Origin of the sequence: Pseudomonas triticicola, assembly GCF_019145375.1 — a bacterium.
In the GTDB taxonomy this organism is placed as follows: Bacteria; Pseudomonadota; Gammaproteobacteria; order Pseudomonadales; family Pseudomonadaceae; genus Aquipseudomonas; species Aquipseudomonas triticicola.
Window position 1 is genome coordinate 340347 of the sequence record NZ_JAHSTX010000001.1, and the last position, 54953, is coordinate 395299.

62 protein-coding genes (2 of these 62 cut by a window edge) are annotated in these 54953 nt (G+C 59.9%); 51 read left to right on the forward strand and 11 right to left on the reverse strand.

What is annotated here, in order from left to right; translation table 11 throughout:
* On the forward strand, positions 1 to 173 hold the end of the coding sequence (gene sppA, locus KVG85_RS01545) for a signal peptide peptidase SppA (RefSeq protein WP_071173216.1). It extends 817 nt beyond the left edge of the window; 173 of the gene's 990 nt are visible here — the last part of the coding sequence; its start codon lies off the left edge, out of view; it ends in the stop codon at positions 171 to 173.
* Positions 174 to 259: 86 nt separating this feature from the next.
* On the opposite strand, the gene KVG85_RS01550 is transcribed toward sppA, so the two are convergent.
* On the reverse strand, positions 260 to 838 hold the full coding sequence (locus tag KVG85_RS01550) for a Maf family protein (protein ID WP_217862821.1): 579 nt from the start codon (positions 836 to 838) through the stop codon (positions 260 to 262).
* A 105-nt stretch (positions 839 to 943) separates the two neighbouring features.
* On the opposite strand from KVG85_RS01550, the gene KVG85_RS01555 reads away from it, so the two are divergent.
* The 27 genes from KVG85_RS01555 to KVG85_RS01685 all read left to right on the forward strand — a co-directional run bounded on the left by KVG85_RS01555 (position 944) and on the right by KVG85_RS01685 (position 25880).
* Complete coding sequence (locus tag KVG85_RS01555) at positions 944 to 1471, forward strand: YceD family protein (protein WP_003204262.1); 528 nt, start codon at positions 944 to 946, stop codon at positions 1469 to 1471.
* 13 nt (positions 1472 to 1484) lie between these two features.
* Positions 1485 to 1667, forward strand: coding sequence for a 50S ribosomal protein L32 (rpmF, locus tag KVG85_RS01560; protein ID WP_003179396.1), 183 nt, complete (start codon positions 1485 to 1487; stop codon positions 1665 to 1667).
* Positions 1668 to 1671: 4 nt separating this feature from the next.
* Positions 1672 to 2682 (forward strand): phosphate acyltransferase PlsX, encoded by a 1011-nt coding sequence (gene plsX / locus KVG85_RS01565; RefSeq protein WP_264083031.1) that lies wholly within the window; start codon positions 1672 to 1674, stop codon positions 2680 to 2682.
* A gap of 123 nt (positions 2683 to 2805) precedes the next feature.
* Positions 2806 to 3744 carry an ACP S-malonyltransferase gene (fabD, locus tag KVG85_RS01570; RefSeq protein ID WP_039760163.1) on the forward strand — a complete coding sequence of 313 codons (939 nt, stop codon included), beginning with the start codon at positions 2806 to 2808 and terminating at the stop codon, positions 3742 to 3744.
* Between the two features lie 16 nt (positions 3745 to 3760).
* Positions 3761 to 4504, forward strand: coding sequence for a 3-oxoacyl-ACP reductase FabG (gene fabG, locus KVG85_RS01575; RefSeq protein WP_016770989.1), 744 nt, complete (start codon positions 3761 to 3763; stop codon positions 4502 to 4504).
* A 196-nt stretch (positions 4505 to 4700) separates the two neighbouring features.
* Positions 4701 to 4937, forward strand: coding sequence for an acyl carrier protein (gene acpP, locus KVG85_RS01580; protein ID WP_003175607.1), 237 nt, complete (start codon positions 4701 to 4703; stop codon positions 4935 to 4937).
* 108 nt (positions 4938 to 5045) lie between these two features.
* The gene (gene fabF / locus KVG85_RS01585; protein ID WP_038860467.1) at positions 5046 to 6290 is read left to right on the forward strand and encodes a beta-ketoacyl-ACP synthase II; all 1245 of its coding nucleotides are present in this window, start codon (positions 5046 to 5048) and stop codon (positions 6288 to 6290) included.
* Entirely contained in the window at positions 6290 to 7105 is an 816-nt protein-coding gene (gene pabC / locus KVG85_RS01590) for an aminodeoxychorismate lyase (protein WP_217862822.1), read from the forward strand. Before fabF ends, pabC begins: the two co-directional genes overlap by 1 nt.
* A gap of 3 nt (positions 7106 to 7108) precedes the next feature.
* The gene (mltG, locus tag KVG85_RS01595; protein WP_217862823.1) at positions 7109 to 8290 is read left to right on the forward strand and encodes an endolytic transglycosylase MltG; all 1182 of its coding nucleotides are present in this window, start codon (positions 7109 to 7111) and stop codon (positions 8288 to 8290) included.
* A gap of 19 nt (positions 8291 to 8309) precedes the next feature.
* Positions 8310 to 8942 carry a dTMP kinase gene (tmk, locus tag KVG85_RS01600; RefSeq protein WP_122507589.1) on the forward strand — a complete coding sequence of 211 codons (633 nt, stop codon included), beginning with the start codon at positions 8310 to 8312 and terminating at the stop codon, positions 8940 to 8942.
* Complete coding sequence (locus tag KVG85_RS01605; RefSeq protein ID WP_016770984.1) at positions 8935 to 9918, forward strand: DNA polymerase III subunit delta'; 984 nt, start codon at positions 8935 to 8937, stop codon at positions 9916 to 9918. Before tmk ends, KVG85_RS01605 begins: the two co-directional genes overlap by 8 nt.
* Positions 9919 to 9960: 42 nt before the next feature.
* Entirely contained in the window at positions 9961 to 10317 is a 357-nt protein-coding gene (locus tag KVG85_RS01610; protein WP_016770983.1) for a PilZ domain-containing protein, read from the forward strand.
* A gap of 15 nt (positions 10318 to 10332) precedes the next feature.
* Positions 10333 to 11124: a TatD family hydrolase gene (locus tag KVG85_RS01615; RefSeq protein ID WP_217862824.1), complete on the forward strand. Its 792-nt coding sequence runs from the start codon at positions 10333 to 10335 to the stop codon at positions 11122 to 11124.
* A 351-nt stretch (positions 11125 to 11475) separates the two neighbouring features.
* Positions 11476 to 12114, forward strand: coding sequence for a TetR/AcrR family transcriptional regulator (locus KVG85_RS01620; protein ID WP_016770981.1), 639 nt, complete (start codon positions 11476 to 11478; stop codon positions 12112 to 12114).
* A gap of 138 nt (positions 12115 to 12252) precedes the next feature.
* The gene (locus KVG85_RS01625; RefSeq protein WP_217862825.1) at positions 12253 to 13221 is read left to right on the forward strand and encodes a GTP 3',8-cyclase MoaA; all 969 of its coding nucleotides are present in this window, start codon (positions 12253 to 12255) and stop codon (positions 13219 to 13221) included.
* 127 nt (positions 13222 to 13348) lie between these two features.
* A complete protein-coding gene (locus KVG85_RS01630; RefSeq protein WP_024013915.1) occupies positions 13349 to 13954 on the forward strand; it encodes a DUF4823 domain-containing protein in 606 nt (201 codons plus the stop codon).
* Positions 13955 to 13968: 14 nt separating this feature from the next.
* Positions 13969 to 14529: a DUF1285 domain-containing protein gene (locus tag KVG85_RS01635; protein WP_073472283.1), complete on the forward strand. Its 561-nt coding sequence runs from the start codon at positions 13969 to 13971 to the stop codon at positions 14527 to 14529.
* 192 nt (positions 14530 to 14721) lie between these two features.
* Positions 14722 to 15438, forward strand: coding sequence for a FadR/GntR family transcriptional regulator (locus KVG85_RS01640; RefSeq protein ID WP_039760144.1), 717 nt, complete (start codon positions 14722 to 14724; stop codon positions 15436 to 15438).
* Between the two features lie 46 nt (positions 15439 to 15484).
* The gene (locus KVG85_RS01645) at positions 15485 to 16360 is read left to right on the forward strand and encodes an SMP-30/gluconolactonase/LRE family protein (RefSeq protein WP_217862826.1); all 876 of its coding nucleotides are present in this window, start codon (positions 15485 to 15487) and stop codon (positions 16358 to 16360) included.
* A 270-nt stretch (positions 16361 to 16630) separates the two neighbouring features.
* The gene (locus KVG85_RS01650; RefSeq protein WP_217862827.1) at positions 16631 to 17449 is read left to right on the forward strand and encodes an SDR family oxidoreductase; all 819 of its coding nucleotides are present in this window, start codon (positions 16631 to 16633) and stop codon (positions 17447 to 17449) included.
* 137 nt (positions 17450 to 17586) lie between these two features.
* The gene (locus tag KVG85_RS01655) at positions 17587 to 18591 is read left to right on the forward strand and encodes a substrate-binding domain-containing protein (RefSeq protein ID WP_016770973.1); all 1005 of its coding nucleotides are present in this window, start codon (positions 17587 to 17589) and stop codon (positions 18589 to 18591) included.
* A gap of 53 nt (positions 18592 to 18644) precedes the next feature.
* Positions 18645 to 20192: an L-arabinose ABC transporter ATP-binding protein AraG gene (araG, locus tag KVG85_RS01660; protein ID WP_041479431.1), complete on the forward strand. Its 1548-nt coding sequence runs from the start codon at positions 18645 to 18647 to the stop codon at positions 20190 to 20192.
* Positions 20193 to 20204: 12 nt separating this feature from the next.
* Positions 20205 to 21173, forward strand: coding sequence for an L-arabinose ABC transporter permease AraH (gene araH, locus KVG85_RS01665; protein WP_039760239.1), 969 nt, complete (start codon positions 20205 to 20207; stop codon positions 21171 to 21173).
* Positions 21174 to 21580: 407 nt separating this feature from the next.
* Positions 21581 to 22294 carry a GntR family transcriptional regulator gene (locus KVG85_RS01670; protein WP_016770970.1) on the forward strand — a complete coding sequence of 238 codons (714 nt, stop codon included), beginning with the start codon at positions 21581 to 21583 and terminating at the stop codon, positions 22292 to 22294.
* Positions 22291 to 23289 (forward strand): ADP-ribosylglycohydrolase family protein, encoded by a 999-nt coding sequence (locus KVG85_RS01675; RefSeq protein WP_217862828.1) that lies wholly within the window; start codon positions 22291 to 22293, stop codon positions 23287 to 23289. The genes KVG85_RS01670 and KVG85_RS01675 overlap by 4 nt, the downstream gene beginning before the upstream one ends.
* Before the next feature lie 202 nt (positions 23290 to 23491).
* Positions 23492 to 24958: a purine-cytosine permease family protein gene (locus KVG85_RS01680; protein WP_217862829.1), complete on the forward strand. Its 1467-nt coding sequence runs from the start codon at positions 23492 to 23494 to the stop codon at positions 24956 to 24958.
* The gene (locus KVG85_RS01685) at positions 24951 to 25880 is read left to right on the forward strand and encodes a PfkB family carbohydrate kinase (protein WP_217862830.1); all 930 of its coding nucleotides are present in this window, start codon (positions 24951 to 24953) and stop codon (positions 25878 to 25880) included. Before KVG85_RS01680 ends, KVG85_RS01685 begins: the two co-directional genes overlap by 8 nt.
* A 145-nt stretch (positions 25881 to 26025) precedes the next feature.
* Here the strand turns inward: KVG85_RS01685 and KVG85_RS01690 are convergent, their stop codons facing one another.
* From KVG85_RS01690 to KVG85_RS01705, 4 genes are all read right to left on the reverse strand, one after another.
* Positions 26026 to 26406 (reverse strand): Rho termination factor N-terminal domain-containing protein, encoded by a 381-nt coding sequence (locus KVG85_RS01690; RefSeq protein ID WP_071173202.1) that lies wholly within the window; start codon positions 26404 to 26406, stop codon positions 26026 to 26028.
* Between the two features lie 61 nt (positions 26407 to 26467).
* On the reverse strand, positions 26468 to 26725 hold the full coding sequence (locus tag KVG85_RS01695; protein ID WP_024013907.1) for a hypothetical protein: 258 nt from the start codon (positions 26723 to 26725) through the stop codon (positions 26468 to 26470).
* A 44-nt stretch (positions 26726 to 26769) separates the two neighbouring features.
* A complete protein-coding gene (locus KVG85_RS01700) occupies positions 26770 to 27114 on the reverse strand; it encodes a hypothetical protein (RefSeq protein WP_071173201.1) in 345 nt (114 codons plus the stop codon).
* A gap of 108 nt (positions 27115 to 27222) precedes the next feature.
* Entirely contained in the window at positions 27223 to 27876 is a 654-nt protein-coding gene (locus tag KVG85_RS01705; protein ID WP_217862831.1) for an HD domain-containing protein, read from the reverse strand.
* Positions 27877 to 28102: 226 nt separating this feature from the next.
* Here KVG85_RS01705 and KVG85_RS01710 point away from each other — a divergent pair, with 226 nt between their 5' ends.
* The 9 genes from KVG85_RS01710 to KVG85_RS01750 all read left to right on the forward strand — a co-directional run bounded on the left by KVG85_RS01710 (position 28103) and on the right by KVG85_RS01750 (position 36420).
* Positions 28103 to 28582: a GNAT family N-acetyltransferase gene (locus tag KVG85_RS01710; protein ID WP_217862832.1), complete on the forward strand. Its 480-nt coding sequence runs from the start codon at positions 28103 to 28105 to the stop codon at positions 28580 to 28582.
* A gap of 159 nt (positions 28583 to 28741) precedes the next feature.
* Positions 28742 to 29044 carry a hypothetical protein gene (locus KVG85_RS25880; RefSeq protein WP_225926618.1) on the forward strand — a complete coding sequence of 101 codons (303 nt, stop codon included), beginning with the start codon at positions 28742 to 28744 and terminating at the stop codon, positions 29042 to 29044.
* A gap of 169 nt (positions 29045 to 29213) precedes the next feature.
* Positions 29214 to 29708, forward strand: coding sequence for a PAAR domain-containing protein (locus KVG85_RS01720; RefSeq protein ID WP_217862833.1), 495 nt, complete (start codon positions 29214 to 29216; stop codon positions 29706 to 29708).
* A gap of 6 nt (positions 29709 to 29714) precedes the next feature.
* Positions 29715 to 30455, forward strand: coding sequence for an alpha/beta hydrolase (locus KVG85_RS01725; protein WP_217862834.1), 741 nt, complete (start codon positions 29715 to 29717; stop codon positions 30453 to 30455).
* Between the two features lie 778 nt (positions 30456 to 31233).
* A complete protein-coding gene (locus KVG85_RS01730) occupies positions 31234 to 32223 on the forward strand; it encodes a 2-dehydro-3-deoxygalactonokinase (protein ID WP_217862835.1) in 990 nt (329 codons plus the stop codon).
* 19 nt (positions 32224 to 32242) lie between these two features.
* Positions 32243 to 32863: a 2-dehydro-3-deoxy-6-phosphogalactonate aldolase gene (locus KVG85_RS01735; RefSeq protein ID WP_071173195.1), complete on the forward strand. Its 621-nt coding sequence runs from the start codon at positions 32243 to 32245 to the stop codon at positions 32861 to 32863.
* Positions 32864 to 32925: 62 nt separating this feature from the next.
* Positions 32926 to 34074 (forward strand): galactonate dehydratase, encoded by a 1149-nt coding sequence (dgoD, locus tag KVG85_RS01740; protein WP_007908327.1) that lies wholly within the window; start codon positions 32926 to 32928, stop codon positions 34072 to 34074.
* 170 nt (positions 34075 to 34244) lie between these two features.
* On the forward strand, positions 34245 to 35555 hold the full coding sequence (locus KVG85_RS01745) for an MFS transporter (protein WP_217862836.1): 1311 nt from the start codon (positions 34245 to 34247) through the stop codon (positions 35553 to 35555).
* Between the two features lie 61 nt (positions 35556 to 35616).
* A complete protein-coding gene (locus KVG85_RS01750) occupies positions 35617 to 36420 on the forward strand; it encodes an IclR family transcriptional regulator (RefSeq protein WP_217864920.1) in 804 nt (267 codons plus the stop codon).
* Between the two features lie 11 nt (positions 36421 to 36431).
* On the opposite strand, the gene KVG85_RS01755 is transcribed toward KVG85_RS01750, so the two are convergent.
* Positions 36432 to 37484: an NAD(P)-dependent alcohol dehydrogenase gene (locus KVG85_RS01755; RefSeq protein WP_016770957.1), complete on the reverse strand. Its 1053-nt coding sequence runs from the start codon at positions 37482 to 37484 to the stop codon at positions 36432 to 36434.
* A gap of 190 nt (positions 37485 to 37674) precedes the next feature.
* On the opposite strand from KVG85_RS01755, the gene KVG85_RS01760 reads away from it, so the two are divergent.
* Entirely contained in the window at positions 37675 to 38565 is an 891-nt protein-coding gene (locus tag KVG85_RS01760) for an AraC family transcriptional regulator (protein ID WP_016770956.1), read from the forward strand.
* 121 nt (positions 38566 to 38686) lie between these two features.
* Here KVG85_RS01760 and KVG85_RS01765 read toward each other — a convergent pair whose 3' ends face one another.
* Positions 38687 to 40351 (reverse strand): electron transfer flavoprotein-ubiquinone oxidoreductase, encoded by a 1665-nt coding sequence (locus KVG85_RS01765; protein ID WP_024013896.1) that lies wholly within the window; start codon positions 40349 to 40351, stop codon positions 38687 to 38689.
* Between the two features lie 550 nt (positions 40352 to 40901).
* Between KVG85_RS01765 and KVG85_RS01770 the strand changes: the two genes are divergently transcribed.
* From KVG85_RS01770 to KVG85_RS01815, 10 genes are all read left to right on the forward strand, one after another.
* Complete coding sequence (locus KVG85_RS01770; RefSeq protein WP_071173189.1) at positions 40902 to 41651, forward strand: electron transfer flavoprotein subunit beta/FixA family protein; 750 nt, start codon at positions 40902 to 40904, stop codon at positions 41649 to 41651.
* A complete protein-coding gene (locus KVG85_RS01775) occupies positions 41652 to 42581 on the forward strand; it encodes an electron transfer flavoprotein subunit alpha/FixB family protein (RefSeq protein WP_056788298.1) in 930 nt (309 codons plus the stop codon).
* 81 nt (positions 42582 to 42662) lie between these two features.
* Positions 42663 to 43484: a substrate-binding periplasmic protein gene (locus KVG85_RS01780; RefSeq protein ID WP_217862837.1), complete on the forward strand. Its 822-nt coding sequence runs from the start codon at positions 42663 to 42665 to the stop codon at positions 43482 to 43484.
* A gap of 9 nt (positions 43485 to 43493) precedes the next feature.
* Entirely contained in the window at positions 43494 to 43856 is a 363-nt protein-coding gene (locus KVG85_RS01785) for a DUF4398 domain-containing protein (protein WP_217862838.1), read from the forward strand.
* Positions 43853 to 44665, forward strand: coding sequence for an OmpA family protein (locus tag KVG85_RS01790; protein ID WP_024013894.1), 813 nt, complete (start codon positions 43853 to 43855; stop codon positions 44663 to 44665). The genes KVG85_RS01785 and KVG85_RS01790 overlap by 4 nt, the downstream gene beginning before the upstream one ends.
* 201 nt (positions 44666 to 44866) lie before the next feature.
* Positions 44867 to 46306: an aminotransferase-like domain-containing protein gene (locus KVG85_RS01795; protein WP_024013893.1), complete on the forward strand. Its 1440-nt coding sequence runs from the start codon at positions 44867 to 44869 to the stop codon at positions 46304 to 46306.
* A 78-nt stretch (positions 46307 to 46384) separates the two neighbouring features.
* Entirely contained in the window at positions 46385 to 46858 is a 474-nt protein-coding gene (locus tag KVG85_RS01800) for a translation initiation factor 2 (RefSeq protein WP_217862839.1), read from the forward strand.
* 163 nt (positions 46859 to 47021) lie between these two features.
* A complete protein-coding gene (locus KVG85_RS01805; RefSeq protein ID WP_071173185.1) occupies positions 47022 to 47276 on the forward strand; it encodes a YkgJ family cysteine cluster protein in 255 nt (84 codons plus the stop codon).
* A 40-nt stretch (positions 47277 to 47316) separates the two neighbouring features.
* On the forward strand, positions 47317 to 47922 hold the full coding sequence (locus tag KVG85_RS01810) for an START domain-containing protein (RefSeq protein WP_217862840.1): 606 nt from the start codon (positions 47317 to 47319) through the stop codon (positions 47920 to 47922).
* A gap of 314 nt (positions 47923 to 48236) precedes the next feature.
* Positions 48237 to 50330 carry an LTA synthase family protein gene (locus KVG85_RS01815; RefSeq protein WP_217862841.1) on the forward strand — a complete coding sequence of 698 codons (2094 nt, stop codon included), beginning with the start codon at positions 48237 to 48239 and terminating at the stop codon, positions 50328 to 50330.
* 71 nt (positions 50331 to 50401) lie between these two features.
* Here the strand turns inward: KVG85_RS01815 and KVG85_RS01820 are convergent, their stop codons facing one another.
* On the reverse strand, positions 50402 to 50554 hold the full coding sequence (locus tag KVG85_RS01820) for a DUF3309 family protein (protein WP_003183939.1): 153 nt from the start codon (positions 50552 to 50554) through the stop codon (positions 50402 to 50404).
* 330 nt (positions 50555 to 50884) lie between these two features.
* Between KVG85_RS01820 and KVG85_RS01825 the strand changes: the two genes are divergently transcribed.
* The 3 genes from KVG85_RS01825 to csrA all read left to right on the forward strand — a co-directional run bounded on the left by KVG85_RS01825 (position 50885) and on the right by csrA (position 52415).
* Positions 50885 to 51700 carry an SDR family oxidoreductase gene (locus tag KVG85_RS01825; protein WP_016770947.1) on the forward strand — a complete coding sequence of 272 codons (816 nt, stop codon included), beginning with the start codon at positions 50885 to 50887 and terminating at the stop codon, positions 51698 to 51700.
* Positions 51701 to 51763: 63 nt separating this feature from the next.
* A complete protein-coding gene (locus tag KVG85_RS01830) occupies positions 51764 to 52096 on the forward strand; it encodes a YnfA family protein (protein WP_016770946.1) in 333 nt (110 codons plus the stop codon).
* Between the two features lie 133 nt (positions 52097 to 52229).
* Positions 52230 to 52415: a carbon storage regulator CsrA gene (csrA, locus tag KVG85_RS01835; protein ID WP_024013891.1), complete on the forward strand. Its 186-nt coding sequence runs from the start codon at positions 52230 to 52232 to the stop codon at positions 52413 to 52415.
* A 5-nt stretch (positions 52416 to 52420) separates the two neighbouring features.
* On the opposite strand, the gene KVG85_RS01840 is transcribed toward csrA, so the two are convergent.
* From KVG85_RS01840 to ngg, 3 genes are all read right to left on the reverse strand, one after another.
* Positions 52421 to 52648: a YheU family protein gene (locus KVG85_RS01840; RefSeq protein WP_003172962.1), complete on the reverse strand. Its 228-nt coding sequence runs from the start codon at positions 52646 to 52648 to the stop codon at positions 52421 to 52423.
* Positions 52649 to 52817: 169 nt separating this feature from the next.
* On the reverse strand, positions 52818 to 54008 hold the full coding sequence (locus tag KVG85_RS01845) for an osmoprotectant NAGGN system M42 family peptidase (protein WP_217864921.1): 1191 nt from the start codon (positions 54006 to 54008) through the stop codon (positions 52818 to 52820).
* A gap of 165 nt (positions 54009 to 54173) precedes the next feature.
* Positions 54174 to 54953: the end of an N-acetylglutaminylglutamine synthetase gene (ngg, locus tag KVG85_RS01850; protein ID WP_217862842.1), read on the reverse strand. 969 nt of this gene lie beyond the right edge of the window; 780 of the gene's 1749 nt are visible here — the last part of the coding sequence; the start codon falls outside the window, past its right edge; its stop codon occupies positions 54174 to 54176.

Sequence of the window (54953 nt, forward strand, 5' to 3'; positions counted from 1 at the left end):
TCGATGGCTTGGGCAGTGCCAGTTCGGTGGCGCGTGATGTGATTGGCGAGAAGGAACTGGTGGACTTCACCGTGCAGGAATCGCCGTTTGATCGCTTCTCGAAAAAGCTCGGCGCCAGCGTGGCCGAGCAGTTGGCGATGTGGATGGGTTTCCACGGGCCTTCGTTGCGGTAAGACGTTTCAAGGTCGAAAGATCGCAGTCGGCGGCAACTCTTGCACGGATCGGTGTAGGAGCTGCCGAAGGCTGCGATCTTTTGCTTTTAAGGGATTTGCACGCCTTCGACCAACAACATGTCGATCAGGCGAATCAGCGGCAGGCCGATCAGGCTGGTGGCATCCGGGCCTTCGGTCGATTGAAACAGGCTCACGCCCAGTCCTTCGGCCTTGAAGCTGCCGGCGCAGTCGTACGGTTGCTCGATGCGCAGGTAGCGTTCGATGCGCGCCTGATCCAGCTGACGCATGTGCACGGTAAACGGCACGCAGTCGACCTGGCATTGCCCGGTGTGGCTGTTGAGCAGTGCCAGGCCGGTCAGGAAGGTCACGCTCGCGCCGCTCGCCGCCATCAATTGCTCGCGAGCCTTAGCGAAGGTGTGCGGCTTGCCGATGATCTGTTCGCCGAGGACGGCGACCTGATCCGAGCCAATGATCAGATGAGCAGGGTGGCTGTCCGCCAGGGCGCGGGCTTTTTCCTCGGCGAGGCGTTTGACCAGATCGATCGCGGATTCGCCCGGGCGGTGGCTTTCGTCGATGTCCGGCGAGCTGCAGACGAACGGCAGGTGCAGGCGGGCGAGCAATTCGCGGCGATAAGTCGAGCTTGAAGCGAGTAATAAAGGCAGCATGGACGTCTCCTGAGGCAGGTGCGGATTCTAGCGGAGGCGCGCAAGTGACGGACAGGGCACAATTTCCTTTGACATGGGTGGGTGCATCCCTATAATGCTGCGCCTATGTTGAATGACCCGATTCCACCTCACGTTGACCCGCGCAAATTGGCTGACCGTGGCACCACCCTTCAAGGTGAACTGCTGCTGGCCGATTTGAAGAGACTCTGCGACCCGCTTTCCGACGATGTCGGTACGGTGCAGGCCAAATTCGTTTTTGAACGAGATGAACGTAAGTCTGTGGTCATCCACAGCTTTATCGACACCGAAGTCAAAATGGTTTGCCAGCGTTGTCTTGAGCTGGTCACCCTGCCGATCCACAGCGAATGCAGTTACGCGGTGGTGAAGGAGGGTGCGAATACCCAGTCGTTGCCGAAAGGTTATGACGTGCTGGAACTGGGCGAAGATCCATTGGATCTGCAGTCACTGATCGAGGAGGAGCTTCTGCTCGCCTTGCCCATTGTGCCTGCTCATCATCCGGAAGAATGCCAGCAGCCGGCGGGAGCAGATGAGCCCGAACCGAGCGAGGACGAGGTAACGCGGTCCAACCCGTTCAGTGTATTGGCGCAGTTAAAGCGTGACCCAAACGTTTAGGAGTTAATCAATTATGGCTGTTCAGCAGAACAAAAAATCCCGCTCTGCCCGTGACATGCGCCGTTCGCACGACGCTCTCGAGGCTAGCACCCTGTCTGTAGAAAAAACCACTGGTGAAGTTCACCTGCGTCACCACGTATCGCCAGAAGGCGTATACCGTGGTCGTAAAGTGATCGACAAGGGCGCTGACGAGTAATCACTTGTCTGCTCAAGTCATCGCGATTGACGCAATGGGCGGGGACTTCGGTCCCCGCAGCATTGTTCAGGCCAGTCTCGCTTGCCTGTCTGCTACACCCTCGCTGCACCTGACCCTCGTCGGTCAACCCTCCCTTCTTGAAGAACTGATCCACGGCCAGTCGGCTGCCGATCGCGCGCGCCTGACGATTGTTGCGGCCAGCGAAGTCATCACCATGGACGAAAAACCCGCACAGGCCCTGCGTGGCAAGCCGGATTCGTCGATGCGTGTCGCCCTCGAACTGCTGCGCGATGGCAAGGTGCAGGCCTGTGTCAGTGCCGGCAATACCGGTGCGTTGATGGCGTTGTCGCGTTTCGTGTTGAAGACATTGCCGGGCATCGATCGTCCGGCCATGGTCGCGGCGATTCCGACGCAGACCGGTTATTGCCAGCTGCTCGATCTGGGCGCCAACGTCGATTGCAGCGCCGAGCATCTGTTGCAGTTTGCTGTGATGGGTTCGGTGGCCGCGCAGACCTTGGGTATCGCCCGTCCGCGTGTAGCACTGCTGAACATCGGCACCGAAGACATCAAGGGCAATCAGCAGGTCAAACTGGCCGCCACGCTGTTGCAGGCTGCGCGCGGGATCAACTACATCGGTTTTATCGAAGGCGACGGCTTGTATCGCGGTGAGGCAGACGTAGTGGTTTGTGACGGCTTCGTCGGCAACATCCTGCTCAAGTCCAGCGAAGGTCTGGCGACGATGATTGCCGCGCGCATCGAGGCCTTGTTCAAGAAAAACATGGCCTCTCGTGCGGTCGGCGCCCTCGCGTTGCCGTTGATGAAGCGTCTGCAGGCCGACTTGGCCCCGGCGCGACATAATGGCGCAAGCTTTCTCGGCTTGCAGGGCATCGTTGTGAAAAGCCACGGATCGGCCGGGGTGCAGGGCTTTCAGAGTGCCATTCAACGGGCGCTGATCGAGATTCAGGAGAACCTGCCCGAGCGTCTCCACGGTCGTCTGGAGGAACTGTTGTCTTAGGCGTTTTCGTCGGACAATGCTTAAATGTGACCGCCCGGTTCAAAGGGCCATCCAAACTGTCAGTTTCTGGCGTCCCCAACGGGGCGTTATTTTCCGACGACAAGATCATTAGGGGCTTGTTACATGTCTGCTTCCCTCGCATTCGTCTTTCCAGGACAGGGTTCGCAGTCCCTCGGCATGCTGGCCGAGCTGGGCGCGCAACATCCGCTGATCCTCGAAACCTTTCAAGAAGCCTCTGCTGCGCTGGGCTACGACCTGTGGGCACTGACCCAGCAGGGCCCGGAAGAGCTGCTCAACCAAACCGACAAAACCCAACCGGCCATTCTGACCGCGTCGATCGCCCTGTGGCGTCTGTGGCTGGCCGAAGGCGGCGTGCGTCCGGCATTCGTCGCCGGCCATAGCCTGGGTGAGTACAGTGCGCTGGTTGCCGCCGGCAGCCTGAGCCTGGCTGACGCGGTCAAGCTCGTTGAGCGCCGTGGTCAGTTGATGCAGGAAGCGGTGCCGGCCGGGCAGGGTGGCATGGCCGCGATCCTCGGCCTGGAAGATGCCGACGTGCTGGCTGCCTGCGCCGAAGCGGCGCAAGGTGAAGTCGTCAGCGCGGTGAATTTCAACTCACCGGGCCAAGTGGTGATCGCCGGTGCCAAGGCAGCCGTCGAGCGCGCCATCGAAGGCTGCAAGGCCCGTGGTGCCAAACGCGCCATGCCGTTGCCAGTGAGCGTGCCGTCGCACTGCGAGCTGATGCGTCCGGCTGCCGAGCGTTTCGCCGAATCCATCGCCGCCATCGACTGGCAGACGCCGCAGATTCCGGTTGTGCAGAACGTCAGCGCGCAAGTGCCGGCCGATCTGGAAACCCTCAAGCGCGATCTGCTTGAACAGCTCTACAAGCCAGTGCGCTGGGTTGAATCGGTGCAGACCTTGGCCGCCAAGGGCGCGACCAATCTGGTCGAATGCGGCCCGGGCAAAGTCCTCGCTGGCCTGAACAAGCGTTGCGCCGAAGGCGTTTCGACTTCCAACCTCAATACCCCAGACGCCTTCGCTGCCGCTCGCGCAGCGCAGGCCTGAATCAGGAGAAACTTGCATGAGTCTGCAAGGTAAAGTTGCACTGGTCACCGGTGCAAGCCGCGGTATCGGCCAGGCCATCGCGCTGGAACTGGGTCGTCAGGGCGCCATCGTTGTCGGCACCGCGACCTCCGCGTCGGGCGCCGAGCGCATTGCTGCGACCCTGAAGGAAAACGGTATCCAGGGCGCCGGTTTCGAACTCAATGTCACCAGCGACGAATCGGTCAGCGCCGTGCTGGCAGGCATTCAGGAGCAGTTCGGTGCGCCGGTGGCGATTCTGGTCAATAATGCCGGTATCACCCGCGATAACCTGATGATGCGCATGAAAGACGACGAGTGGTACGACGTGATCGATACCAACCTGAACAGTCTGTATCGCCTGTCCAAGGGCGTTTTGCGCGGCATGACCAAGGCTCGCTGGGGTCGAATTATCAGTATTGGCTCGGTGGTGGGTGCCATGGGCAACGCCGGCCAAGTAAACTATGCAGCCGCCAAGGCCGGTCTGGAAGGTTTCAGCCGGGCGATGGCGCGTGAAGTCGGTTCGCGTTCGATTACGGTCAACTCGGTAACCCCAGGGTTCATCGACACCGATATGACCCGCGAGCTGCCTGAAGCACAGCGTGAAGCCTTGCAGACGCAGATTCCGCTGGGTCGTCTGGGGCAAGCTCAAGAGATCGCGTCCGTGGTCGCTTTTCTTGCATCCGACGGTGCGGCATACGTTACCGGGGCTACAATCCCGGTGAACGGTGGGATGTACATGTAAGTAAAATGTGACGGATTGCTTCAAAAAAATGTCATACGAGCTGTCTAAAATCCGTTATAAAGCTGCAATCTATTTATAGGCAGAGGGCCGCAGGGTTTGAGGAGTGAAGCTTTCAGTTGAAAAACTGAAAAGGCTTTCTATACACTTACCCACTGGCCAGCTGCCTGAATTTGTCCATTAGGAGTGAAAACAAGGTATGAGCACCATCGAAGAGCGCGTCAAGAAAATCGTTGCCGAGCAACTGGGTGTTAAAGAAGAAGAAGTGGTCAACACCGCTTCCTTCGTAGAAGACCTGGGTGCCGACTCCCTTGACACCGTTGAGCTGGTGATGGCTCTGGAAGAGGAATTCGAGACCGAAATCCCTGACGAAGAAGCTGAAAAGATCACTACTGTACAAGCTGCAATCGACTACGTTACCAGCCACCAGGCGTAACAGTTTGTAATCGTTGCTTGCTGTCATGGAAAAACCGCACTGCCATCATGGCGTGCGGTTTTTTCTTTAGGCCTGATGCAAAGTCGTCATTTGAAAAAGGAGAGTGCTGTGTCGCGTAGACGCGTCGTAGTCACCGGTATGGGTATGTTGTCGCCACTGGGCACGGATGTGCCGAGCAGTTGGCAGGGCATTCTGGCTGGCCGCAGTGGCATTGGTCTGATCGAACACACCGACCTTTCTGCCTATTCGACCCGCTTCGGTGGTTCGGTCAAAGGCTTCAATGTCGAGGAATACCTGTCGGTCAAGGAAGCGCGCAAGCTCGACCTGTTCATTCAGTACGGCCTCGCCGCAGGCTTTCAAGCCGTGCGCAACGCCGGTCTGGAAGTCACCGATGCCAACCGTGAACGCATTGGCGTGGCCATGGGTTCGGGGATTGGCGGTCTGACCAACATCGAAGAGACCAGCCGCACCCTGCACGAGACCGGTCCACGACGGATCTCGCCGTTCTTTGTGCCTGGCTCGATCATCAATATGATTTCCGGTTTCCTGTCGATCCATCTGGGCGCACAGGGACCCAACTACGCCATCGCCACCGCGTGCACCACCGGTACGCACTGCATCGGCATGGCCGCGCGCAACATCATGTACGACGAAGCCGACGTGATGATTGCCGGCGGTGCGGAAATGGCCGCCTGCGGTCTGGGCATGGGCGGCTTCGGCGCGTCCCGTGCGCTGTCGACCCGCAACGACGAGCCGACTCGTGCCAGTCGTCCATGGGACAAGGGTCGTGACGGCTTCGTCCTGTCCGACGGTGCCGGCGCTCTGGTTCTCGAAGAGCTCGAACACGCCAAGGCCCGTGGCGCGACGATCTACGCCGAGCTGATCGGTTTCGGCACCAGTGGCGACGCGTTCCACATGACCTCGCCACCCGCCGATGGCGCCGGTGCCGCGCGCTGCATCACCAATGCCCTGCGCGATGCGAAAATCAACGTCGACCAAGTGCAGTACATCAACGCCCACGGCACCTCGACCCCGGCCGGCGACCTTGCCGAAGCCAATGCGATCAAGTCGGTGTTCGGCGATCACGCCTACAAACTGGCTGTCAGCTCGACCAAGTCGATGACTGGCCACCTGTTGGGTGCGGCGGGCGCGGTCGAAGCGATCTTCAGTGTGCTGGCAATCAACAGCCAGGTGGCACCGCCGACCATCAACCTTGATGAACCGGACGAAGGCTGCGATCTCGATTTCGTCGCGCACACCGCGCGCAACATGGACATCGATGTCGTGCTGTCCAACTCCTTCGGTTTTGGCGGCACCAACGGCACGCTGGCGTTCCGTCGGTTCGCCGGCTGATGGACAGCTGGGTCGACGGTCAACCGGCTGACGCGCTGTCGCTGAAAGATCGCGGCCTGGCTTACGGCGATGGTCTGTTCGAGACCATTGCCGTGCGCAGTGGACAGCCGGTCCTGCTGGATCGACACCTGACGCGCCTGGCCGATGGCTCCGCGCGTCTGGCCATTGCGACCGACCTCGAGCTGGTTCGCCATGAGCTGCTCAGCTATGCCGCTGCGATGGGCGAGGGCGTGCTCAAGCTCATCCTCACGCGTGGCGACGGCTTGCGCGGTTATGCGCCCGATCCTGCGGCGCAGGGCCGACGCATTCTGCAAGGCAATCCGCCGGCGGCTTATCCCGCTACCCATGCCGAGCACGGCATCCGCCTGTTTCCCTGCAACACGCGTTTATCTACGCAGCCGTTGTTGGCCGGGCTCAAACATCTGAATCGACTGGAGCAGGTACTCGCCCGCGCCGAATGGCAGGACAGCGAGCATGCCGAAGGCTTGATGCTTGATCAGGCCGGGCGCGTCGTTGAGGGCGTGTTCAGCAATATTTTCCTGGTGCGCGACGGTGGCTTGATCACGCCCGACTTGAAGCGCTGCGGCGTCGCAGGTGTGATGCGCGCGGAAATTTTGTTTCAGGCCGAGTCACTGGCCATCCCCACGCAAATCGCCGATATCAGCCTCGAACAGCTGCAATGGGCTGATGAAGTGTTTGTCTGCAACAGCGTTTATGGCGTCTGGCCGGTACGCGCCTGTGCTGCACTGAGCTGGCCGGTTGGCCCGCTCACCCGTAAACTGCAAACCATTGCCCGCGCGCTACTGGATGCTTGATTCGTGAGACGTAAACTTTTGCTGCTGCTGGAAACCGGACTGGTTCTGGCAGGGCTGCTGTTGGGCGCCAGCGCCTGGAAAATTCATTCGGCGCTGGAACAGCCCCTGAACATCCCGCAGGAACAACTGCTGGATGTGCCGAAAGGCTCTACACCGACCCGTACCTTCCTTGAACTCGAAACCGATGGCGTCATCAAGGACGCGTTCTGGCTGCGTGTCTACTGGCGCTTCAATCTTGCCGGCACGCCGATTCACAGCGGCGAGTACCGCATGCAGCCGGGCATGACCGTCAACGGTCTGATCGATTCGTGGAAGCGCGGCGACGTGGTTCAGTACAGCCTGACCCTGGTCGAAGGCTGGACTTTCCATCAAGTGCGCGCCGCGCTGGCCAAGGACGACAAGCTCGAGCAGACCCTCACCGGCCTGAGCGACAGCGACGTCATGGCGAAGATTGGCCACAAAGGCTTGTTCCCTGAAGGTCGGTTTTTCCCGGATACCTATCGCTTTGTGCGCGGCATGTCCGATGCCGAACTGCTGAAAAAGGCCTTTGATCGTCTCGATGAGGTGCTCGCCAAAGAGTGGGCGCAGCGTTCTGCCGATGTGCCTTACAGCGAACCTTATCAAGCGCTGATCATGGCCTCGCTGGTCGAGAAAGAGACTGGCGTTCCGCAGGAGCGCGGGCAGATTGCCGGCGTTTTTGTACGGCGCATGGCGCAGGGCATGCAGTTGCAGACCGATCCGACGGTGATTTATGGCCTCGGTGATCGCTACACAGGCAAACTGACCCGCGCGCATCTGAAAGAACCGACGCCCTATAACACTTACGTGATTCCCGGTTTGCCGCCGACGCCCATTGCGATGGTCGGGCGCGAAGCGATTCATGCTGCGCTCAACCCGGTGGAAGGCAGCAGCCTGTATTTCGTCGCCCGTGGCGATGGCAGCCATGTGTTCTCCGATGATCTGGATGCGCACAACAACGCAGTGCGCGAATACCAGCTCAAGCGCCGTGCCGATTACCGTTCCAGCCCGGCACCAGTAACTGCCCCGGCCACTGATGAGGCGATTCCGGCGGCCTCGCCGAACACCGCGCCCGAGGTGCTGCCCGAAGTGCCATCGAAAGCGCCGCCGCAAGATCCGGCGCCAGCCCAAGAACCGGACGCCGCTGCACCACAGAACGCGCAATGACTTTGATGAAGGACTGCCTGTGACTGGCTTGTTTATTACCTTGGAAGGCCCGGAAGGCGCGGGCAAGAGCACCAATCGCGAGTACCTCGCCGAGCGCCTGCGCGCCGCCGGTATCGAAGTGCTGCTCACCCGTGAGCCTGGCGGTACGCCGCTGGCCGAGCGGATTCGTGACGTGTTGCTGACCCCGGCCGACGAAGTGATGCATCCGGACGCCGAGCTGTTGCTGGTGTTCGCCGCGCGCGCCCAGCATCTGGCAGAGGTGATTCGCCCGGCGCTCGCTCGTGGCGCTGTGGTGCTGTGTGATCGTTTCACCGACTCGACATACGCCTACCAGGGCGGCGGTCGTGGTTTGTCGCTGGAACGCATCGCCAACCTGGAAACTTTCGTGCAGGGCGACTTGCGGCCCGATCTGACACTTATTTTCGATTTGCCCGTAGAGATCGGTCTGGCCCGCGCCAGTGCCCGTGGCCGACTGGATCGTTTCGAACTCGAAGGCCGGGCGTTTTTCGAAAACGTGCGCAATGCGTTCCTGAAGCGCGCCGAAGCCGATCCTTCGCGCTATGTGCGCATCGATGCTGGTCAGCCATTGGCCAAGGTCCAGCAATCGCTGGACACCTTGCTGCCGAATCTGCTGGAGCTGGCTCGTGGCTGAGGCCTATCCATGGCAGGACAGCCTCTGGCAGCAACTGGCCGGACGCAGTCAGCATGCCCACGCGTACCTGCTGCACGGTCCCGCCGGTATCGGCAAGCGTGCTCTGGCCGAACGCTTGATGGCCAGCCTGCTGTGTCAGCGTCCTACGCCTGAGGCGTGCGGCGAGTGCAAATCCTGCCTGCTGCTCAAGGCCGGCAGTCACCCGGACAATTACATTCTGGAGCCGGAAGAGGCGGACAAGGCGATCAAGGTCGATCAGGTTCGTGATCTGGTCAGTTTCGTCGTGCAGACTGCGCAGCTCGGCGGGCGCAAAGTGGTGCTGATCGAGCCGGTCGAGTCGATGAACATCAACGCTGCCAACGCCTTGCTCAAAAGCCTTGAAGAACCGTCCGGCGATACCGTTCTGCTGTTGGTCAGCCACCAGCCGAGCCGTTTGTTGCCAACCATCAAGAGCCGTTGCGTGCAGCAGGCCTGCCCGCTGCCGGGCGAGGCGATGAGCCTGCAATGGCTGGCCCAGGCGCTGCCGGATTGCGCGGAAGACGAACGCGTCGAACTGCTGACGCTGGCCGCCGGGTCGCCGCTGATGGCGGTCAGCCTGCAATCGCAAGGTGTGCGTGAACAGCGCGCGCAAGTGGTCGAAGGCGTGAAGAAGTTGCTCAAGGGCCAGCAGTCGCCGACGCAACTGGCGGAAGAGTGGAAAAGCATTCCGATGTTGCGTCTGTTCGACTGGTTCTGCGACTGGTCGAGCCTGATCCTGCGCTATCAACTGACTCAGGACGAAGCCGGTCTCGGCCTGGCCGATATGCGCAAGGTCGTGCAGTACCTGGCGCAGAAAAGCGCGCAGGGCAAAGTGCTGGATATTCAGGACTGGATTCTCGCCCAACGGCAGAAAGTGTTGAGCAAGGCCAACCTCAATCCGGCCCTGTTGCTGGAAGCATTGTTGGTGCAATGGGTGGGATTGCCTGGTCAAAGATAAGAATGTGTACCTAGACTCTGAAGATCAGCAGTGGAGGTGAGCATGATTGAACCTGTCAGCCCGGGGCCGCGTAACGGCATCTTGTCCCTGACCATCAAGGACAAGTCGGTGCTTTACGCCGCCTACATGCCTTTCATCAAGAATGGTGGCCTGTTCATCCCGACCAACAAAAGCTACCGGTTGGGCGACGAGGTGTTCATGCTGTTGCACCTGATGGATGAAGCGGAAAAAATTCCCGTCGCCGGCAAAGTCGCCTGGATCACCCCCAAAGGTGCACAAGGCAATCGCGCCGCCGGTGTCGGCGTGCAATTCAACGATGGCGACGACACCGCGCGCAGTCGCATCGAAACTCATCTGGCCGGAGCGCTGAAATCCGACCGTCCCACTCATACGATGTAAGTTGCAGTCCTTTTTATGCTCGTAGATTCCCATTGTCACCTTGACCGTCTCGACCTCGACGCCCATGACGGCTCGCTGGATGCCGCACTCGCTGCGGCCCGCGAGCGTGGAGTCGGACACTTTCTGTGCATCGGCGTCAGTGCCGACAACGCCGCCGACGTCAAAGCTCTCGCCGAGCGGTATGTCGATGTCGATTGTTCGGTCGGCGTGCATCCGCTCGACGTACAACCGGGCGCGGCGCCAGCGCTGGACTGGCTGCTGCACGAACTCAATCATCCGAAAGTGGTGGCGATCGGCGAAACCGGGCTCGACTATCACTACGAGCCCGAAGCTGCCGAGTTGCAGCAGGAGTCGTTTCGCCTGCACCTGCAAGCGGCACAGCAGACCGGCAAACCGGTGATCATTCACACCCGTGGCGCTCGTGCCGACACCCTGGAACTGCTGCGCGAAGCGGCGCTGCCCCAGGCGGGCGTGTTGCATTGCTTCACCGAAGACTGGGACATGGCCAAAGCGGCACTGGACATGGGCTATTACATTTCCCTGTCTGGCATTGTCACGTTCCGCAATGCCGACGCCTTGCGTGATGTGGCGAGCAAAGTGCCAGCCGATCGCCTGCTGGTGGAAACCGACTCGCCGTACCTGGCGCCGATTCCGTATCGCGGCAAGCCGAACCTGCCGCAGTACGTGCGCGAAGTGGCGGAGTTTCTGGCGATGCTGCGTGGTGAGAACTACGAGCGCTTTGCCGAGCAGACCACAGAGAATTTCAAGCGTCTGTTCCCGCTGGCGAGTGTTAAATCTGCCGTATGACGGCTGGCCAAATCGCAGGCAAAAAAAACCCGGGTTCTGGGGGGTGAATCCGGGTTAAGACCATTAGGAGTAAAACAAAGGCACGCGGTCCGTTGGTACCTTTACCGGCACGACACTTGGGGGAGATGTCGCCCGACAGTTCAAGTATTGATCAGTCTGGCGTGCAGTCCAGTGAGCCGGTCGGGGTTTTTAAACAAATTTGGAATACGTTTGCTTCAGTTGAGTTCTCATTGCACCTGAATCGTTCTCGAAATGAACAAGAAACACAGATTCGGTCGATGAACCGTGCTTTTTTGCGCAAGTTAGGCATAATACGCGGCTTCGAATTTTGACCCTTCAGACCTTTTTCTTATGCATAAAGAACCTCGTAAGGTCCGTGAATTTCGTCGCCGCGAGCAGGAAATTCTCGATACCGCGCTCAAGCTGTTCCTCGACCAGGGTGAAGACAGTGTCACCGTCGAGATGATTGCTGATGCCGTGGGTATCGGCAAAGGCACGATCTACAAGCACTTCAAATCCAAGGCGGAGATCTACTTGCGCCTGATGCTCGACTACGAGCGCGATCTGAACGAGCTGCTGCATTCGGCCGATGTCGACAAGGACAAGGAAGCACTGTCCCGCGCCTACTTCGAATTCCGCATGCGCGACCCGCAGCGCTATCGCCTGTTCGACCGTCTCGAAGAGAAAGTGGTCAAGGGCAATCAGGTGCCGGAGATGGTCGAGGAGCTGCACAAGATCCGTGCCTCGAACTTCGAACGCCTGACGCTGCTGATCAAGGGTCGCATCAGCGAAGGCAAGCTCGAAGACGTGCCGCCGTACTTCCACTACTGCGCATCCTGGGCGTTGGTGCACGGCGCGGTGGCGCTGTATCACTCGCCGTTCTGGAGCAATGTGCTGGAAGATCAGGAAGGCTTCTTCCAGTTCCTGATGGACATCGGCGTGCGCATGGGCAACAAGCGCAAGCGCGACCCGGAAACGCCGAGCACATAAGTCATTCAGCGGGCTGATTGCGCCGTGTTTTCACAACATGGCGCAATAGCGCAGGAATATACTCAGGCATAGGGCTTGCTAAAACCTGATTTCTCAGTCAAGTTTTGCTCGCTCGATTTTCTTTCGCCGGAGTGTTTCATGATCGTTGACCGTCAAGGCAGGCGTTTTCGCAATCTGCGCATCAGCCTGACCTCTGCCTGCAATTATGCCTGTACCTACTGCGTGCCCAATGGCAAGCGGTTGGTCGCTGCGCAGGATGAACTGTCGGCCGAAGCCATGGCGCGCGGCGTCGAATACCTGATCGAAGCGGCCGGCATCGAGCGCCTGCGCATCACCGGCGGCGAGCCACTGGTCAGCCCCAAGCTCGAATCGTTCATGACTGCCGTCGGCCAGATGGGCCTCGACGACATCAGCCTGACCACCAATGGTCAACTCCTCACGAAAAAACTGCCGCTGCTGGTCGATGCCGGTCTGCGTCGAATCAACGTTTCCCTCGATACCCTTGATGCCGCTGCTTTTCGCAGCATCGCCCGTGGCGGCGATCTGGCCAGCGTGCTCGATGGCATGGATCAGGCTGCCGCCGCCGGGATGAAGATCAAGGTCAACATGGTGCCGTTGCGCGGGCAAAACCTCGATCAGGTCATGCCGCTGCTCGACTACTGTCTGGAGCGCGGCTTCGAACTGCGCTTCATCGAGCTGATGCGCATGGGCCATCTGGCCAAGGATTCCAATGCCTTCCTGCAGCAGTTCGTCAGCCTTGAGCAGTTGCTCGGCCTGATCGGCGAACGTTATGAATACGCCCAGACCGACGCACCGGTGGACGCCACGGCCGTTCGCTATGCGATTCCCGGTCGCGGCAATTTCGGGGTGATAGCCAACGAAAGCGTGCCGTTCTGCCGCACTTGTTCGCGCTTGCGCCTGTCGTCGACCGGTTGGCTGCATGGCTGCCTGTCGTCGAGCAACCGCCACTATGTCGGCGATCTGCTCGACAAGCCGCGCCACCAGGCTTTGCCGGCACTGCAACGTTTGCTGGTCAAGGCGTTGGGTGACAAGCAGGAGGTAGCGTTCTCTGGCGGCGCTACTGTCATGAAGATTATTGGTGGCTGAATAATCGCTTTCGCGAGCAGGCTCGCTCCCACACGGAACGCCTTTCAAGGAAAATGCCGAGCTGGCGCAAAAGCTGCATCCAACGGCCATTCGCCGGTTTTCCGACACCGGCTTCTGGAGGAATAGGATGCGTAGCCTGGTTTTGCTGCTGGCCGTTTTGGCGCTTGGCGGCTGCATGAATGTCAGCGATATGGCCGAAGGCACTCGCTATCACATGAGCGATGCGGGGCTTCTGGACCACAGCGACAGCCGCCGGGTGAACAATATCCGCATTCAGCCGGACTCGTTCATCTTCATCGCCCAGGGCGCGTTCGCACCGCCGGGTGGTTCCTATCCACGGCCGAACGTGGTCGCCGAAGAAGCCTTCAAGGGCTTTGTCGAATATTTCCCGATGGTCCGCCGCGCCCGTGCGCCGGAAGGCCTCGATCAAGCCATGGGCGAAGCCCGTGATGCCGGCGCGCATTATCTGCTGTACACACGTTTCGCCAAGGCTGACGACCGCATCGGCAACTCTGACGAGTGGCTGGATCAGGAGGCGGTGGATCGCCTCGGTATCGACGGCGGCGTGATTCAGATCATGTTGATCGAGACCAGCACCCAGTATTTGATTGATACTGCACGGATCAAGAGTCGTGGCGGTTTACTGACGTTCCATGACTCCAAACCCGAAGACCTCATCGGTCCGCCGCTGGCGCAATACGCACGCAGCCTGCTGGGGATCGGCGACCAGTAATCAAGGAGTACGCCATGAGTGACCCGCAAACAGCCAATGACCTGCTGGGGCAGATCCCCAAGACCAAAGGCCTGCCACCGGTGCATTTGTGGAACCCGGATTTCTGCGGCGACATCGACATGCGCATCGCCCGCGACGGCACCTGGTACTACCTGGGCACGCCGATCGGGCGCAAGCCGATGGTCAAACTGTTCTCCACCATCATCCGCCGCGACGGCGATGATTATTTCCTGATCACCCCGGTGGAGAAGGTCGGGATCAAGGTTGATGACGCGCCGTTCGTGGCGGTTGCCGTTGACGTGGAGGGGGAGGGCGAGGCGCAGGTTTTGCGCTTTACCACCAATGTCGAGGAAACCACCGAGGCGGGGGCCGAGCATCCGCTCCGTGTCGAGATCGATCCTGAGACCCAGGAGCCTGCGCCTTATGTGCATGTGCGCAGCAACCTTGAAGCGCTGATTCACCGCAATGTGTTTTACCAGTTGGTGGAACTGGCGGTGAGCCGCGAGATCGACGGTCAGCGCTGGTTGGGCGTGTGGAGCGGCGGCGAATTCTTTCGCATCGGCCTGGAACCCTGACACAACATCAAAATGTGGGAGCGAGTCTGCTCGCGAATGCGCTGTATCAGTCGGCAGCACTGTTGACTGACACGACGCTTTCGGGAGCAGGCTCGCTCCCACAATGGTCTGTGCAAGCTGAAAAAATCCGATTGACTGTTATTCATATGATGATTAGCGTAGGCACCCATCGCGATTCGCCTTGAGGTGTACATGTCCAGCAGCTTTCATGCGTCGACCGTTGACTGGCTGGGCAGTTGGATTGCTGCCGGTCAGGTCAAGCCGGGGCAGACCATCAAGGTCGAGGCGGATCTGGGCGAACAGCTTGGCGTCAGCCGCACGGTGATTCGCGAAGCGATCAAAACCCTCGTCGCCAAAGGCATGCTTGAAGTCGGGCCGAAAGTCGGCACGCGGGTGTTGCCGGTACGGCGCTGGAATCTGTTCGATCCGCAAGTGGTCGGTTGGCTGTCGCGCAACGGCTTGCCGGAAAACTTCGTCGATGACCTGCTGGATTTGCGCCGCACCATCGAGCCGATGGCGGTGCGCTGGGCCTGTGAGCGCGCAACGCCGGAGCAAATCGAAGCGGTGCAATTGGCCTTCAACGCACTGGAACGTGCGGTCGACAGTGGCATCGATTACAACCGTGCCGACCAGGCCTTCCACGAATGCATCCTGGCCGCCAGCCATAATCAGTTCATCGAACAAATGGTCCCGGCCCTCGGCGCGTTGCTTGCGGTGTCGTTCGAAGTCTCCGCCGCCGACCCCGATGAACTGCGCCGCACCTTACCGATCCATAAAGACATGGCCGACGCCATCGCCGCGCGCGATTCGACCCGTGGCGTGTGGGCGTGCATGACCTTGATCGACAACGCCGACCTGGCGATAAAACGCTTTTACCCGAAAGTCATGGCGGACCGCAAAGCCAGCTGAAACCCAGCCCCCTGTATGAAAACAACAAGAACATGAAGGATTCCAGATGACCTGCACCGCCCTGACCCAACACCGCGCGCAACTCGGCGAAGGCCCGTTCTGGGATGCGCCGACCCAAGCGCTTTACTGGGTCGATATCGCCGGTAAGCAAGCGTTGCGCCTGATCGGTCAAAACGTGCAGATCTGGCAGATGCCCGAGCACATCTCTGCCTTCATTCCCTGCGCCAGCGGCGATGCGCTGGTGACATTGAGCAGCGGTGTCTACCGCCTCGATCTCGATTCACCCGGCCTCGAGCCACGCTTGACGTTGTTCTGCGTTGCCGACCCGCAACCGGGCAACCGCCCCAACGAAGCCCGTTGCGATGCCTTGGGCCGGTTGTGGTTGGGCACCATGCAGAACAACATCGGCGAGCACGGCGAGGATCTGCCGCTGGTGCGCCGTTCCGGTGGCCTGTTCCGTATCGATCCCGATCAACGCGTGACACCGCTGCTGCTCGGCCTGGGCATCCCCAACACCCTGCTGTGGAGTGACGACGGCACCACACTGCTATTCGGTGAAAGCCTCGACAGCACGCTCAATCGATATTTCATCCGCACCGACGGCAGTCTCGATGCACCGCAGGTGTTCTACTCGTCCGATCAACACGGTGGTCCCGATGGCTCGGCGATGGACGCCGAAGGCTACGTGTGGAATGCACGCTGGGACGGCGGTTGCCTGTTGCGCCTGACGCCGGACGGGCAGGTCGATCGCAAAATCGATTTGCCGGTCAGTCGCCCGACCAGTTGCGTGTTTGGTGGCGAAGACTTGAAAACCCTGTTCATCACCAGTGCCAAGAGCCCGCTGAATCATCCTTTGGACGGTGCGGTGCTGAGCATGCGCGTTGATGTTGCAGGAAAACTCTGTATGCGTTTTGCTGGCTAGATCCCAAAATATGGGATGCAAAATTATATATTGAGATTATTTGGCGGTCGGGTTTATAGTCGGCTCCAGCAGTAACACGCACTCACACTTAAAAAGAACAAAACAGGTGAAGTGATGCAGCGAATTCTTGTCGCCCGCGCAAGCGGGATCCGCCTTTCGTCACGGCTTGATGCCGTCGGCGACGCTTGCCTGTTTGTTTTCCCCAGCCGTCAGAACCGGACATCGACCGATGCCCGGTTTTTTTGCGCCTGCGTGCAGGAGGCCTGAGCCATGGCTGAAGCGCTGACATTGCCACCAGTGCCGGCGCCGCCGAAAGGCGAGCGCCTGAAAAACAAGGTCGTGCTGCTGACCGGGGCCGCTCAGGGCATCGGCGAAGCCATCGTTGCCGCGTTCGCCTCGCAGCAAGCCAGACTACTCATCAGCGATATCCAGGCCGACAAGGTCGAGCTGGTCGCCGCTCACTGGCGCGATCAGGGCCATGACGTACAGGCGCTCAAGGTCGACGTATCGAATCAGCAGGATCTGCATGCCCTGGCCCGACGCGCCGTGGAATTGCATGGCCGCATCGATGTGTTGGTCAACTGCGCCGGGGTCAATGTGTTCCGCGATCCTATGCAGATGACCGAAGAGGACTGGCGCCGCTGCTTTGCCATCGATCTGGACGGCGCCTGGTATGGTTGCAAAGCCGTGCTGCCGCAGATGATCGAGCAGGGCGTGGGCAGCATCATCAACATCGCCTCGACCCATTCCAGCCACATCATCCCCGGCTGCTTTCCGTACCCGGTAGTCAAGCACGGCTTGCTCGGCCTGACCCGTGCACTCGGCATCGAATACGCGGCCAAAGGCATTCGCGTCAACGCCATCGCGCCGGGCTACATCGAAACGCAGCTGAACGTCGATTACTGGAACGGCTTTGCCGACCCACACGCCGAACGGCAGCGCGCCTTCGACCTGCATCCGCCCAAGCGCATCGGCCAGCCGATCGAAGTGGCAATGACGGCGGTATTTCTGGCCAGCGATGAGGCACCGTTTATCAATGCTTCGTGCATCACCATCGATGGTGGTCGCTCGGTGATGTACCACGACTGAATAAAACGGATTTCCAGCGCTGAACTACGCTTGAAATCCAATCATCATACGATATGACTATTTTCAAACAGCTTCACTGAGAACACGCTTCAACGCTTTTCAAACCTTGCTCAAAAAAAATAACAAGGAGTCATCTGATGAAACGTCGTTTCGGGATTCGTACCCTGTGCAGCACTGCCCTGGCGGTCACTGCGTTCAGCCTGAGCAGTGCGCTGCTCGCCGCCGACGCGGTGAAGATCGGTTTTCTGGTCAAGCAGGCCGAAGAACCGTGGTTCCAGACCGAATGGGCTTTTGCCGAAAAAGCCGCCAAGGACAAAGGCTTTGAACTGATCAAGATCGCCGTGCCGGATGGCGAGAAGACCCTTTCGGCCATCGATAGTCTGGCCGCCAACGGCGCCAAGGGCTTCGTGATCTGCCCGCCTGACGTGTCCCTCGGCCCGGCCATCATGGCCAAAGCCAAGATCAACGACTTGAAAGTGATTGCCGTCGACGACCGTTTCGTCGATGCCAACGGCAAGTTCATGGAAGACGTGCCGTACCTGGGCATGGCCGCGTTTGAAGTCGGCCAGAAGCAGGGCGCCGCCATGGCTGCCGAAGCGAAGAAGCGTAACTGGGACTGGAAAGACACCTACGCGGTGGTCAACACCTACAACGAACTCGACACCGGCAAGAAGCGCACCGACGGTTCGGTCGATGCCCTGAAGAAGGCCGGCATGCCGGAGGACCACATCCTCTTCGCCGCACTGAAAACCCTCGACGTACCGGGCAGCATGGACGCCACCAACTCGGCGCTGGTGAAACTGCCGAGCGCGGCGAAGAACCTGATCATCGGCGGCATGAACGACAACACCGTGCTCGGCGGCGTGCGCGCTACCGAAGCGGCAGGCTTTGCCGCTAGCAACGTGATCGGCATCGGCATCAACGGCACCGACGCCATCGGCGAATTGAAAAAGCCTAACAGCGGCTTCTTCGGTTCGATGCTGCCAAGCCCGCACATCGAGGGCTACAAGACCGCCGAGATGATGTACGAGTGGATCACCGCCGGCAAAGAGCCGCCGAAGTACACCGCCATGGATGACGTCACCCTGATCACCCGCGAAAACTTCAAGCAAGAGCTGGAAAAAATCGGCTTGTGGAATTGAGGCAGCGACGGCCCGGGCAGCCGGGCCGTTTTTCGGTGTGAAGAGGTGGCTTTATGCACGCGCAAGTACAGACACAAGAACAACACGGCGCCAGCGGCAGCCTGCGCTTCAACGGGATCGGCAAGACCTTTCCCGGCGTGAAAGCGCTCGACGGCATCAGCTTCGTCGCCCACCCCGGCCAGGTTCATGCCTTGATGGGCGAGAACGGCGCGGGCAAATCGACCCTGCTGAAAATCCTCGGTGGCGCCTACATTCCGAGCAGCGGCGAGCTGCAGATCGGCGAGCAGGCGATGGCGTTCAAGTCCACCGCTGACAGCATCGGCAGCGGCGTCGCGGTGATTCACCAGGAACTGCATCTGGTCCCGGAAATGACCGTGGCCGAGAACCTGTTTCTCGGTCATCTGCCGGCCAGTTTCGGCCTGATCAATCGCAGTGAGCTGCGCCAGAAAGCCTTGAATTGCCTGAAAGGCCTGGCCGACGAAATCGATCCGCAAACCAAGGTCGGACGCTTGTCGTTGGGCCAGCGGCAACTGGTGGAAATCGCCAAGGCGCTGTCGCGCGGCGCTCACGTCATCGCGTTCGACGAACCGACCAGCAGCCTCTCGGCGCGCGAGATCGACCGGTTGATGGCGATCATCGGTCGTCTGCGCGACGAGGGCAAAGTGGTGCTCTACGTTTCCCATCGCATGGAAGAAGTCTTCCGCATTTGCGACGCCGTCACCGTGTTCAAGGACGGCCGCTACGTGCGTACCTTCGACGACATGAGCCAGTTGACTCACGATCAACTGGTGACCTGCATGGTCGGCCGCGATATTCAGGACATCTACGATTACCGCCATCGCCCGCGTGGCGCCGTGGCGTTGAAAGTCGACGGCCTGCTCGGCCCGGGCCTGCGCGAGCCGATCAGTTTCGAAGCGCACAAGGGCGAAATCCTTGGCCTGTTCGGGCTGGTCGGAGCAGGGCGCACCGAGCTGTTTCGCCTGCTCAGCGGCCTGGAGCGCAACACCGCCGGCCGTCTCGAATTGCGCGGCCATGAGCTGAAACTGCGCTCGCCCCGTGACGCGATTGCCGCCGGCATTCTGCTCTGCCCGGAAGATCGCAAGAAAGAAGGCATCATCCCCCTGGCCAGCGTCGCCGAGAACATCAACATCAGTGCCCGTGGTGCGCATTCCGGGCTCGGCTGCCTGATTCGCGGCCTGTGGGAAAAGGGCAACGCCGACAAGCAGATCAAGGCCCTGAAAGTGAAAACCCCGCACGCCGGCCAGCAGATCAAGTTTCTTTCCGGCGGCAATCAGCAGAAGGCCATTCTCGGCCGCTGGCTGTCGATGCCGATGAAAGTCCTGCTGCTCGACGAACCGACCCGTGGCATCGACATCGGCGCCAAGGCCGAGATCTACCAGATCATTCATAACCTCGCCGCCGACGGTATTTCGGTGATCGTGGTGTCCAGCGATCTGATGGAAGTGATGGGCATTTCCGACCGCATCCTGGTGCTGTGCGAAGGCGCCCTGCGCGGCGAAGTCAGCCGCGACCAGGCCAATGAATCCAACCTGCTGCAACTGGCTTTGCCACGCCACCGCGCTGACGGCGTGGCGAACTGAGAGGTAACTATGATGACTACGCAAAACGAAACTCTGCCGACCGAGCGCAAACCGCTGGACCTGCGGCGCTTCCTCGATGACTGGGTCATGCTGCTGGCGGCGATCGGCATCTTTGTCGCCTGCACATTGCTGATCGACAACTTCCTCTCGCCGCTGAACATGCGTGGCCTGGGTCTGGCGATTTCCACCACCGGCATCGCCGCGTGCACCATGCTTTATTGCCTGGCATCCGGGCACTTCGACCTCTCGGTCGGCTCGGTTATCGCCTGTGCCGGCGTGGTCGCAGCAGTGGTGATGCGTGACACCAACAGTGTATTTCTCGGGGTCAGCGCGGCATTGGTGATGGGCCTGATCGTAGGTTTGATCAACGGCATCGTGATTGCCAAGTTGCGCGTCAATGCGTTGATCACGACGCTGGCGACCATGCAGATCGTGCGCGGTCTGGCCTATATCTTTGCCAACGGCAAAGCGGTCGGTGTGTCGCAGGAATCGTTCTTCGTCTTCGGCAACGGCCAGCTGTTCGGTGTACCGGTGCCGATCCTGATCACCATTGTCTGCTTCCTGTTCTTCGGCTGGCTGCTGAACTACACCACCTACGGGCGCAACACCATGGCTATCGGTGGCAACCAGGAAGCGGCGTTGCTGGCGGGCGTCAACGTCGACCGGACCAAGATCATCATCTTCGCCGTGCACGGTGTGATCGGCGCGTTGGCAGGTGTGATTCTGGCGTCGCGGATGACTTCCGGGCAGCCGATGATTGGTCAGGGTTTTGAACTGACGGTGATCTCGGCTTGCGTGCTGGGCGGGGTTTCGCTGAGTGGCGGCATCGGCATGATTCGCCATGTGATTGCCGGGGTGTTGATTCTGGCGATCATCGAGAATGCGATGAACCTGAAGAACATCGACACGTTTTATCAGTATGTGATTCGTGGTTCGATTCTGTTGCTGGCCGTGGTCATCGATCGCCTGAAACAGCGCTAACGTCAAAAGCTACCCCTCACCCCAGCCCTCTCCCGGAGGGAGAGGGGGCCGACCGAGGTGTCTGCGTTCTACATCGACCTGAAAGATCGGGTCGATTGTGGGTTCGCTAAAGCAACATCAGTTCGGCGCATTTCCTGAGCACTCCCCAATCAGTTCCCTCTCTCTCCCCGGAGGGAGAGGGGGCCGACCGAGGTGTCTTGCGTTCTACATCGACCTGAAAGATCGGGTCGATTGTGGATTCTCTAAAGCAACATCAGTTCGGCGCATTTCCTGAGCACTCCCCAATCAGTTCCCTCTCCCTCCGGGAGAGGGCTAGGGTGAGGGGCTCTTGATTTTGCTCTCTCCACCGGTCACCTCCCTCAAATTTTTGTTGCCCGCCACGTCCCGTTTCGGTTATCAATTTGTACATGATTAGACAGGTACGATTCGACAAGAAACAACGGGTGGTCGACGAGCTCGTCCGACGCATCGAGAGCGGCCTCATGGAGGACGGTTTTCTGTTGCCCGGCGAACATCAGTTGGCTCAAGAATTCCAGGTCAGCCGTGGCACCTTGCGTGAGGCGCTGGCCGAACTGAAGCGGCGTAATTACATCGCCACGCAGAGCGGTGTCGGTTCCATCGTCACTTTCGACGGAGTCGCGCTAGATCAGCGCAGCGGCTGGGCGCAGGCGTTGGCAGACAGCGGGGCGCTGATCAATACCGAAGTGTTGCGCCTCGAAGCGGTGACTCGCCCGGATCTGCTGGTGCGTTTCGGCACCGATCAATTCATCACCCTCGACCGTCGCCGGCGCGCCACCGACGGTACGCTGGTGTCTCTCGAACGATCCTTGATGCCGGCCAACGGCGGCCTGGAAAGCCTGCCCCGCGTCGGCCTGATCGACAATTCCCTGACCATCACCCTGGCCGCCTACGGCTACATCGGCGAGCGCGGCGATCAGTGGATCGGCGCCGAGCCGCTGAATGCCGAAGACGCCGAGCTGCTCGGCCGTCCGGTCGGCACGGTGTTTCTCAAAGCCTTGCGCACCACCTACGACCGGCAGAACCGTTTCATGGAGCAGGTGGAAAGCCTGCTCGACCCGGTGCACTTTCGTCTGCACCTGCAATTCGGAGAATCGAAATGACCGCGCTCAACCGTGCGCTTGGTGCTTTCTATGGTCTGGCCCTGGGTGACGCGCTGGGCATGCCGACGCAATCGCTCGATCGTGAAACGATCAAGGCGCGCTTCGGCCAGATCACTGATCTGCAAGACGCCGGCCCACTGCAACCGATCGCCGCGAACATGCCCAAAGGCTCGATCACCGATGACACCGAGCAGGCGATTCTGGTCGGCGAGTTATTGGTCGAAGGCCACGGCCGCATCGAGCCGGCGGTTCTCGCCCAGCGCTTGATCGAATGGGAAGCCGAGATGCAGGCCAAAGGCTCGCAGGACTTGCTCGGCCCCTCGACCAAACGCGCCATTGAGATGATCCTCGCCGGGCATTCGCCGGAAGAAGCCGGGCGCTACGGCACTACCAACGGCGCAGCGATGCGCATCACCCCGGTGGGCATTGCCGCGAACGTGGCCGATCCGCAGCGCTTCATTGCGGCGGTCGTGCAGGCTTGCCAAGTGACGCATAACACCACGCTGGGGATTTCCAGTGCGGCGGCGGTGGCGGCGGTGGTCTCCGCTGGCATCAATGACGTCGATCTCGGCGAGGCGCTGAACCTCGGCCAGCAGATCGCGCAGCAAGCCGAAGCGCACGGGCATTGGGTGGCTGGCGGGCGCATCGCCTCGCGCATCAGTTGGGCGCGCAGTATCAGTGTCGACAGCGACAAAGCATTGCTTGCCGATCTGCTCTATGACGTGATCGGTACATCGGTGGCGTCGCAGGAGTCGGTGGTGGTTTCATTCGCCCTGGCTCAGCAAGTGGCCATCGGCGAGATGACGGCATTCGAAGCGCTGTGCATGGCTGCCAGCCTGGGCGGCGACACGGATACCATCGCGGCGATTCTCGGCGCCATGCTCGGGTCTTGCCTGGGGCTTGAATGCTGGCCGCAGCCGATGATCGAGACGGTGAAAGCTGTTAATCATCTGCAGCTTGAGCCGTTGGTGCAGGGGCTGTTGGCCTTGCGTTGACTGGCTGGCCTCTTCGCGAGCAGGCTCGCTCCCACAATTGGAATGCATTCCCTTGTGGGAGCGAGCCTGCTCGCGAAAGGGGTGGCGCATTTCTAAAGAATTCACACAGCAATGGATCGCACAGACAGGCCTCGGAAGGCCGGTTGTCTTGTCGTTTTGCATCATTGCCACAACCACAAAAAAGGCAAACAGGAGCATCTTCATGAGTTCATCAACCGCCGGGCAAAGCGTCGGGCAATTGGAAACCCGGGGCATCGAGCCGGTGCCGGAAGCCGAGTGCAACGGTCATCCGTTGCAGTTGTTCTGGGTCTGGTTTGCGGCAAATATTTCCATCCTCGGCCTGCCGCTGGGCGCCACGCTGGTGGCGTTTCGCGGATTGGCGATCTGGCAGGCGATCATCGTCGCGATTCTTGGTGCCGCCGGTTCGTTTGCCGTGGTCGGGATCATCTCGATTGCCGGGCGACGTGGCCGCGCGCCGAGTCTGACACTGTCGCGGGCGATCTTCGGCGTGCGCGGCAACATCGGCCCGACGCTGGTTTCGCTAATGTCGCGTCTGGGTTGGGAAACCGTCAACACCACCACCGCTGCCTTCGTTCTGCTGTCGCTGTGTTCGATCCTGTTCGGCTCGCCGGTCGAGGCGAAAAGTGCGCCGATACTGACGCTGATCTTTATCGCCATCTTCGTCCTGCTGACCTTGTCGGTGTCCGGCCTCGGCCACGCGACCCTGCTGGTGATCCAGAAGTGGGCGACGTACGTGTTCGGCGCGCTGAACATTCTCGTCGGTGGTTTTCTCTGCGCGACCATCGACTGGAGCGCGGTATTCAACGCCACGCCAGCACCGCTGAGCGCAATGATCATCGGCATCGGCACCATGGCCGCCGGCACTGGTATCGGTTGGGCCAACGCTGGCGCTGACATGTCGCGCTATCAGCATCGCAGCGTCAAGGCTGTGCGCCTGGTGGCGTCGGCGGCGTTCGGCGCGGGCATTCCGCTGGTGCTGCTGATCACTCTCGGCGGCTTGTTGTCGGTGGACAACAATGATCTGGCGTCGGCGACTGATCCGATCGTGGCGATCCGCGACATGTTGCCGACGTGGATGGCCGTGCCGTACCTGATCACCGCGTTCGGCGGTCTGCTGCTGTCGAACAACCTGTCGGTGTACTCCGCCGGCCTGACCACGCTGACCCTGGGCCTGAAGGTCAAACGCGTCTACGCGGTAGTGGTGGATATCGTCGCGATCTTCGCCGGCTCGATCTACTTCATGCTGATCGCCGACAGTTTCTACGGCCCGTTCATTACCTTCATTTCCCTGCTGGCAGTGCCGATCACCGCATGGGTGGGGATTTTCGTGGTCGACCTGATTCACCGTCACTACTACAGCCCCAAAGACCTGCTCGACGTCAGCTCGAGCAGCGCCTACTGGTATCGCGGCGGCATCGAGTGGCGCGCGTTTGGCGCCTGGGCGATCGCCATCGTCCTCGGTTTCAGCTTTACCACCATCGGCACCACGGCGGAAAACGTTTGGTTCAAGGGCTTTTTGTCCGACTCCTGGCTGGGCCACAACGGCCTCGGCTGGATCGTGACCTTCGTCGTCGCCGGTGGCATTTACCTGGTCCTTGGCGGTGCGAAAGATCGCCGCGCCGCGCAACCCGAGAATGCTCATGCCTAAGATGTTGCACACCGGCCAGGTCATCATCGACCTGGTCATGGCCGTAGAAAAACTGCCGCAGATTGGCGGCGACGTGCTGGCGCAGTCGGCGGGGTTCGAAGCTGGCGGCGGTTTCAACGTGATGGCCGCTGCGGTGCGTAACGGTCTGCCGGTGGTTTACCTCGGTCGCCATGGCACGGGGCGTTTCGGTGACCTGGCGCGCCAAGCGATGCAGGCGGAAGGTATCTGCATCGGCATCCGCGAACCGGCGGAGCGCGATACCGGTCTGTGCGTGGCGCTGACCGATGCTTCTGCTGAACGCAGCTTCATTTCCTACATCGGCGCTGAAGGCGAGGTGACCGAGGAGGACCTGAACAGCGTGGCCGCCGAGCCCGGCGATTACGTTTATTTCAGCGGTTACAGTCTGCTGCACGAGGGCAAGGCGCAGGCGTTGCTCGACTGGACGCTGGCCCTGCAGGCGTCGGTCAATGTGGTGTTCGATCCGGGGCCGTTGGTGGAGTCGCCCGATGCGCCAATGATGCAGATGTTGCTGCCGCGCATCGATGTGTGGACCAGCAACAGTGTCGAAGCGCTGCGGTTTATCGGAGCCGATGAGATTGGTATCGCAATGGATCGCCTCGCGGAACTGCTGCCGGAAAATGTGCTGATGGTGGTGCGCGACGGGCCGCAGGGATGCTGGATTCAGCAGCGTGGCGAGCGTCGACAAGTGCCGGGGTTTGCTGTCAAAGCAGTGGACAGCAATGGCGCCGGTGATGCGCATGCCGGGGTGTTTGTGGCCGGGTTGGCGCAGGGGCTGGATGCACTGGAAGCGGCGCGGCGGGCCAATGCGGCAGCCGCGTTGGCGGTAACTCGGTGGGGGCCGGCGACATCGCCGGGGACGGCTGAGGTGGATGCGTTTATCCGCGAGTCCTGCCGCGACTGACATGAGGCCTTCGCGAGCAAGCTCGCTCCCACATTGGATCTACGTCGTACACAAATCTTCTATAGGAGCTGCCGAAGGCTGCGATCTTTTGATCTTGAAAAGCAAAAGATCGCAGCCTTCGGCAGCTCCTACAGTGGGCGTCGTTCTAGCTCGCCTTGCGCAACGCCTCGATCAACTCCTGCTTGCGCATCGAAGACCGCCCCGGAATATTCTTCGCTCGGGCTTCCTTCATCAGGCTATCGACAGTCTGCGTATCCTTCGAAGTCTCGCTGTTGCGTGAATGGCCCTTGCGGCTGGCCACCGCGCGGCGCGATGACTCTTTGCGATCTTCCGATTTGGCACTGGCGGGCTTCTTGCGACCCGAACCGCCTGACTTCTCGCCGCCACCGGATTGTTTGTTCACCGTCGCCCAAGCGCGCGCCTCAGCTTCATCTTTCGACACGCCCTTTTTCTCGTAGCTGTCTTCGATGTGCTCGGCTTTGCGCTTCTGTTCGCTGGTGTATTTGTCTTTGCTTCCACGAGGCATGGGATTTCTCCTCAAGTTGCGGATCCGGCCGCTCGCCGCTTCGACGGCGAGCGGCTTGGCACTACTGCAGATCCAGTTTGCGCGCCGCTTCGACGCCGGCAGAACTGAGCTTGATCGGCAGGTTCAGCGAGTGTTCACCCGCTTCGCTCAAGGTCACGTGACCATGATGAATCAACCCGCGATCCTGCAGGGCGGCGAGGGCGCTGGCCACGACTTTCTCGCCCCGGTAATTGTCCAGCACCTCCTTGCCCAAGCCGTTGGGATGCGCGTGCAGCAGGCGGGTGAGGACTTCTTTTTCCAGGTCTTTGTCGACGTTCATGGTTACCTCTTCATGGGAGTGAATAGGGCGCTCGCGTCGGCGAACTACTGACCGGCACCTTCGGAACCGGAGCCACCGGTGGTGGTCTTCGAGCCGACACCGGGGCCGGCGTTGTCAGGCGCAGTGGCAGGAGAGTCGGGCGTGTTCATGCCACCCTGACGCCCCGGATCGCTGCCTTGAGTGCGCGGATCGGTGCCGGTGGCGGGTGGCTGATTGATCAGCGGCACGCCGGAGCCATCGGTATTCATTCCGGGGGCACTGTTGATAGCGGGCGCGCGTGGCGGGGTCGGATCGGTAGGGCCAGTGCCCGCTGCCGTGGACGAGGCGGCGAACACCGCAGGGCAGAGCAGGGCGCTGAAGACTAAAGCGGTCAACCTTGACGGGATCATAGGGCTTCTCCAGTGATTGGAATCCTTACACTTTGTTGGTCAGCCCTGGTGATGGAATGGTGCCTGATGATCGACGAACGGTCTTCGCCGGGGTCATGTGGCTGCTGTTCAGACGATGCCAATTTCCTCCTTGAACTGCTCCATGAAACCCTTCAGTCGTTGATGACGAATGTGCGCCAGGCGCTGACCGGTCACCGTTTGAAAACCGTCGGCCAGATGTAGCAGTTTGGTCTGGAAATGATCGAGGCAAAAACGCGTGTCATCGTACTCACGCTCAAGCGCTTCGGGATCCTGCGGGTCGTACAGCGCCGAGCCCATGCGCCCGGCCACATAGAAGGTTCGGGCAACACCGAGCATGCCCAGCGAGTCGAGGCGATCGGCGTCCTGGACGATTTTCGCTTCGAGCGTGATTGGAGTGATGTTGGCAGAGAAGCTGTGGGCTTCGATGGCGTGGGCGACGGCGCTGATTTTCTCGTTGGGCCAGTCCAATTCCTTCAGCACGGACGAAGCTTTGTCCGCTGCCAGACGCGAAGCTTGCGAGCGTAGCGGCGAGTTTTTTTCGACCGATACGCAGTCGTGCAACAGCACCGCTGCGAGCAAAACCTCCAGATCGCCGCCTTCGGTTGCATGCAGGGTGCGTGCGGTGTGCCAGACCCGCTGCAGGTGGGCGAGGTCGTGGGCGCCGTCATCTGACGGCTCCAGTGTGTGCCTAATCAGCGCTGATGCCAGTGCTTCCATCGGCGCAAAACAGTTAACGGTCATAAGCATCCTTTCAGAATGTGCGGTATCAACTGTGGGAGCGAGCTTGCTCGCGAAAGCGTCATTTCAGTCAAACGTTGATTCAACTGACAGAATGCTTTCGCGAGCAGGCTCGCTCCCACAAGGGCAACGGTGTTCAGCAAATTGGGCAGGTCAGTATGTTTTGCCATGTGACGAGCGCCGCTGCGCGCCTTAGTATGGCGCTTTAATTTGCAGACAAGGCCTGTCCATGACGATCGAAATCCGCCCGGCGACCCCCAGCGATGCGCCGCAAATCCTCGCCTTCATCACCGAACTGGCAGATTTCGAAAAGGCCCGTCACGAAGTCATCGCCAGCGTCGCCGACATCGAACGCAGCCTGTTCGGCGACGGCGCCACCGCCCACGGCCTGATCTGCCTGCGCGACGGCTCGCCGATCGGCTTCGCGGTGTTCTTCTTCAGTTATTCAACGTGGCTGGGCAGCAATTGCCTGTACCTCGAAGACCTCTACATCACCCCCGAGCAACGTGGCGGCGGCGCCGGCAAAACCCTGCTGCGCCACCTGGCAAAAATCGCCTGCGCCAACGACTGCGGCCGCTTCGAATGGAGTGTGCTGGAATGGAACACCCCGGCCATCGAATTTTACAAGTCGCTCGGTGCGCAACCGCAGGAGGAATGGGTGCGGTATCGCATGGATGGCAAGGTGTTGCGCGAATTTGCCGAGGGCTGAGCACAATGATGGCAATCTACTGCTGATTCAGTTGTCGCCACCGCTCTAGTCCGGCATTCTGTGCGCCATTTTTGCGCGCTCACGGACGACACCTGCAATGCATCTGGCAAAATTTCTCCGCGCCTGTGGAGCCCTCGCTGCGTCAATGAGTGACCAGCTATGAGCGGACTGCAGGCGTCCATGCGTCTGTATGGTCTGGTGAAAACTACCGGCTCTTCTGACGACCCGAATCGACAGGCTGTCGAAATTCTCTGCATGGCCCAGCGCACTGGCGGCGTGGCTATACGGGCTTTCGTGTCGCGGCTCGACGCCGAGTTGATGTCGCGCAGCGCCGGCCTCGGCGAATACCGTGTGGTAGCGCTGAGAACCTTTGATCCCACAGCGATTATCGACGCTCATCAAGGCTGCGCAACTACAACGCCTGGCTCAACGAACTTGATGATGCAACGCCTGCCGAGTTGAGTTGGCAAGCCAACGAAGCCTGGCGTGCCATACAAACCGCGACATCACCTGAAAGCCGGGAGCATTGTCATGCTCTCTTCGACCCGGTCGATAATCGCTGGCGCTTTGCCGCGACCGACATCGACATCTGTCAGCCATCCCCGGCGCCCCTTAAGCAAGGAGCTTTGAATTGAGTGGTAAACCTGCAGCACGCGTCACCGACCCAACCGCCTGCCCACTGCCAGGTCACGGCACCAACCCGATTGTCTCCGGCTCGCCGGACGTATTCTTCGACGGCCTCGCTGCTGCACGCATGACCGATAAATCAGCGTGTGGCAGCCCTATCACCGGAGCGGTCTCCGGCACTGTTTTCATTAACGGCCTGAACGCCGCGATGCTCGATAGCACTGGTGGGCATGGCAATGTCGTGATCGGTGGCTCGGGCACGGTGATCATCGGCCAAAGTGGGGGAGGGGCCGCATTTAGTGGGCTGTTGGCGATGCCGGTGCATTTCACTGACAGGTTGCAAGTAGTCAATCAGGACACCGGAGAGCCGGTCTCTTATCACCCTTACATCATTCAGCGGGGTGACGGCAGTGAAGAGTCTGGCGTGACGGATGCGGCGGGATTTACCCATACCGTCAGTTCGCACCTGGCTGAGACGATTAAATTATTTGTGGAGTAATTAGAGATGGCAAATGGAAGTGCTACAGCAGAGGCTCCACCACCGCCAATGGCGAAAAGGGATCCGGTGAGTCATACACTTACTTGCAAGACAGATCAATCGGTCAAGCAAGTAACAGTAAGCATCCGCGATGCAATGGTTTTTCTTGTTGGTGGAGCTGGCGATCAGGAACGGTATTACGTTGATGGTCCCAATCACAATGTCGACTATGTGCGAGACATGGTCGACGCGGACATCGAAGCGCTGGAAATACAGAAATCTTGTACGACGTTGCCTCTTGGTTATAACTCATTTATGAGTGAGGAGGATTTGGAACGTAACGTTATTCGAAAAATTCCAAGTTGCAATACTGCGATTTATATCATTGGCCACAGTTTGGGGGGCTGGAACGGTGCTCATTTGTCTGCGATTTTAACCGAGCGCGGTTTCAAAATAAAACTTTTGGTGACCCTGGATCCCGTAGGGCACGGCAAAATCGTATATGGTATTTCGAAAATATATCGTCAGGTTCCCAAGCCTAAAGCGCAGTATTGGGTAAATATCAGGGCAGCTGCGGTCGATTGGAACCTGTCAGATCTGGTTGCAGACTTTGGTGAGCAATGGGAGATCTCCGAAGGACCGAACGTCATGGGGCGGCTCGATATCAATCACGCAGATGCCAACTCTATGTATGCTCACGCCTTGCCCGGTGGAAAGTCAGCGCGACAGATTGTAGCGGAGTCAATATTCAACTGGATTAAGGGGTAACTACCTGTGAAGGTTTTAATCTTGACAATATGTATGTCGGTGCTCTCGGCTTGTTCTTTGAATCATGGTCGGCCCATTGCTAACCTCAAATACGAAAAGACAGAGCGGCTTCGTACTACCGGAATTTATCAAGTTTATTTCAAGTCCGACGTGGAACTTCTCGGCCTGTTCAAGTCGTCTATAGGGCGTGGGCTGGTCTGCTCGTTGACGAATGACCTTGATTTTTCTCAGGCACACCGAATTAAACAGTCCGGCTTCGGGTTTATCGAGAGGGTTTCGCCGGACTCGTTAATCTATAGGGCAGATGTCATTTTTGACGAGTTGGTAGACGATGAGGGGGGAGAAAGGCGCCTGAAAGGGGAAACACTGGATCCCTTTTTAAAAGCCAGAGATTCCTTTTCCTGTGTGTATAGAGTCCACTCCACTACATACAAGACGTATTTTTCCAAGATTATGCGGGTGCCTAGCGCGGATTTGCTGACAACTGGACCTGCAAAATAAAAAGTATACCGTCCGGCCTTGTCTCTTTCGAGGGCCGCTCTCCCTGAGTATTTTCCCGACCGCAGCGGCATGGCGAACCTTGCATTTTTGTCCGTGCAAGCCTGACTCGGCCCTTCGATCGCCATCGTTGCAGCCCAAGAGGGGGCGCTTTGAGTGAGGTGATACCGTTACTGTTGATTTTCCCATAATGTGGGATTGATATTTATATATTGAGATTTCCCGTCCCTCGGGTTTATAGTCCGTCGCACTCACTGCCAAAAACAAAACAGGTGAAGCGATGCAGGCGCAATTGATCGCGCTCGATTGGGGGACGACCTCATTACGTGCTTACAAACTCGCGGCGGACGGTGTGGTGCTGGAGCAGCGTGCGCTGTCGTCCGGGATCATGCAGTTGCCCAAGCCCCCGCGAATCATCCACGGCCGTGAATGCGCCGATGGTTTTGAACTGGCCTTCGACGAAGCCTGTGGTGACTGGCTCGATGCGCAGCCGGATCTGCCGGTAATCGCTTGCGGCATGGTCGGCAGTGCGCAGGGCTGGCGCGAGGCGGCTTACTGCGAGACGCCCGCCGACGTCGCTCATCTCGGAAATTCCCTACAAACCGTTGTCAGTCTTCGCGGTACGCCGGTGCATATCGTCCCGGGCGTGATTCAGCGTTCGCGACTGCCGAATGTAATGCGTGGCGAAGAAACCCAAGTCCTCGGCGTGCTGCAAAGTCTGCCGGCCGAGGCGGGTAACGACCTGTTGATCGGCCTGCCCGGCAGCCACTCGAAATGGGTGGAAGTGGTCGATGGCCGTATCACTCATTTCGACACCTTCATGACTGGCGAAGTCTTCGCCGTACTCAGCGAACACAGCATCCTCGGCCGTACCCAACAACCGAGCGCGACCTTCGATGCGCAGGCGTTTGATCGCGGTGTGCAGATCGCGCTGTCGACGGATGCCGAGCTCGGTGTGCTGTCGACCTTGTTCAGCGCCCGCACCCTCGGTCTTACCGGCGAACTGAGCCCGACTGCTCAAGCGGATTATCTGTCCGGCCTGATGATCGGCCATGAGCTGGCCGCACTCGCCAACGTGCAGCGGCGCCGGCGCAAACAAGCGAATCTTCCATCGATCGTGCTCATCGGCAATGCGCAGCTGTGCGCGCGTTATCGCCGTGCCCTCGACGCCTGCGGCTTTGCTCAGGTGACGCTGGCCGAGCAGGCCACCGAGCGTGGCCTGTGGCAACTGGCGCGCGCCGCCGGACTGATCGATTCCTCATCTCGTTAACCCTGACTGGAGGCCTGACATGCTCAAGCAAGCACTGGCACAAAACGGTCTGATCGCGATTCTGCGTGGCCTGCAACCGCAGGAAGCGGCGGCTGTCGGTGAAGTCCTGTATTCCGCCGGATTTCGCGTCATCGAAGTACCGCTCAATTCCCCATCGCCGTACGAAAGTATCCGCATCCTGCGTGATGCGCTGCCCGCCGATTGCCTGATCGGTGCCGGCACGGTGCTCAGCCCCGAGCAGGTCGAGCAGGTCAAAGCGGCTGGCGGCCAAGTGATCGTCATGCCGCACAGCGATGCCAAGGTGTTGCGCGCGGCGAAAGCGGCGGGGCTGTACCTGTCGCCTGGCGTGGCTACGCCGACCGAAGCCTTCGCCGCACTGGCTGAGGGCGCGGACATTCTCAAGCTGTTTCCGGCCGAACAAATGAACCCGGCGGTCGTCAAGGCCTGGCTCGCGGTATTGCCAGCCGGCACGGTGCTGGCGCCGGTCGGCGGCATTACGCCGGACAACATGCAGGCCTTTATCGATGCCGGTGTGAAAGGTTTCGGTCTCGGTTCCGGCCTGTTCAAACCGGGCATGACGCCCGAGCAGGTGGCGGTCAATGCCAAGGCCTACGTGGCTGCCTGGAAAGCCCTGCGTTAAGAATTTTTGGGCGCTGTGTGCGCTGCATCTAATAAAAGCTGCATTTACAAAAGAGAGCAGAGATGAAAATCACCAAACTCACGACCTTCATCGTTCCGCCGCGCTGGTGCTTCCTCAAGGTCGAAACCGACGAGGGCGTGACCGGTTGGGGCGAGCCTGTGGTTGAAGGGCGCGCCCATACCGTAGCTGCTGCGGTGGAAGAATTGTCCGACTACCTGATCGGCAAAGACCCACGCAATATCGAAGACATCTGGACCGTGCTCTATCGCGGTGGCTTCTACCGTGGCGGCGCGATTCACATGAGCGCGCTGGCCGGTATCGACCAAGCGCTGTGGGACATCAAGGGCAAGGCCCTCGGCGTGTCGGTCAGCGATCTGCTCGGTGGCCAGGTGCGCGACAAGATTCGTGTCTATTCGTGGATCGGCGGCGACCGTCCGGCCGACACCGCGCGTGCGGCGAAAGAAGCAGTGAGCCGTGGTTTCACGGCGGTGAAAATGAACGGCACCGAAGAACTGCAGTTCCTCGACACCTTCGAGAAAGTCGACCTCGCCCTGGCCAACGTTGCCGCCGTGCGTGATGCGGTGGGGCCGAACGTCGGTATCGGCGTCGACTTTCACGGCCGCGTGCACAAGCCGATGGCCAAGGTGCTGATGAAGGAGCTCGACCCGTACAAACTGATGTTCATCGAAGAACCGGTGCTCAGCGAAAACTACGAAGCGCTGAAAGAACTGGCGCCGCTGACCAGCACGCCGATCGCACTGGGCGAGCGCTTGTTTTCGCGCTGGGACTTTAAACGGGTGTTGAGCGAAGGTTACGTCGACATTATCCAGCCGGATGCCTCCCACGCTGGCGGCATCACCGAAACCCGCAAGATCGCCAACATGGCCGAAGCCTACGACGTCGCGCTGGCGCTGCATTGCCCGCTAGGCCCGATCGCCCTGGCGGCCTGTTTGCAACTGGACGCGGCTTGTTACAACGCGTTTATCCAGGAGCAGAGCCTGGGCATCCATTACAACGAGAGCAACGACTTGCTCGACTACGTGAAGGATCCGCGCGTGTTCGACTACGACAAAGGCTTCGTGAAGATTCCGAACGGCCCGGGACTGGGCATCGAGATCAACGAGGAATACGTGATCGAGCGTGCCGCCGTCGGCCACCGCTGGCGCAACCCGATCTGGCGTCATGCCGATGGCAGCTTTGCCGAGTGGTGAGTTCCGCCTGACACACCACAAAACCCTGTGGGAGCGAGCTTGCTCGCGAATGCGGCAGGTCAGTCACATTGATGCCGGATGTGCCGCCGTCTTCGCGAGCAAGCTCGCTCCCACAGGGTGCAGTGCAGGCCTCAGGCCGACCTCAATAAACATAAAAAGAGGCTCTCCTCATGCAAACGCATACCCTCTCCGGGCAGGCGTCTTTAGTCACGCCTAGTCGCAAGCGATTTTTCATCATGGTGTTGCTGTTCATCACCGTGGTCATCAACTACCTGGACCGCAGCAACCTGTCGATTGCCGCGCCGGCGCTGACCAGTGAGCTGGGCATCGATCCGGTACACGTCGGTCTGATCTTCTCCGCCTTCGGCTGGACTTACGCCGCGATGCAGATCCCCGGCGGCTGGCTGGTCGATCGCGTGCCGCCGCGCATCCTTTACAGCGTCGCGCTGCTGCTGTGGTCGGTGGCCACGGTGATGCTCGGTTTCGTCAGCAGCTTCATCGCCCTGTTCGTGCTGCGCATGGCTGTCGGTGCGCTGGAAGCGCCGGCCTATCCGATCAACAGCCGCGTGGTCACCACCTGGTTTCCCGAGCGCGAACGCGCCACGGCGATCGGTTTCTACACCTCCGGACAGTTTGTCGGCCTGGCCTTCCTGACCCCGGTGCTGGCGTGGCTGCAACATGAATTCGGCTGGCACATGGTGTTCGTCGCCACCGGCGCGGTGGGCATTCTCTGGGCGCTGATCTGGTACGCGGTGTATCGCGAGCCGCGCGATTTCAAAGGCACCAATCAGGCGGAAATCGACCTGATCCGCGAAGGCGGCGGGCTGGTGGATATCCAGGCCGAGGCGGCCAAGGTCAAAGCCAAATTCAGTTGGACCGATCTGGGCATCGTCCTCAGCAAGCGCAAGTTGTGGGGCATCTACCTCGGCCAGTTCTGCCTGAACTCGACGCTGTGGTTTTTCCTCACTTGGTTTCCGACCTATCTGGTGAAATATCGCGGGATGGACTTTATCAAGTCCGGTCTGCTCGCATCGCTGCCGTTTCTTGCCGCGTTCGTCGGCGTGTTGTGCTCGGGATTCTTTTCCGACTTCCTGATCCGGCGCGGGCACACCGTGGGCTTCGCGCGCAAGCTGCCGATCATTGGCGGGCTGCTGATTTCGACTTCGATTATCGGTGCCAACTTTGTCGAGTCGACCCCGCTGGTGATTGCCTTCCTCGCCCTGGCATTTTTCGGCAACGGGCTGGCGTCGATCACCTGGTCGCTGGTGTCAACGCTGGCACCGGCGCGGTTGCTCGGTCTGACCGGTGGCGTGTTCAACTTCATCGGCAACCTCTCGGCGATTGCTACGCCGATCGTGATCGGCTTCCTTGCCAGCGGCGATTCGTTCGCGCCGGCGATCACCTACATCGCTGTGCTCGCACTGGTTGGTGCCTTGTCCTACGTGCTGCTGGTGGGCAAGGTCGAGCGTATCGAGTTGTAGTGCTCAGTCTCGGGCGACCATAATGCCGCCCGTTCCTTCGCTCAACGGTAAAAGGCTGGATATGCAGGAAAACGCCCCGGAAAAAACCAAGGACGCCGCGCCCACCGGCACCCAGACGCTGCTGCGCGGCCTCGGTGTGGTGCAGGCGGTGGCCAGCGGCGCGCGTGATCTCAAGGAGATTGCCCGGCTGATCGGCACCACGCGCAGCACCACCCATCGTCTGGCCAGTTGCCTGGTCGACGAGCGTTATCTGCGCGTGGTGCCGCAGATCGGTTATCTGCTCGGGCCGAAACTGATCGAACTGGGCTTCCAGGCCCGCGAAGAGTTGCCGCTGGTGACCCTGGCCGGGCCGTATCTGGATGAGTTGTCGGCACTGACCGGCGACACGGTGCATTTGGGGATCAGGGAAGGCGACGAAGTGCTGTACCTGCTGAAGAATCCAGGACGCAACGGCCCGGAAATGCGCTCACGGGTCGGCCATCGCATGCCGCTGGTGCGCACCGGGATCGGCAAGGCCTTGATGCTCGATGATTCGCCGCAGGATTGGCGGCGGCTGTACGACATCAGCCTGCCGGCGGGGGGCAAAAGTCAGTTCTGGCCGCAGCATCCTCAGCAGTCGTGGGAACAGCTTGAGCAGCGCATGGGCGAATACGTTGCCGGTGGCTACGCGTTCGATCTGGAGGACAACGAACCGTCGATCCGCTGTGTGGCGGCGCCGATTCGTGATGCGAGCAAGGGCATTGTCGCGGCGATCAGTATCGCCAGCACCGTGCCGTACATGCCGTTGGAAAAAATGGCCGAGTTGATCCCCCTGCTCAAAGGGGTCACAACCCGGCTGTCGGCGGAGCTGGGCTTGAAGGTGTAAGCCGTGAAGGTTTAAGCCTTCAGCGTCGCCATGTCGATGACGAAGCGGTATTTCACATCACCGGCGATCATCCGCGCGTAGGCTTCGTTGATCTGGCGGATGTCGAGCATTTCGATGTCGCAGGTGATGTTGTGCTCGGCGCAGAAATCCAGCACTTCCTGGGTCTCGGCGATACCACCGATCAGGGAGCCGGCCAATACGCGGCGGCTCATCACCAGTTTGCCGGCGTGGACGGGCGGGTTCACCGGCTCGATCAGGCCGACCAGAATGTGCACACCGTCGAAACGCAGGGTGTCGAGGTACGGGTTCAGATCGTGCTGCACCGGGATGGTGTCGAGCAGGAAGTCGAAGTAGCCGGCCGCGGCCTTCATCTGCTCGGCATCGGTGGAGACGATGACGTGATCCGCGCCCTGACGGCGACCTTCTTCAGCCTTGCTCGCCGAGCGGGTGAACAGCGTCACTTCCGCGCCCATGGCCTTGGCGAACTTGATGCCCATGTGGCCGAGGCCGCCCATGCCGAGAATGCCGACCTTGTCACCGGCCTTGACGCCGTAGTGCTTGAGCGGCGAGTAAGTGGTGATGCCGGCGCAGAGAATCGGTGCAGCGCTGGCCAGAGCCAGTTTCTCGGGGATGCGCACAACGAAGTGTTCGCTGACAACGATGCTGTCGGAGTAACCGCCCATGGTGTTGCTGCCATCGACCCGGTCCGGGGTGGCGTAAGTCATGGTCGGGCCTTCGAGGCAATATTGCTCGAGGTTCGCCTGGCAGGCTTCGCAGCTGCGGCAGGAATCGACCATGCAGCCGACGCCGACCAGATCGCCTACCTTGTGACGGGTGACATTCGCACCAACAGCGGTGACTTTTCCGACGATCTCATGGCCGGGCATCAGCGGATAAACGGCGATTCCCCATTCGTTGCGTGCCTGATGGATGTCGGAATGGCAGACGCCGCAGTAGAGAATTTCGATCGCCACGTCGTCGGCGCGCGGGCTGCGGCGTTCGAATTTCATCGGGGCGAGGGGAGTGGTGGCCGATTGGGCGGCATAGCCGATGGCGGTGTACATGGGTGACCTCGCAAAAACAGTGACAAGTGAGGCGGTGAATTCTGGCCGCCAGAGGCGGGGGCGGCCATGACGATTTCTCCGGGTCTCATGCCTAATCCTCCGGCATGCGGGTTTCGGCGATCGCATTGGCCAGCGGATCTGCGATGATGTTTTCATCCCCTTTTCCGTGAATTTTACGAAGACCTATTCGATGCAGTTGACCCGTCATCTTGATGCCAATGCCCGGCTGGTTTCGCTGATCGAACCGCTGGCGCTGCGCGATGGCTACAGCCAGACCGGCCTGCCCGGTGTGCAGATTTTGCGCGCCAGTTGCGACGTCGCCCGTGGCCCGCATATCTACGAGCCGAGCCTGATGATCATCGCCCAGGGCAGCAAACTGGCGTTCCTCGGCCCACGGACCATGGAATATGGCGCCGGGCATTACCTGATCCAGGCGCTGCCGGTGCCGTTCGAATGCGAAACCTTTGCCTTGCCCGATGCGCCATTGCTCGGTGTGTCGGTGGCGATCGATCGTGTCCTGCTCGGCGAACTGGTGCTGGCCATGGGGCTGGCGCCGGGGCGGCATATTCCGGCGCAGACGCCGGAGTCGATGACCTCGGTGGTGCTCGACGATGGGATGCGCGGTTGTGTCGAACGGCTGCTCAGCTGTCTGCACGATCCGCTGGAATGCCAGATTCTCGGCCCTGCGCGGGTTCGCGAATTATTGTTCGTCGCGCTGCGCGGGCCGCAAGCGGATGTGTTGCGGGCGTTGGTCGAGCAACAAGGGCAATTCGCTCGGGTGGCGGCGTCGATCAGCCATCTGCATGCGCATTACACCGAGCCGCTGAATGTCGAGACTTTGGCCGGTTGCGCGAACATGAGCGTGTCGACGTTTCATGAGCATTTCAAACGCAGCACGCTGTTGTCGCCGGTGCAGTATCTGAAGCGTTTACGTTTGTTGAAGGCGCAGACGCTGCTGGTGGCGGAGGGGCTGGGTGTCGCGCAGGTGGCGCATCGGGTGGGGTATCAGAGCACGTCGCAATTCAGTCGCGAATACAAGCGCTACTTCGAACGCAGCCCGGGGGATGAGCGCGCTGCCTGATCCGCTGAAGATCCCCTGTAGGAGTGAGCCTGCTCGCTCCCACAGTTGTTTTGTAGTGTCAGAGGAATTTTGGGCAACAAAAAGGCCCCCATTTCGGGAGCCTTGTGTTCAGCGTTTCGACTTACATGTTCGGGTAAGTCGGGCCGCCGGCGCCTTCCGGCGCGACCCAGGTGATGTTCTGCGCAGGGTCCTTGATGTCACAGGTCTTGCAGTGCACGCAGTTCTGGGCGTTGATCTGGAAGCGCTTCTCGCCGTCTTCCTTGGTGATCACTTCGTATACGCCGGCCGGGCAGTAGCGCTGCGCCGGTTCGTCGTACAGCGGCAGGTTTTTGCTGATCGGGATGCTCGGATCGGTCAGCTTCAAGTGGCACGGCTGCTCTTCTTCGTGGTTGGTGCCGGAGATGAACACCGAGCTGAGTTTGTCGAAACTCAGTTTGCCGTCAGGTTTCGGGTAGTCGATCTTCTTGCAGTCGGCCGCGAGCTTGAGGCAGGCGTAATCCGGCTTGGTGTCGCGCAGGGTGAATGGCAGTTTGCCGCCGAAGATGTTCTGGTCCAGCCAGTTGAAACCACCGCCGATGATCGCGCCGTACTTGTGAATCGCCGGGCCGAAGTTACGGCTGGCGAACAGTTCTTCGTGCAGCCAGCTGTTCTTGAATGCGTCGACGTAAGTGGTCAGTTCGACGGTGCAATCCTGCTCGGCGAACAGCGCATCTGCCACCGATTCCGCCGCGAGCATGCCGGACTTCATCGCGGTGTGGCTGCCTTTGATCTTGGCGAAGTTCAGGGTGCCGAGGTCGCAACCGATCAGCGCGCCGCCCTTGAAGACCATTTTCGGCAGCGAGTTCAGGCCGCCCTTGGCGATGGCGCGAGCGCCGTAGCTGACGCGCTTGCCGCCTTCCAGATATTGCTTGAGCACCGGGTGATGCTTGAGGCGCTGGAACTCATCGAACGGCGACAGGTAAGTGTTGCTGTAGGACAGGTCGACGATCAGACCGACTACCACCTGATTGTTTTCCAGGTGATAGAGGAACGAGCCGCCGGTGTTCTCGGTGCCCATGATGTCCAGCGGCCAACCGGCGGTGTGCACCACCAGGCCCGGCTGATGCTTGGCCGGGTCGATTTCCCAGATTTCTTTCAGGCCGATGCCGTAGTGCTGAACGTCCGCATCGCTGTCGAGGTTGTAGCGTTTGATCAGTTGCTTGCCGATGTGGCCACGGCAGCCTTCGGCGAACAGCGTGTATTTGCCACGCAGTTCCATGCCAGGGGTGTACAGGCCTTCTTTCGGATGGCCTTCGCGGTCGACGCCCAGATCACCGGTGATGATCCCGCGCACTACGCCGTTTTCATCGATCAGCGCTTCCTGAGCGGCGAAGCCCGGGTAGATTTCCACACCGAGGTTTTCCGCCTGCTGAGCCAGCCAGCGGCACAGGTTGCCCAGGGAGATGATGTAGTTGCCTTCGTTGTGCATGGTCTTGGGCACAAAGAAGTCAGGAATCTTCTGCGCGCTGTCAGCGTTTTTCAGCACGAAAATGTCATCGCGTGTGACGGGCGTGTTCAGCGGCGCGCCGAGCTCTTTCCAGTCCGGGAACAGTTCGTTCAGGGCGCGGGGTTCGAATACCGCACCGGAGAGGATGTGTGCACCGACTTCGGAGCCTTTTTCGACCACGCAGACGCTGATTTCCTTACCGGCGTCAGCGGCCTTCTGCTTCAAGCGGCAGGCGGCGGACAGACCAGCGGGGCCGGCACCGACGATGACGACGTCGAATTCCATGTATTCGCGTTCCACAGGCTATCTCCTACTCAAGGCTCAACAGTTTTTTTTCTAATATGGAGGTTTGATCTCGCATCCGTATTGCCTTTACGTTAACGTCAAAGGGAATATTGGCGAATCCACCTTTCTCTCTAGGCGGCGCATTATATCTACACCACTCCGAGCGTCCAATACAAACGTTTGTTTGAATCGCCTCCAGCCCTGATAAATCAAAGAAGCGCGGCTTATGACAGGGCATTTTGGCGTATTGACCAGAATGGGCGTTCCGGTCAAGATACGGGCGGTTTTGCGCTCGCCGTAGGCAGACTGGCGGTTTCAAGAGCACCTCTAAAGACAGGGCACAGGCAGTAGACGGTGATGCGCAGCGCAAGTCCGGCGCGCAGTTTACACAGCGTGAGAATGAATGACCCGACAGTCACCCCTGACGAACGGTCACCTCCCTTCGCGAAGTGAATCACCTCACATTCAAGCCGGCGTTTTTAGAGGTGCCCTTGTCGCCCGATGAGCATCATCCGCCAGGTTCGCCTAGGCGACTTTCTTTTCACCGGAGAGTAACGAGGAATCCATGAAGGTTCTTGTAGCTGTCAAACGCGTTGTGGATTACAACGTCAAGGTCCGCGTCAAGGCGGACAATTCCGGCGTCGACCTCGCCAACGTCAAGATGTCGATGAACCCATTCTGCGAAATCGCCGTGGAAGAAGCCGTACGCCTGAAAGAGAAGGGCGTTGCGACTGAAATCGTCGTCGTCTCCATCGGCCCGACCACCGCTCAGGAGCAGCTGCGTACCGCACTGGCTCTGGGTGCCGATCGCGCCATCCTCGTCGAATCCGCTGAAGACCTGACCTCGCTGGCCGTGGCCAAGCTGCTCAAGGCTGTTGTCGACAAGGAACAGCCGCAGCTGGTGATTCTTGGCAAACAGGCGATCGACAGCGACAACAACCAGACCGGCCAGATGCTCGCGGCACTCAGCGGCTACGGTCAGGGCACCTTCGCTTCGAAAGTCGAAGTCTCCGGCGACAGCGTTGCCGTGACCCGCGAAATCGACGGCGGCGCGCAGACCGTTTCGCTGAAACTGCCGGCCATCGTCACCACCGACCTGCGTTTGAACGAGCCGCGCTACGCGACCCTGCCAAACATCATGAAAGCCAAGAAGAAGCCTCTCGAAGTGCTGACTCCGGACGCTTTGGGCGTTTCCACCGCCTCCACCAACAAGACCCTGAAAGTCGAAGCGCCGGCTGCACGCAGCGCGGGCATCAAGGTCAAGTCGGTGGCTGAACTGGTTGAAAAACTCAAGAACGAAGCGAAGGTAATCTAAATGACTATCTTGGTTATTGCTGAACACGACAATAAAGTGCTGGCCCCGGCCACGCTGAACACCGTGGCTGCGGCTGCCAAAATCGGCGGCGACATCCACGTTCTGGTAGCAGGTCAGGGCGCAGGCCCGGTGGCCGAAGCCGCGGCTAAAATCGCTGGCGTGAGCAAAGTCCTGAATGCTGACAACGCCGCTTACGCGCATCAGCTGCCGGAAAACGTTGCTCCTCTGGTTGCAGAGTTGGGCAAGAATTACAGCCACATTCTGGCTGCCGCCACTTCCAACGGCAAAAACATCCTGCCGCGCGTTGCTGCTGCGCTGGACGTTGACCAGATCTCCGAGATCATCTCGGTCGAAAGCGCTGACACTTTCAAGCGCCCGATCTACGCCGGTAACGCCATCGCCACCGTGCAATCGACCGCCGCGATCAAAGTGATCACCGTGCGTGCCACCGGTTTCGATCCGGTTGCTGCTGAAGGTGGTTCGGCTGCCGTTGAAGCCGTTGGCGCTGCGCACGACGCCGGTACCTCGAGCTTCGTCAGCGAAGAGCTGGCCAAGTCCGACCGTCCTGAGCTGACCGCTGCCAAGATCGTCGTTTCCGGCGGTCGCGGCATGCAGAACGGTGACAACTTCAAACACCTGTACGCGCTGGCCGACAAGCTCGGCGCTGCTGTTGGCGCTTCGCGCGCTGCGGTCGACGCAGGTTTCGTACCGAACGACATGCAGGTCGGTCAGACCGGCAAGATCGTTGCGCCACAGCTGTACATCGCCGTCGGTATCTCCGGCGCGATCCAGCATCTGGCCGGCATGAAAGACTCCAAAGTGATCGTTGCGATCAACAAGGACGAAGAAGCGCCGATCTTCCAGGTGGCCGATTACGGTCTCGTGGCGGATCTGTTCGAAGCAGTACCTGAGCTGGAGAAGCTGGTCTAATCCGGCGGCTTCACTTATAAAGAGCCCGGCCTGTTGGTCGGGCTTTTTTTTGTTTCGAATTTCAAGCGGGAGCGTTTTGCCATGGATCTGCGTTGCGGATGGTTGTTGGGATGGTTGCTGTTGCCAGGTTTGGCCATGGCCGCTGGCAAGTGCGAGCGCCTGGTCGTCACCGGCAGCCCGGACGCGCCGCCGTACTTGTGGCAGGACCCGCAAAACCCCAAGCGCTTGATCGGTGCCAGTGCTGACTTGTTGCAGCAAGTGGCCAAGGATCTGGGCATCAAAGTCGACCTGCTGTATGCCGGCAAACGCTCGCAGGCCCTCGATGAAGTGCGCAGCGGGCGCATGGACATGCTGACCGACGCGCCGCTGACCGTGAATGAACTGGAAAACTTCGACTTCATTCATCCGCCACTGCTGGAAAACGATTATCTGGTGTGGACGCGCAAAGGCTCGACGCTGATCTATGCCGAGGCCAGCGATCTGAAAGGCCATGCCGGCGCGGTGTCGGAAAAGTCTCGGATGACCCAGGCATTCGGCACTTTCGCCGAGCAGAATCTGACCCTGACCCGCACAGCCAACCTTACCGAGGCACTACAGAAGTTGCTGTTGGGCGAGGTGGAATATGTCCTCGCCGGACGTTACTCAGGCTTGGCCGCCGCTCAGACATTGGGCATGACCAGCGATCTGTTGGCGTTTGAACAACCCATCGACCGGCCGGGTCTGTTCCTCGCGGTTTCGCATAACTCGGCCTGCAACGATCCGTGGTTGCGCGGACAGCTCGCCAAAAAGATGACAGAATTGCCCGCGTCCGGACTGACGGAAGCCGCGCTGCAACGCAACATCGAGCGCTGGAAGGCGCAACAGCAACAGCCGCCACAACCTGTCAGTGCCCCAAAACAGTAGGGATTCTTAGTGAGTATTCGACCTCTTTTCGCGGCTGTGGCCGTTCTGGCCCTGGCCGGGTGCGCATCCGATCCGGCACCCAGTGAACAAATGCGTTTGACCGAACAAGCCATCGTGCAGGCCAAGGCAGTCGGCGCCACCGCTGACGAAGTGCCGGAAATGCAACTGGCCGAAACAAAATACAACCGCGCCAAAGCCAGCATGGCCGACGAGTCCTATCGCAACGCGCGCATGCGTGCCGAGCAGGCCGAACTGGATGCACGTCTGGCCGAGGCCAAGGTGCTGACGAAAAAAAGTGAAGAACAGCTGAATGTGCTCAATACCCGCATTGTCCGCCTGCGCAAGCAGCTGCAACTGGGGGAAGCACAATGAGCCTCAAGTCCAATGCTCTCGGCATTCTGCTTCTTGCCGGTTGCGCCAGCCTGTACGGCTGCGCCGGCCAGCACAGCGAGGCGGCGCTGCAACAGGCTGGCGCTGATTTCCAGAAGGTCAAGGAAGATTCCAACGTCCTGCGCATCGCGCCGAAAGACGTGATCCGCGCCGGCGAATCCCTGGCCCGCGCCGATCGACTGTCGACCTATTGGGGCAGCGGTGCCGACGTGGTGCATTACGCCTACCTGAGCCAGCGCTACAGCGAAATCGCCCGCGAGCACACCAACCAGGCGCTCAACGAGGAACGCGCAGCCAAGCTCGAGCTTGAGCGTCAGCGTCTGCAACTGGCCCTGCGCGAATCGAAACTGCTCAGCGTGCAGCAACAAGGCAAGTGGCTGGAGGAACAGATCGTCGCGCTGGCGACCACGCAGACTGATCGCGGCCTGGTGATGACCCTCGGCGACGTGTTGTTCGACACCGGCCAGGCGGAACTGAAAAACTCGGCCAACCGCGTCGTGCTGAAGATCGTCCAGTTCCTGCAACTGAACCCCAAGCGAGTGGTGCGCATTGAGGGTTACACCGACAGCACTGGTGGCCGACAGGAAAACCTCAAACTGTCCCGCGATCGCGCGCAATCGGTGGCTGACGTGCTGGTCGATCTGGGTATCGACGAAAAACGCATTCAGGTCGAAGGTTACGGCGACCAGTTCCCGGTCGATGCCAACGCCTCCGAGCGTGGACGGGCGCAGAACCGCCGCGTAGAAATCGTGTTCTCTGACGAAAAAGGCCAGCTCGGCGCCGCCCGCTGAGGGCTGCGTCTCTGGAAAGCCCGGACTGTCATGCAGTGCCGGGCTTTTTTGTGTCTGTCGATTGCCGCGCAAAACCGTACAGATGGGGCAGACACCGCACTGTACGGTCGAGTAATCTGGCAACTGTCCCAGTACACTTCTAAACTGTTCCGGTATTGTTTCAGACAAGAATAAAACGCCCGTGAAATCGAGTGCTGCGTCATGACCAATCTCTTGCTCTACCAACGTATTGCTCAGCAACTGGCCGAAGACATCCGCCGTGGTGTCTATCAACCGGGGGAGCGCGTGCCTTCGGTGCGCAAGATGAGTTCGCAGCTCAACGTCAGCCATGCGACGGTGTTGCAGGCGTATGCCAACCTTGAGGATCAGGGCCTGATCCGCGCCCGGCCACAGTCGGGTTACTACGTACACCAGACCCCCGCGCTGACCGCGCCCACGCCGGACATTGCCCGGGTCGAACGGCCGGGGCTGGTGACGCGCAGCAGCATCATTCAGCAGGTATTGGTCGAATCCCGCCGCGAAGGCGTGTTTCCGCTGGGCGCTGCGGTGCCGAGTGTCGATTATCTGCCGGTGCGCGCGCTGCATCAGCAACTGGCCAAGGTCACCCGGTTTCACAGCCCACGGGCGTTCAGCTACATGTTCAGCCCCGGCTTCGAACCGCTGCGCCGGCAAGTGGCGATCCGCATGCGTGACGCCGGCGTGGTGGTCGATCCATCGGAAGTGGTGATCACCCACGGCTGTGTCGACGCCTTGCAGATGTCGTTGCGCGTGCTGACCCGGCCGGGCGATCTGATCGCAGCCGAATCGCCGACCTATTACGGCCTGCTGCAACTGGCCGATCTGCTCGGCCTGAAAGTCATCGAAATCCCCAGCGATCCCGCCACCGGCATGAGTCTGGAAGCCTTGCAACTGGCCGCCAACCAGTGGTCGATCAAGGCGCTGGTGCTGACCACGCGCCTGAGCAACCCCCTCGGCGGGACCATGCCGGAAGAGCGGCAGAAACAGTTGTTGCGTCTGGCCTCGGATTTCGACATTCAGATTGTCGAAGACGATATCTACGGCGAACTGATGTTCGAACAGGGCCGCACCAAAGCGCTGAAAGCCTACGACCGCCTGGATCGGGTGATCTACTGCTCGAGCTTCTCCAAAACCCTGTCACCGGGTGTGCGCATCGGCTGGATGATCGCCGGCAAATACCAGCAGGAAATTCAGCGCCTGCAAACTTTCAGCACCCATTCGGCGTGCAGCGTTACGCAGATGGCGATTGCCGCGTATCTGGAAAACGGCGGTTATGACCGGCATTTACGCTATATCCGCCAGGAATACCGGAAGAACCTCAGCGCCTTCCAGCTGGCGGTGCAGCAGCACTTCCCCGAGGGCACGCAAATGTCCCGGCCCACGGGCGGTTTCATACTCTGGGTGAGCTTGCCGGGGCGGGTCAACACTCAGGAATTGCATGTCCGCGCGCTGCAACAAGGCATCAGCATCGCGCCGGGGCTGATCTTCAGTAACACCGAGCAGTTCAACCACTGTATCCGCCTCAACTGCGGCATCCCGTGGAACCGCGAAGCGGAGCGGGCGCTGATGACGCTGGGTCTGTTGGCCACCCAACTGTGTCAGGAAACCGCTGGCGGATTCTGAACGGGGAGGGCGCTGAGGCTTGTCATGTGACGCACAACAGGCGAGCATGTGGCCCTCTGCCGTTAGTTCGTTGGGTCCATGAAAGCGATTGTTCCTGCCGCGTGGGTATTGCTGGGTTTGCTGATGGTCGGTCAGGCACCGGGTGCTATGGCGGCCGCAGCCCAGGAAAAACCGGCAGCGACCAGTACCACGAACAAAGCCACCAAAACCGCGGCTCCGGCAAAAAAAGCCCAGGCGAAAAAAAACGCCACGGTGAAGAAGCGCCGCCCGGTGGCCTCGAAATCGAAACCCGCCAGCGAAGTGGCCAAGACCAAATTGCCGCCGGCAAAACTCGATCTCAGCCTGCCCAAGGATATGGTTGAAGAGTTGAAGCCGCAGGGCACCGTTGAGCTGCCCAAACGCGAGGCGATCCTGCCGCAGATGTTTGGCGAGAAAGATAACGGCTTCCAGCTCAACGGCCGTTTGCTCAGCAACGAAATGCAGTTGCAACTGCGCAACGAAGCGCGACGCGATGTGGAAGGTGCGGCGCTGGATTTCGAATTCAAGCAATAGATGCGGCCCTCTGCGACGCCCAGATCAGACGCTTCGTCGGAGACTGCCCAGTCACTTTTACTTATCGTTGAAAACCCGCTCGTAGCAATTTGAAACAGTCGTTTTAGCGGTTACTCTGTTTCCCGTCTCTTTACACATCGCCCGTCGCGAGGATCTGTTCGTCATGAAATGCCGTGAAGGCTGTGGCGCTTGCTGCATTGCCCCCTCCATCAGTTCGCCGATCCCCGGCATGCCCGATGGCAAACCCGCTGGCGAACGTTGCGTGCAACTGTCGGTCGATAACCTGTGCAGCATTTTCGGCCGTCCGGAACGTCCGGCTGTGTGCTCGGGCTTCGCTGCGGATGTCGAGGTGTGCGGCAGCAGTTCGCAAGAAGCGATCAGATTGATCGGCTGGTGGGAGCAGATGACGGCGGCGTGATGTGTTCACCAACGGAACTTCAACAATAAGGAATAACACTATGGGTTCGCTGCACCGTATCGCTGTGTTGTGTGGTCTGACTGCCGTACTTGCCACTTCGGTCGCCCAGGCAGAAGACTGGAAAGTGGCGAAGAACGAAGACGGCATCAAGGTTTCCCTGAGCGAAATACCCGGTTCGGACTATAAGTCCTACCAAGGCGTCGCGCTGATGAAAACCACTGTCGCCAAACTGCGCGCCTTGCAGGAAGACGTCTCCGGCGCCTGCGCGTGGATTCACGAATGCAAGAGCCAGAAACTGCTCAAGCATGAAGGCGACCTGAGCTGGACCTATTCGCAATTCAACACGCCATGGCCGGTGACCCCGCGTGATTCGGTGCTGAAGATCACCACGGTTGAAGGCGCCGATGGCAGCCTGACCCGTAATCTTGAAGGCGTACCGACTTATCTGCCGGAAGAAAAAGGCTTCGTGCGGGTCCAGCAAGTCAAAGGCTTCTGGAAGTTCGTGCCTAAGGGCGATCAGGTTGAAGTGACCTACCAGGTGCATACTGAGCCGGGCGGTAGCGTGCCGGCCATGGTCGCCAACAAGTTCGTGGTCGATGCGCCATTCAATACCCTGAAAGCGCTGAAACAACGCGCCGAGAAATAATCAATTCGCTGTAAGCAAAACGCCCCGATCGCTTCGGGGCGTTTTGTTTTGTCTCTAAATTGTATTTCCAGATATGCGTTGCACGAAATTTTCACAAAGTCTCCAAGACAATTCGCCCGCACTTGTTGCCTGCCATTGTGCTGTCAGCCCTTTCAATCCAAGTCTCGAAGAGCAGGGCAGTAATCAATGGCAATGGTGTGAACGATCGTGCAACATTTGCGCACCGCGCACGCCCCGGGGTCTGGACTGACCAATAGAGGGCCTGGCGCCGCTGTATTTTTGCAACTTCAACTTCCAATGGGTCCTAAAACGACATGGCAAACCCGGACGCCCTGAATCAGCAGCGATCTTCTGCTCGCCTGCTGCAACCGACCGTCAAATCGCATCTGGCCTACACGCTGCTGTGCGCACTGGTCATGATGGTCATGTTTTCCGCGCTGCGCCTCGCGCTGCTGGTCTACAACCGCGAGATGATCCTCGACACGCCGGCCGCGACCTTCCTTGAAGCGTTCGTCAACGGTCTGCGTTTCGACCTGCGCCTGGTGGTGTACCTGTGCATTCCGCTGGTGCTGGCACTGTTCAGTGCCCGGGCCATGGCCGCGCGCGGTTTCTTCCGTCTGTGGCTGACCGTCGCGTCGAGCATCGCGCTGTTCCTCGGCCTGATGGAAATGGACTTCTACCGCGAGTTTCACCAGCGCCTCAATGGTCTGGTGTTCCAGTACGTGAAAGAAGACCCGAAAACCGTAATGAGCATGCTCTGGTACGGTTTTCCGGTGGTGCGCTACGTGCTGGCATGGGTAATCGGCACGGTCATTCTGACCCTGGCGTTCAAAGGCGCCGACCGCGCCACCCGCCCGCGCGGACCGTTCAGCGGCGGCAGCGTCAGCTCCCGTCAGGTTGCGCCGTGGTACACCCGCCTGGCGGTGTTCGTGGTCTGCCTGCTGATCTGCGTCGTCGCCGCTCGCGGCACCTTGCGTCAAGGCCCGCCGATGCGTTGGGGTGACGTCTACACCACCGATTCCAACTTCGCCAACCAGCTCGGCCTCAACGGCACGCTGTCGCTGATCGCCGCGGCCAAGGCGCGCATGGGCGAAGACCGCGACAACATCTGGAAAGCCACGCTGCCGCAGGAACAGGCGCAGCAAGTGGTGCGCGACATGTTGCTGATGCCCGACGACAAACTGGTCGATGCCGATATCGCCGCTGTTCGCCGCGACTACCTGCCGCCGGCCGACAAGACCCTGCCGATCAAGAACGTCGTGGTGATCCTGATGGAAAGCATGGCCGGTCACTCGGTCGGTGCTTTGGGCGCGCCGGGCAATATCACCCCGTACCTGGACAAGCTGTCGAAGGAAGGTCTGCTGTTCGACCGTTTCTTCTCCAACGGCACCCACACCCACCAGGGCATGTTCGCGACCATGGCCTGCTTCCCCAACCTGCCAGGTTTCGAATACCTGATGCAGACCCCGGAAGGCAGCCACAAACTGTCCGGCCTGCCGCAGCTGCTCAGCGCCCGCGACTATGACGACGTCTACGTCTACAACGGCGACTTCGCCTGGGATAACCAGTCGGGCTTCTTCAGCAACCAGGGCATGACCAACTTCGTTGGCCGCAACGACTTCGTCAATCCGGTGTTCTCCGATCCGACCTGGGGCGTTTCCGACCAGGACATGTTCGATCGTGGCCTGCAGGAACTGAAGGCGCGGGAAAACGGCAAGCCGTTCTACGCATTGCTGCAAACACTGTCCAACCACACGCCGTACGCCTTGCCGACGCCATTGCCGGTCGAGCGCGTCACTGACCGTGGCAGCCTCAACGAACACCTGACCGCCATGCGCTACTCCGATTGGGCGCTCGGCCAGTTCTTCGAGAAGGCGCGCAAAGAGAAGTATTTCAACGAAACCCTGTTCGTCATCGTCGGCGACCACGGCTTCGGCAACGAGCGCCAGATCACCGAAATGGACCTGGGCCGCTTCAACGTGCCGATGCTGATGATCGCCCCGGGCATCCAGCAGAAGTTCGGTACCCGCGACCACACCGTGGGCACGCAGATCGACATCGTGCCGACCATCATGGGCCGTCTCGGTGGCGAAGTGCGTCACCAGTGCTGGGGCCGCGACCTGCTCAACCTGCCGCAGGGCGACACCGGTTTTGGCGTGATCAAGCCTTCGGGCAGCGAGCAGACCACCGCCATCGTCACCGCCGATGAGATTCTGGTACTGCCGCGTGACAAGGACATGGGGCCGAAAATCTGGAAATATCAGCTTGGCGCCAACCCGCACGCCGAAGTTGTGCCGGACGCGCCGCGCACTGCCGAACTCAAACTCAAACTTGAAGCGTTCCTGCAAACCGCGACCAAGAGCCTGCTCGATAACACCGCCGGTGTCATTCACGGCAAGCCGGACTGATCACTCCTTAAAGTCCACGCAATAAAAAGAGGCCCTTGAAAAAGGGCCTCTTTTTTTACAGCTTCAAATCGTCATATCTTGCCGAGTAACAACAGCACCAGCAGCACGACCAACACCACGCCGATAATGCCCGACGGGCCATAACCCCAACTTCTGGAGTGCGGGAAGACCGGTAGACCACCGATCAGCAACAGGATCAGGATGATGATTAGAATTGTGCCCATGGGTGATTTCCTTGTTCAGAGTCTGGAAGAGTCTTGATGCTCAGTGGGCAGCTGGAGAGCAACTAAATTCCAGCCGGCTTACATGTTCCGACTTGCGCCGATGAAAAATAATTCAATGTTTTTTTAATGTATTTGGATTGCTCTGTTATTTCCTTTAAAGCAGAAAAGCAAAAGATCGCAGCCTTCGGCAGCTCCTACAGGAGACCATCCCGAAAACGATGACGGCAGGAATCTTTTGATCCTCCATTCAGCAACTGGATGGAGCGTGGGCGAACGAAGTTCCTTCGCTACACTCGGCGCATCTCTCCCGGAACAACAAGGCTGTCCGCTATGCAAAATCGCATGATGATCACTGGTGCAGGCTCAGGCCTGGGTCGCGAAATCGCCCTGCGCTGGGCCCGTGAAGGCTGGCGGCTGGCCTTGTCCGATGTCAGTGAACCCGGCCTGCAGGAAACCCTGAAACTGGTGCGCGAGGCGGGCGGTGATGGTTTCATCCAGCGCTGCGACGTGCGCGATTACAGCCAGCTCACCGCATTCGCCCAGGCCTGCGAGGAGAAGCTCGGCGGCATCGACATCATCGTCAACAATGCCGGCGTCGCCTCGGGCGGATTCTTCAGCGAGTTGTCGCTGGAAGACTGGGACTGGCAGATCGCGATCAACCTGATGGGTGTGGTCAAGGGCTGCAAGGCGTTCCTGCCGCTGCTGGAACAGAGCAAGGGCAAGATCATCAACATCGCCTCCATGGCTGCGTTGATGCAAGGCCCGGCAATGAGCAACTACAACGTGGCCAAGGCCGGCGTAGTGGCGTTGTCGGAAAGTCTGCTGATCGAACTGGCGCAACAGGAAGTGGCGGTGCATGTGGTTTGCCCATCGTTCTTCCAGACCAACTTGCTCGATTCTTTCCGTGGCCCGACCCCGGCCATGAAAGCCCAGGTCGGCAAGTTGCTGGAAAGTTCGCCGATCAGTGCCGCCGACATCGCTGACTACATCTATCAGCAAGTCGCCGCCGGCGAATTCCTGATTCTGCCTCACGAACAAGGGCGCATGGCTTGGGCGATCAAGCAAAAGAATCCGCAACTGCTCTACAACGAGATGACTTCCATGGCCGAGAAAATGCGCGCCAAGGCCAAACAAAACAACGCTTGATCTTGTTCGATTCCCGCCGCGTCGTTAGGGTGGCCGCCACGGTCACCCTGTCGAGACGCCTCCATGCTCAATTACTTGTGGTTCTTCCTTGCGGCGCTGTTTGAAATCGCCGGCTGTTTTGCCTTCTACATGTGGCTGCGCCAGGGCAAGAGTGCGTTATGGGTGATTCCCGCGTTGCTCAGCCTGACCCTGTTCGCGCTGTTGCTGACCCGTGTTGAAGCGGCCTACGCCGGGCGCGCCTATGCCGCGTATGGCGGGATCTACATCGTTGCTTCGATTGGCTGGCTGGCGGTGGTCGAGCGGGTGCGTCCGCTGGGCTCGGACTGGATTGGCATGGCGCTGTGCGTGGTCGGTGCCAGCATCATTCTGTTCGGGCCGCGCTTTTCCGCCGCCTGAGGCGTTTGTGCGAAGCGTCTGACAGCTGTGGGCGTGGGCAGCTGTAGGGCAAGACTGATTTGCTCGTCGTGGATTGTGAAGACGCTGTAAGCCGCGCATCTTCAGGGTTTGCCAGTCCTGAAGGATGAATCCCATGCTTGTACTCAGCCGTGTGGTCGGTGAGTTGATTTCAATCGGAGACGACATCACCCTGCGTGTTCTGTCGGTCAACGGCTCCAGCGTGCGCTTCGGCGTCGAGGCGCCGAAAAAGGTCCATGTACACCGCGCCGAGGTCTATGACCGGATCAAGCGCAAGGAGGCAGCGGCGAAGGCTGGCTGACGGTTTCAGTCGAATAGATGCTTGGGTACGTCGTGCTTGAGCATCAGCTGGCACTGTTCGCTTTCCGGGTCGAACACGATCAATGCCTGGCCTTTGGTCAATGCCTGGCGCACGCGCAGCACGCGGGTCTCCAGCGGGGTGTCATCGCCGTTGTCGGTACCGTCGCGGGTGACGAAATCCTCGATCAGGCGGGTGAGGGTGTCGACTTCAAGCGCGTCGTGGGGAATGAGCATGGGCACCTCGGTCAAATCAATGTCGGGATGCTACGGGGAATGGGTTTCGTCTGCCAGTTCTGTATCGGTCTTGCCGGCCCATTCGCGAGCAGGCTCGCTCCCACATTTGAAAGCGATCCCCTGTGGGAGCGAGCCTGCTCGCGAAAGCGATTATCTGTTCACCGAAGGCTCAACTGTCAGAACGCTGCCCCACCAGACTGTCCACCGGCGGCACGCGGGTTTCGCTTTCCATCTGCGTGTCATGCTCGATCTGATGGCTGAAACGATCCAGTGAAGCATTGGCCGGCGCCGCATCGCTGGCGAAGACCGGCGGGCTGAGAATGTACGCGCCGAGCAAGCGACTGAGCGCCGCCAGACTGTCGATGTGCGTGCGTTCGTAGCCGTGGGTGGCATCGCAGCCGAAAGCGAGCAGGGCGGTGCGAATGTCGTGGCCGGCGGTGACCGCCGAGTGCGCATCGCTGAAGTAATAGCGGAACATGTCACGGCGCACCGGCAATTCGTGTTCATCGGCCAGACGCAACAGATGCCGCGACAGGTGATAGTCATACGGCCCGCCCGAATCCTGCATCGCCACGCTCACCGCGTGTTCGCTGGAATGCTGGCCGGGGGCGACCGGTGCGATGTCGATGCCGACAAACTCACTGACGTCCCACGGCAATGCCGCCGCTGCACCGCTGCCGGTTTCCTCGGTGATGGTGAACAGTGGATGGCAATCGATGTTCAGTTCCTGGCCGCTGTCGACAATTGCCTTCAGTGCCGCGAGCAATGCGGCAACACCGGCCTTGTCGTCGAGGTGGCGGGCGCTGATATGGCCGCTTTCGGTGAACTCCGGCAGCGGATCGAAGGCCACCACGTCGCCGACATGAATGCCCAGCGATTCGCAATCGGCTTTGGTCGTGCAGTAGGCGTCCAGCCGCAGCTCGACATGATCCCAACTGATCGGCATTTCATCGACCTGGGTGTTGAACGCATGCCCGGACGCCATCAGCGGCAGCACGCTGCCGCGAATCACCCCGGTGTCGGTAAACAGGCTGACCCGGCTGCCCTCGGCAAAGCGGCTTGACCAGCAACCGACCGGGGCGAGGGTCAGGCGACCGTTGTCTTTCACCGCACGCACAGCGGCGCCGATGGTGTCCAGATGCGCCGATACCGCGCGGTCAGGGCTGCTCTTTTTGCCCTTCAACGTCGCGCGAATGGTGCCGCGCCGGGTCATTTCGAACGGAATGCCCAGCTCTTCAAGACGCTCGGCGACATAGCGCACGATGGTGTCGGTGAACCCGGTAGGGCTGGGAATGGCGAGCATTTCCAGCAGGACTTTTTGCAGGTAAGCCAGATCCGGTTCAGGGATTTGTGGGGTCATGGTCATGGAAACTCCTGATGGGTTGAGCACACCGATGGTTTCGATGAGGAAAATTGGTGGTGACGTTCAGGGCCTCTTCGCGAGCAGGCTCGCTCCCACATTTGGAATGCATTCCCCTGTGGGAGCGAGCCTGCTCGCGAAGGCGTCAGCCGGAACAACGATGGTTCAAGAGACAGCCGGCTGACTATGTGGAAACAACAGATCGACAAAGCGTTCCGCCGTCGGCTGCGGTTCGTGGTTGGCGAGGCCGGCGCGTTCGTTGGCTTCGATGAACACGTACTCGGGCTGATCCGCCGCCCGCACCATCAGATCGAGCCCGACCATTGGAATGTCCAGCGCCCGCGCCGCACGCACTGCCGCGTCGACCAGCGTTGGATGAAGAATGTCGGTCACGTCTTCCAGCGTCCCACCGGTGTGCAGGTTGGCCGTGCGCCGCACGAACAGATGCTCGCCGGCCGGCAGGATGCTGCTGTAGTCGTAGCCGGCCGCGTGCAGCGTGCGTTGGGTTTCGTGGTCCAGCGGAATCTTGCTTTCGCCACTGGTGGCCGCTTGCCGGCGGCGGCTCTGCGCTTCGATCAGCGCACCAATCGAATGCTGACCATCGCCGACCACTTCGGCGGGCTTGCGAATCGCCGCCGCAACCACTTCAAAGCCGATCACTACGATGCGCAGATCAAGACCTTCGTGGAAGCTCTCCAGCAGCACGCGACTGTCGAACTGCTTCGCCGTTTCGATGGCCTTCTGCACTTCTTCGATGGTGCGCAGATCCACGGCGACGCCGTGGCCCTGTTCGCCATCGAGAGGTTTGACTACCACCCGTTGGTGTTCATCGAGGAAGGCCAGGTTGTCGTCGGCATTGCCCGCCAGTTGCTGTGCCGGCAGTTTCAGGCCGGCGGCTTTGAGCACCTTGTGGGTCAGGCTCTTGTCCTGGCACAAGGTCATGCT

Excerpts from the sequence above, each read along its gene's own strand:
- KVG85_RS01550 (WP_217862821.1), bottom strand. The coding sequence starts at position 838 with ATGCTGCCTTTATTACTCGCTTCAAGCTCGACTTATCGCCGCGAATTG.
- KVG85_RS01555 (WP_003204262.1), top strand. The coding sequence starts at position 944 with ATGTTGAATGACCCGATTCCACCTCACGTTGACCCGCGCAAATTGGCT.
- rpmF (WP_003179396.1), top strand. The coding sequence starts at position 1,485 with ATGGCTGTTCAGCAGAACAAAAAATCCCGCTCTGCCCGTGACATGCGC.
- fabD (WP_039760163.1), top strand. The coding sequence starts at position 2,806 with ATGTCTGCTTCCCTCGCATTCGTCTTTCCAGGACAGGGTTCGCAGTCC.
- fabG (WP_016770989.1), top strand. The coding sequence starts at position 3,761 with ATGAGTCTGCAAGGTAAAGTTGCACTGGTCACCGGTGCAAGCCGCGGT.
- acpP (WP_003175607.1), top strand. The coding sequence starts at position 4,701 with ATGAGCACCATCGAAGAGCGCGTCAAGAAAATCGTTGCCGAGCAACTG.
- pabC (WP_217862822.1), top strand. The coding sequence starts at position 6,290 with ATGGACAGCTGGGTCGACGGTCAACCGGCTGACGCGCTGTCGCTGAAA.
- KVG85_RS01610 (WP_016770983.1), top strand. The coding sequence starts at position 9,961 with ATGATTGAACCTGTCAGCCCGGGGCCGCGTAACGGCATCTTGTCCCTG.
- KVG85_RS01615 (WP_217862824.1), top strand. The coding sequence starts at position 10,333 with ATGCTCGTAGATTCCCATTGTCACCTTGACCGTCTCGACCTCGACGCC.
- KVG85_RS01620 (WP_016770981.1), top strand. The coding sequence starts at position 11,476 with ATGCATAAAGAACCTCGTAAGGTCCGTGAATTTCGTCGCCGCGAGCAG.
- KVG85_RS01625 (WP_217862825.1), top strand. The coding sequence starts at position 12,253 with ATGATCGTTGACCGTCAAGGCAGGCGTTTTCGCAATCTGCGCATCAGC.
- KVG85_RS01630 (WP_024013915.1), top strand. The coding sequence starts at position 13,349 with ATGCGTAGCCTGGTTTTGCTGCTGGCCGTTTTGGCGCTTGGCGGCTGC.
- KVG85_RS01635 (WP_073472283.1), top strand. The coding sequence starts at position 13,969 with ATGAGTGACCCGCAAACAGCCAATGACCTGCTGGGGCAGATCCCCAAG.
- KVG85_RS01640 (WP_039760144.1), top strand. The coding sequence starts at position 14,722 with ATGTCCAGCAGCTTTCATGCGTCGACCGTTGACTGGCTGGGCAGTTGG.
- KVG85_RS01645 (WP_217862826.1), top strand. The coding sequence starts at position 15,485 with ATGACCTGCACCGCCCTGACCCAACACCGCGCGCAACTCGGCGAAGGC.
- KVG85_RS01650 (WP_217862827.1), top strand. The coding sequence starts at position 16,631 with ATGGCTGAAGCGCTGACATTGCCACCAGTGCCGGCGCCGCCGAAAGGC.
- KVG85_RS01655 (WP_016770973.1), top strand. The coding sequence starts at position 17,587 with ATGAAACGTCGTTTCGGGATTCGTACCCTGTGCAGCACTGCCCTGGCG.
- araG (WP_041479431.1), top strand. The coding sequence starts at position 18,645 with ATGCACGCGCAAGTACAGACACAAGAACAACACGGCGCCAGCGGCAGC.
- araH (WP_039760239.1), top strand. The coding sequence starts at position 20,205 with ATGACTACGCAAAACGAAACTCTGCCGACCGAGCGCAAACCGCTGGAC.
- KVG85_RS01670 (WP_016770970.1), top strand. The coding sequence starts at position 21,581 with ATGATTAGACAGGTACGATTCGACAAGAAACAACGGGTGGTCGACGAG.
- KVG85_RS01675 (WP_217862828.1), top strand. The coding sequence starts at position 22,291 with ATGACCGCGCTCAACCGTGCGCTTGGTGCTTTCTATGGTCTGGCCCTG.
- KVG85_RS01680 (WP_217862829.1), top strand. The coding sequence starts at position 23,492 with ATGAGTTCATCAACCGCCGGGCAAAGCGTCGGGCAATTGGAAACCCGG.
- KVG85_RS01685 (WP_217862830.1), top strand. The coding sequence starts at position 24,951 with ATGCCTAAGATGTTGCACACCGGCCAGGTCATCATCGACCTGGTCATG.
- KVG85_RS01690 (WP_071173202.1), bottom strand. The coding sequence starts at position 26,406 with ATGCCTCGTGGAAGCAAAGACAAATACACCAGCGAACAGAAGCGCAAA.
- KVG85_RS01695 (WP_024013907.1), bottom strand. The coding sequence starts at position 26,725 with ATGAACGTCGACAAAGACCTGGAAAAAGAAGTCCTCACCCGCCTGCTG.
- KVG85_RS01700 (WP_071173201.1), bottom strand. The coding sequence starts at position 27,114 with ATGATCCCGTCAAGGTTGACCGCTTTAGTCTTCAGCGCCCTGCTCTGC.
- KVG85_RS01705 (WP_217862831.1), bottom strand. The coding sequence starts at position 27,876 with ATGACCGTTAACTGTTTTGCGCCGATGGAAGCACTGGCATCAGCGCTG.
- KVG85_RS01710 (WP_217862832.1), top strand. The coding sequence starts at position 28,103 with ATGACGATCGAAATCCGCCCGGCGACCCCCAGCGATGCGCCGCAAATC.
- KVG85_RS25880 (WP_225926618.1), top strand. The coding sequence starts at position 28,742 with ATGAGCGGACTGCAGGCGTCCATGCGTCTGTATGGTCTGGTGAAAACT.
- KVG85_RS01725 (WP_217862834.1), top strand. The coding sequence starts at position 29,715 with ATGGCAAATGGAAGTGCTACAGCAGAGGCTCCACCACCGCCAATGGCG.
- KVG85_RS01730 (WP_217862835.1), top strand. The coding sequence starts at position 31,234 with ATGCAGGCGCAATTGATCGCGCTCGATTGGGGGACGACCTCATTACGT.
- KVG85_RS01735 (WP_071173195.1), top strand. The coding sequence starts at position 32,243 with ATGCTCAAGCAAGCACTGGCACAAAACGGTCTGATCGCGATTCTGCGT.
- dgoD (WP_007908327.1), top strand. The coding sequence starts at position 32,926 with ATGAAAATCACCAAACTCACGACCTTCATCGTTCCGCCGCGCTGGTGC.
- KVG85_RS01745 (WP_217862836.1), top strand. The coding sequence starts at position 34,245 with ATGCAAACGCATACCCTCTCCGGGCAGGCGTCTTTAGTCACGCCTAGT.
- KVG85_RS01750 (WP_217864920.1), top strand. The coding sequence starts at position 35,617 with ATGCAGGAAAACGCCCCGGAAAAAACCAAGGACGCCGCGCCCACCGGC.
- KVG85_RS01755 (WP_016770957.1), bottom strand. The coding sequence starts at position 37,484 with ATGTACACCGCCATCGGCTATGCCGCCCAATCGGCCACCACTCCCCTC.
- KVG85_RS01760 (WP_016770956.1), top strand. The coding sequence starts at position 37,675 with ATGCAGTTGACCCGTCATCTTGATGCCAATGCCCGGCTGGTTTCGCTG.
- KVG85_RS01770 (WP_071173189.1), top strand. The coding sequence starts at position 40,902 with ATGAAGGTTCTTGTAGCTGTCAAACGCGTTGTGGATTACAACGTCAAG.
- KVG85_RS01775 (WP_056788298.1), top strand. The coding sequence starts at position 41,652 with ATGACTATCTTGGTTATTGCTGAACACGACAATAAAGTGCTGGCCCCG.
- KVG85_RS01780 (WP_217862837.1), top strand. The coding sequence starts at position 42,663 with ATGGATCTGCGTTGCGGATGGTTGTTGGGATGGTTGCTGTTGCCAGGT.
- KVG85_RS01790 (WP_024013894.1), top strand. The coding sequence starts at position 43,853 with ATGAGCCTCAAGTCCAATGCTCTCGGCATTCTGCTTCTTGCCGGTTGC.
- KVG85_RS01795 (WP_024013893.1), top strand. The coding sequence starts at position 44,867 with ATGACCAATCTCTTGCTCTACCAACGTATTGCTCAGCAACTGGCCGAA.
- KVG85_RS01800 (WP_217862839.1), top strand. The coding sequence starts at position 46,385 with ATGAAAGCGATTGTTCCTGCCGCGTGGGTATTGCTGGGTTTGCTGATG.
- KVG85_RS01805 (WP_071173185.1), top strand. The coding sequence starts at position 47,022 with ATGAAATGCCGTGAAGGCTGTGGCGCTTGCTGCATTGCCCCCTCCATC.
- KVG85_RS01810 (WP_217862840.1), top strand. The coding sequence starts at position 47,317 with ATGGGTTCGCTGCACCGTATCGCTGTGTTGTGTGGTCTGACTGCCGTA.
- KVG85_RS01815 (WP_217862841.1), top strand. The coding sequence starts at position 48,237 with ATGGCAAACCCGGACGCCCTGAATCAGCAGCGATCTTCTGCTCGCCTG.
- KVG85_RS01820 (WP_003183939.1), bottom strand. The coding sequence starts at position 50,554 with ATGGGCACAATTCTAATCATCATCCTGATCCTGTTGCTGATCGGTGGT.
- KVG85_RS01825 (WP_016770947.1), top strand. The coding sequence starts at position 50,885 with ATGCAAAATCGCATGATGATCACTGGTGCAGGCTCAGGCCTGGGTCGC.
- KVG85_RS01830 (WP_016770946.1), top strand. The coding sequence starts at position 51,764 with ATGCTCAATTACTTGTGGTTCTTCCTTGCGGCGCTGTTTGAAATCGCC.
- csrA (WP_024013891.1), top strand. The coding sequence starts at position 52,230 with ATGCTTGTACTCAGCCGTGTGGTCGGTGAGTTGATTTCAATCGGAGAC.
- KVG85_RS01840 (WP_003172962.1), bottom strand. The coding sequence starts at position 52,648 with ATGCTCATTCCCCACGACGCGCTTGAAGTCGACACCCTCACCCGCCTG.
- KVG85_RS01845 (WP_217864921.1), bottom strand. The coding sequence starts at position 54,008 with ATGACCCCACAAATCCCTGAACCGGATCTGGCTTACCTGCAAAAAGTC.